At 72.5% G+C, this 57,377-nt stretch carries 51 protein-coding genes and 1 pseudogene (1 of these 52 running past the window's edge); 34 read left to right on the forward strand and 18 right to left on the reverse strand.

Annotated elements, in window-relative coordinates; all coding sequences use genetic code 11:
• The first annotated feature begins 225 nt into the window (after window positions 1–225).
• Complete coding sequence (locus tag AC069R_RS20250) at window positions 226–408, forward strand: hypothetical protein (protein WP_478768207.1); 183 nt, start codon at window positions 226–228, stop codon at window positions 406–408.
• Window positions 409–420: 12 nt separating this feature from the next.
• Here AC069R_RS20250 and AC069R_RS20255 read toward each other — a convergent pair whose 3' ends face one another.
• Window positions 421–2,076 (reverse strand): DNA repair helicase XPB, encoded by a 1,656-nt coding sequence (locus tag AC069R_RS20255; RefSeq protein ID WP_478768208.1) that lies wholly within the window; start codon window positions 2,074–2,076, stop codon window positions 421–423.
• A 123-nt stretch (window positions 2,077–2,199) separates the two neighbouring features.
• Window positions 2,200–4,992, reverse strand: coding sequence for a helicase-associated domain-containing protein (locus tag AC069R_RS20260; protein ID WP_478768209.1), 2,793 nt, complete (start codon window positions 4,990–4,992; stop codon window positions 2,200–2,202).
• Between the two features lie 110 nt (window positions 4,993–5,102).
• Here AC069R_RS20260 and AC069R_RS20265 point away from each other — a divergent pair, with 110 nt between their 5' ends.
• Window positions 5,103–6,236: a hypothetical protein gene (locus AC069R_RS20265; RefSeq protein WP_478768210.1), complete on the forward strand. Its 1,134-nt coding sequence runs from the start codon at window positions 5,103–5,105 to the stop codon at window positions 6,234–6,236.
• Window positions 6,237–6,754: 518 nt separating this feature from the next.
• A complete protein-coding gene (locus AC069R_RS20270; protein WP_478768211.1) occupies window positions 6,755–7,372 on the forward strand; it encodes an HAD family hydrolase in 618 nt (205 codons plus the stop codon).
• A gap of 45 nt (window positions 7,373–7,417) precedes the next feature.
• On the opposite strand, the gene AC069R_RS20275 is transcribed toward AC069R_RS20270, so the two are convergent.
• Entirely contained in the window at window positions 7,418–7,675 is a 258-nt protein-coding gene (locus AC069R_RS20275; RefSeq protein ID WP_037653331.1) for a hypothetical protein, read from the reverse strand.
• 164 nt (window positions 7,676–7,839) lie between these two features.
• Between AC069R_RS20275 and AC069R_RS20280 the strand changes: the two genes are divergently transcribed.
• Complete coding sequence (locus AC069R_RS20280; RefSeq protein ID WP_397985359.1) at window positions 7,840–8,223, forward strand: cold-shock protein; 384 nt, start codon at window positions 7,840–7,842, stop codon at window positions 8,221–8,223.
• A gap of 43 nt (window positions 8,224–8,266) precedes the next feature.
• Here AC069R_RS20280 and AC069R_RS20285 read toward each other — a convergent pair whose 3' ends face one another.
• The 4 genes from AC069R_RS20285 to AC069R_RS20300 form a co-directional block, all read right to left on the reverse strand.
• A complete protein-coding gene (locus AC069R_RS20285) occupies window positions 8,267–9,115 on the reverse strand; it encodes a 1,4-dihydroxy-6-naphthoate synthase (protein WP_478768212.1) in 849 nt (282 codons plus the stop codon).
• On the reverse strand, window positions 9,105–9,968 hold the full coding sequence (locus AC069R_RS20290; protein ID WP_478768213.1) for a futalosine hydrolase: 864 nt from the start codon (window positions 9,966–9,968) through the stop codon (window positions 9,105–9,107). Before AC069R_RS20290 ends, AC069R_RS20285 begins: the two co-directional genes overlap by 11 nt.
• Complete coding sequence (locus AC069R_RS20295) at window positions 9,941–10,438, reverse strand: DUF2771 domain-containing protein (protein WP_397985361.1); 498 nt, start codon at window positions 10,436–10,438, stop codon at window positions 9,941–9,943. Before AC069R_RS20295 ends, AC069R_RS20290 begins: the two co-directional genes overlap by 28 nt.
• Window positions 10,439–10,594: 156 nt before the next feature.
• The gene (locus AC069R_RS20300; RefSeq protein WP_478768214.1) at window positions 10,595–11,986 is read right to left on the reverse strand and encodes an MFS transporter; all 1,392 of its coding nucleotides are present in this window, start codon (window positions 11,984–11,986) and stop codon (window positions 10,595–10,597) included.
• A 266-nt stretch (window positions 11,987–12,252) separates the two neighbouring features.
• Here AC069R_RS20300 and AC069R_RS20305 point away from each other — a divergent pair, with 266 nt between their 5' ends.
• The 4 genes from AC069R_RS20305 to AC069R_RS20320 all read left to right on the forward strand — a co-directional run bounded on the left by AC069R_RS20305 (window position 12,253) and on the right by AC069R_RS20320 (window position 18,229).
• The gene (locus AC069R_RS20305; protein WP_478768215.1) at window positions 12,253–13,179 is read left to right on the forward strand and encodes a DUF3027 domain-containing protein; all 927 of its coding nucleotides are present in this window, start codon (window positions 12,253–12,255) and stop codon (window positions 13,177–13,179) included.
• Window positions 13,176–13,643 carry a GNAT family N-acetyltransferase gene (locus tag AC069R_RS20310; protein WP_478768216.1) on the forward strand — a complete coding sequence of 156 codons (468 nt, stop codon included), beginning with the start codon at window positions 13,176–13,178 and terminating at the stop codon, window positions 13,641–13,643. Before AC069R_RS20305 ends, AC069R_RS20310 begins: the two co-directional genes overlap by 4 nt.
• A 404-nt stretch (window positions 13,644–14,047) precedes the next feature.
• Window positions 14,048–17,191 (forward strand): sacsin N-terminal ATP-binding-like domain-containing protein, encoded by a 3,144-nt coding sequence (locus AC069R_RS20315; RefSeq protein ID WP_478768217.1) that lies wholly within the window; start codon window positions 14,048–14,050, stop codon window positions 17,189–17,191.
• Between the two features lie 117 nt (window positions 17,192–17,308).
• Entirely contained in the window at window positions 17,309–18,229 is a 921-nt protein-coding gene (locus AC069R_RS20320; RefSeq protein ID WP_478768218.1) for a hypothetical protein, read from the forward strand.
• A 22-nt stretch (window positions 18,230–18,251) separates the two neighbouring features.
• Here AC069R_RS20320 and AC069R_RS20325 read toward each other — a convergent pair whose 3' ends face one another.
• A complete protein-coding gene (locus tag AC069R_RS20325; protein ID WP_478768219.1) occupies window positions 18,252–20,648 on the reverse strand; it encodes an HAD-IC family P-type ATPase in 2,397 nt (798 codons plus the stop codon).
• 63 nt (window positions 20,649–20,711) lie between these two features.
• Window positions 20,712–20,984, reverse strand: coding sequence for a DUF2530 domain-containing protein (locus AC069R_RS20330; RefSeq protein WP_351866576.1), 273 nt, complete (start codon window positions 20,982–20,984; stop codon window positions 20,712–20,714).
• A gap of 172 nt (window positions 20,985–21,156) precedes the next feature.
• Between AC069R_RS20330 and AC069R_RS20335 the strand changes: the two genes are divergently transcribed.
• Window positions 21,157–22,605, forward strand: a complete 1,449-nt coding sequence (locus AC069R_RS20335; RefSeq protein WP_478768220.1) for an NCS2 family permease — start codon at window positions 21,157–21,159, stop codon at window positions 22,603–22,605.
• Between the two features lie 78 nt (window positions 22,606–22,683).
• Here AC069R_RS20335 and AC069R_RS20340 read toward each other — a convergent pair whose 3' ends face one another.
• Entirely contained in the window at window positions 22,684–22,866 is a 183-nt protein-coding gene (locus AC069R_RS20340) for a ribbon-helix-helix protein, CopG family (protein ID WP_471063933.1), read from the reverse strand.
• A 163-nt stretch (window positions 22,867–23,029) separates the two neighbouring features.
• Here AC069R_RS20340 and AC069R_RS20345 point away from each other — a divergent pair, with 163 nt between their 5' ends.
• Together AC069R_RS20345 and AC069R_RS20350 are read left to right on the forward strand one after the other, a co-directional pair.
• Window positions 23,030–23,467, forward strand: coding sequence for a MarR family winged helix-turn-helix transcriptional regulator (locus tag AC069R_RS20345; protein WP_037653316.1), 438 nt, complete (start codon window positions 23,030–23,032; stop codon window positions 23,465–23,467).
• 27 nt (window positions 23,468–23,494) lie between these two features.
• Window positions 23,495–24,838: an MFS transporter gene (locus tag AC069R_RS20350; protein WP_478768221.1), complete on the forward strand. Its 1,344-nt coding sequence runs from the start codon at window positions 23,495–23,497 to the stop codon at window positions 24,836–24,838.
• Between the two features lie 84 nt (window positions 24,839–24,922).
• On the opposite strand, the gene AC069R_RS20355 is transcribed toward AC069R_RS20350, so the two are convergent.
• Window positions 24,923–25,438: a GNAT family N-acetyltransferase gene (locus AC069R_RS20355; RefSeq protein ID WP_478768222.1), complete on the reverse strand. Its 516-nt coding sequence runs from the start codon at window positions 25,436–25,438 to the stop codon at window positions 24,923–24,925.
• A gap of 40 nt (window positions 25,439–25,478) precedes the next feature.
• Here AC069R_RS20355 and thpR point away from each other — a divergent pair, with 40 nt between their 5' ends.
• Window positions 25,479–26,051 (forward strand): RNA 2',3'-cyclic phosphodiesterase, encoded by a 573-nt coding sequence (gene thpR, locus AC069R_RS20360; protein ID WP_478768223.1) that lies wholly within the window; start codon window positions 25,479–25,481, stop codon window positions 26,049–26,051.
• 279 nt (window positions 26,052–26,330) lie between these two features.
• Here the strand turns inward: thpR and AC069R_RS20365 are convergent, their stop codons facing one another.
• The 3 genes from AC069R_RS20365 to AC069R_RS20375 form a co-directional block, all read right to left on the reverse strand.
• Window positions 26,331–27,323, reverse strand: a complete 993-nt coding sequence (locus AC069R_RS20365) for an aldo/keto reductase (protein ID WP_478768224.1) — start codon at window positions 27,321–27,323, stop codon at window positions 26,331–26,333.
• A 44-nt stretch (window positions 27,324–27,367) separates the two neighbouring features.
• On the reverse strand, window positions 27,368–27,949 hold the full coding sequence (locus AC069R_RS20370; RefSeq protein WP_478768225.1) for a Uma2 family endonuclease: 582 nt from the start codon (window positions 27,947–27,949) through the stop codon (window positions 27,368–27,370).
• A gap of 96 nt (window positions 27,950–28,045) precedes the next feature.
• Entirely contained in the window at window positions 28,046–28,729 is a 684-nt protein-coding gene (locus AC069R_RS20375) for a GDSL-type esterase/lipase family protein (protein WP_478768226.1), read from the reverse strand.
• 142 nt (window positions 28,730–28,871) lie between these two features.
• On the opposite strand from AC069R_RS20375, the gene AC069R_RS20380 reads away from it, so the two are divergent.
• Window positions 28,872–29,885, forward strand: a complete 1,014-nt coding sequence (locus AC069R_RS20380) for a WD40 repeat domain-containing protein (RefSeq protein WP_478768227.1) — start codon at window positions 28,872–28,874, stop codon at window positions 29,883–29,885.
• Between the two features lie 6 nt (window positions 29,886–29,891).
• Here AC069R_RS20380 and AC069R_RS20385 read toward each other — a convergent pair.
• Window positions 29,892–30,344: pseudogene (locus tag AC069R_RS20385) on the reverse strand (hypothetical protein); the annotation flags it as partial.
• 299 nt (window positions 30,345–30,643) lie between these two features.
• Between AC069R_RS20385 and AC069R_RS20390 the strand changes: the two are divergent.
• The 5 genes from AC069R_RS20390 to AC069R_RS20410 all read left to right on the forward strand — a co-directional run bounded on the left by AC069R_RS20390 (window position 30,644) and on the right by AC069R_RS20410 (window position 33,940).
• Window positions 30,644–31,051 (forward strand): glycine-rich domain-containing protein, encoded by a 408-nt coding sequence (locus AC069R_RS20390; protein ID WP_478768228.1) that lies wholly within the window; start codon window positions 30,644–30,646, stop codon window positions 31,049–31,051.
• Window positions 31,048–31,677, forward strand: coding sequence for a hypothetical protein (locus tag AC069R_RS20395; RefSeq protein WP_478768229.1), 630 nt, complete (start codon window positions 31,048–31,050; stop codon window positions 31,675–31,677). Before AC069R_RS20390 ends, AC069R_RS20395 begins: the two co-directional genes overlap by 4 nt.
• Window positions 31,674–32,522 (forward strand): protein kinase domain-containing protein, encoded by an 849-nt coding sequence (locus AC069R_RS20400; protein ID WP_478768230.1) that lies wholly within the window; start codon window positions 31,674–31,676, stop codon window positions 32,520–32,522. The genes AC069R_RS20395 and AC069R_RS20400 overlap by 4 nt, the downstream gene beginning before the upstream one ends.
• Window positions 32,516–33,010 (forward strand): GNAT family N-acetyltransferase, encoded by a 495-nt coding sequence (locus tag AC069R_RS20405; RefSeq protein WP_478768231.1) that lies wholly within the window; start codon window positions 32,516–32,518, stop codon window positions 33,008–33,010. Before AC069R_RS20400 ends, AC069R_RS20405 begins: the two co-directional genes overlap by 7 nt.
• A gap of 81 nt (window positions 33,011–33,091) precedes the next feature.
• Entirely contained in the window at window positions 33,092–33,940 is an 849-nt protein-coding gene (locus AC069R_RS20410; RefSeq protein ID WP_478768232.1) for a helix-turn-helix domain-containing protein, read from the forward strand.
• Window positions 33,941–34,209: 269 nt separating this feature from the next.
• Here the strand turns inward: AC069R_RS20410 and AC069R_RS20415 are convergent, their stop codons facing one another.
• Window positions 34,210–34,623, reverse strand: coding sequence for an ATP-binding protein (locus tag AC069R_RS20415; protein ID WP_478768233.1), 414 nt, complete (start codon window positions 34,621–34,623; stop codon window positions 34,210–34,212).
• A gap of 176 nt (window positions 34,624–34,799) precedes the next feature.
• Here AC069R_RS20415 and AC069R_RS20420 point away from each other — a divergent pair, with 176 nt between their 5' ends.
• The 3 genes from AC069R_RS20420 (at window position 34,800) to AC069R_RS20430 (ending at window position 36,907) form a co-directional block, all read left to right on the forward strand.
• Window positions 34,800–35,669, forward strand: coding sequence for a helix-turn-helix domain-containing protein (locus tag AC069R_RS20420; RefSeq protein WP_478768234.1), 870 nt, complete (start codon window positions 34,800–34,802; stop codon window positions 35,667–35,669).
• A complete protein-coding gene (locus tag AC069R_RS20425) occupies window positions 35,666–35,845 on the forward strand; it encodes a DUF397 domain-containing protein (RefSeq protein ID WP_478768235.1) in 180 nt (59 codons plus the stop codon). Before AC069R_RS20420 ends, AC069R_RS20425 begins: the two co-directional genes overlap by 4 nt.
• A gap of 159 nt (window positions 35,846–36,004) precedes the next feature.
• Complete coding sequence (locus AC069R_RS20430) at window positions 36,005–36,907, forward strand: RpnC/YadD family protein (RefSeq protein ID WP_478768236.1); 903 nt, start codon at window positions 36,005–36,007, stop codon at window positions 36,905–36,907.
• Window positions 36,908–36,963: 56 nt separating this feature from the next.
• On the opposite strand, the gene serC is transcribed toward AC069R_RS20430, so the two are convergent.
• Window positions 36,964–38,082, reverse strand: a complete 1,119-nt coding sequence (gene serC / locus AC069R_RS20435; RefSeq protein WP_397985383.1) for a phosphoserine transaminase — start codon at window positions 38,080–38,082, stop codon at window positions 36,964–36,966.
• 179 nt (window positions 38,083–38,261) lie between these two features.
• Between serC and AC069R_RS20440 the strand changes: the two genes are divergently transcribed.
• The 12 genes from AC069R_RS20440 (at window position 38,262) to AC069R_RS20495 (ending at window position 55,555) form a co-directional block, all read left to right on the forward strand.
• A complete protein-coding gene (locus AC069R_RS20440; RefSeq protein WP_478768237.1) occupies window positions 38,262–41,309 on the forward strand; it encodes an FAD-binding and (Fe-S)-binding domain-containing protein in 3,048 nt (1,015 codons plus the stop codon).
• A gap of 68 nt (window positions 41,310–41,377) precedes the next feature.
• Window positions 41,378–42,499 (forward strand): lipid II:glycine glycyltransferase FemX, encoded by a 1,122-nt coding sequence (locus AC069R_RS20445; RefSeq protein WP_478768238.1) that lies wholly within the window; start codon window positions 41,378–41,380, stop codon window positions 42,497–42,499.
• 155 nt (window positions 42,500–42,654) lie between these two features.
• Window positions 42,655–43,593: an EamA family transporter gene (locus tag AC069R_RS20450; protein WP_478768239.1), complete on the forward strand. Its 939-nt coding sequence runs from the start codon at window positions 42,655–42,657 to the stop codon at window positions 43,591–43,593.
• Window positions 43,594–43,742: 149 nt separating this feature from the next.
• Entirely contained in the window at window positions 43,743–44,954 is a 1,212-nt protein-coding gene (locus tag AC069R_RS20455) for a hypothetical protein (RefSeq protein WP_478768240.1), read from the forward strand.
• 184 nt (window positions 44,955–45,138) lie between these two features.
• Entirely contained in the window at window positions 45,139–45,975 is an 837-nt protein-coding gene (locus AC069R_RS20460) for a TIGR03084 family metal-binding protein (RefSeq protein ID WP_478768241.1), read from the forward strand.
• Window positions 45,972–47,648 (forward strand): acyclic terpene utilization AtuA family protein, encoded by a 1,677-nt coding sequence (locus tag AC069R_RS20465; protein ID WP_478768242.1) that lies wholly within the window; start codon window positions 45,972–45,974, stop codon window positions 47,646–47,648. The genes AC069R_RS20460 and AC069R_RS20465 overlap by 4 nt, the downstream gene beginning before the upstream one ends.
• On the forward strand, window positions 47,645–49,243 hold the full coding sequence (locus AC069R_RS20470) for an acyl-CoA carboxylase subunit beta (RefSeq protein ID WP_478768243.1): 1,599 nt from the start codon (window positions 47,645–47,647) through the stop codon (window positions 49,241–49,243). The genes AC069R_RS20465 and AC069R_RS20470 overlap by 4 nt, the downstream gene beginning before the upstream one ends.
• 5 nt (window positions 49,244–49,248) lie before the next feature.
• Window positions 49,249–51,090 (forward strand): acetyl/propionyl/methylcrotonyl-CoA carboxylase subunit alpha, encoded by a 1,842-nt coding sequence (locus AC069R_RS20475; RefSeq protein ID WP_478768244.1) that lies wholly within the window; start codon window positions 49,249–49,251, stop codon window positions 51,088–51,090.
• Window positions 51,091–51,171: 81 nt separating this feature from the next.
• The gene (locus AC069R_RS20480) at window positions 51,172–52,332 is read left to right on the forward strand and encodes an acyl-CoA dehydrogenase family protein (protein WP_478768245.1); all 1,161 of its coding nucleotides are present in this window, start codon (window positions 51,172–51,174) and stop codon (window positions 52,330–52,332) included.
• Window positions 52,333–52,378: 46 nt separating this feature from the next.
• Window positions 52,379–53,116: an enoyl-CoA hydratase family protein gene (locus AC069R_RS20485; RefSeq protein WP_478768246.1), complete on the forward strand. Its 738-nt coding sequence runs from the start codon at window positions 52,379–52,381 to the stop codon at window positions 53,114–53,116.
• A 4-nt stretch (window positions 53,117–53,120) separates the two neighbouring features.
• Window positions 53,121–53,747 (forward strand): TetR/AcrR family transcriptional regulator, encoded by a 627-nt coding sequence (locus tag AC069R_RS20490; RefSeq protein WP_478768247.1) that lies wholly within the window; start codon window positions 53,121–53,123, stop codon window positions 53,745–53,747.
• A gap of 776 nt (window positions 53,748–54,523) precedes the next feature.
• Window positions 54,524–55,555 carry an isopenicillin N synthase family dioxygenase gene (locus tag AC069R_RS20495; protein WP_478768248.1) on the forward strand — a complete coding sequence of 344 codons (1,032 nt, stop codon included), beginning with the start codon at window positions 54,524–54,526 and terminating at the stop codon, window positions 55,553–55,555.
• A 56-nt stretch (window positions 55,556–55,611) separates the two neighbouring features.
• Here AC069R_RS20495 and AC069R_RS20500 read toward each other — a convergent pair whose 3' ends face one another.
• Complete coding sequence (locus tag AC069R_RS20500) at window positions 55,612–56,712, reverse strand: citrate synthase 2 (protein WP_478768249.1); 1,101 nt, start codon at window positions 56,710–56,712, stop codon at window positions 55,612–55,614.
• 130 nt (window positions 56,713–56,842) lie between these two features.
• Between AC069R_RS20500 and pdxH the strand changes: the two genes are divergently transcribed.
• Window positions 56,843–57,377, forward strand: partial view of a pyridoxamine 5'-phosphate oxidase gene (gene pdxH, locus AC069R_RS20505; RefSeq protein WP_478768250.1) — the 5' portion only. Its footprint extends 152 nt past the window's final position; only the first 535 of its 687 coding nucleotides appear in the window; its start codon is at window positions 56,843–56,845; its stop codon lies beyond the right edge, outside the window.

Raw genomic sequence — 57,377 nt, forward strand, 5'->3', positions numbered from 1 at the left:
GACTTCCCAGGGCTTCGGCCGAGCCACCCCACACCCCCAGATCACCAGTCCCGCAGTGATCCAATCACCCCGAAGATCATTTCGTTAGGAGTTCTAAGGGGTGCGGGCGGGCCGGACCTAGGGGGCGGGTGGGGGTCGGGTCCACCCGCGGGTGCAGGCGGGGGCGTCCGGAATTGGACCCGTGGACCGATACCGCGAAGCGGCCCGGAGTTCCACCATGGAGTCATGAGCGCAGCAACCGTTTCCCCCACCACTCCCCGCCCCCCGACCGGAGCCACGGCGGTGGACGGCGCCCCGCGCCACCTCCTGGGCAGCGCCCTGCGCGCGCTGAAGGTGTTCGCGCAGGCGGCGTTCGGCGTCGTCATCCTCGGTGAGTACGGCGAGGAGGCGGGCATACGCCGGGCGTGACGGCGGCACCCGTCACCCCCGGCCCTCCGCCTCCGAGAGGATCTCGTCCGCGTCCATGATCCGGTAGGCGTAGCCCTGTTCGGCCAGGAAGCGCTGGCGGTGCGCGGCGAAGTCCTGGTCGATGGTGTCGCGGGCCACGACCGAGTAGAAGTGGGCCTGGTGGCCGTCGGCCTTGGGCCGCAGCACCCGGCCGAGCCGCTGGGCCTCCTCCTGGCGGGAGCCGAAGGTGCCGGACACCTGGATGGCGACCGTGGCCTCGGGCAGGTCGATGGAGAAGTTCGCGACCTTGGACACCACCAGCACGTTGATCTCGCCCTCACGGAAGGCGTCGAAAAGCTTCTCGCGCTGGGCGTTGGAGGTCTCGCCCTTGATCACCGGGGCGTTCAAGTGCTCGCCCAGCTCGTCGAGTTGGTCGATGTACTGACCGATCACGAGGATCTGCTGGCCCGCGAACCGGCGGACGATCGCCTCCGTGACCTTCCGCTTGGTGTCCGTGGTGGCACAGAAGCGGTACTTCTCCTCCGTCTCGGCCGTCGCGTACGCCAGCCGCTCGGACTCCGTCAGGTTCACCCGGACCTCGACGCAGTCGGCGGGCGCGATATAGCCCTGCGCCTCGATCTCCTTCCAGGGCGCGTCGAACCGCTTGGGCCCGATCAGGGAGAACACATCCGACTCACGGCCGTCCTCGCGCACCAGCGTGGCGGTCAGCCCCAGCCGCCGCCGTGCCTGGAGATCGGCGGTGAACTTGAAGACGGGAGCCGGCAGCAGATGCACCTCGTCGTAGACGATCAGTCCCCAGTCACGCGAGTCGAACAGCTCCAGGTGCGGATAGACGCCCTTCCGCTTGGTCGTCAGCACCTGGTAGGTGGCGATGGTGACCGGGCGGATCTCCTTGCGGGTCCCGCTGTACTCGCCGATCTCGTCCTCGGTCAGCGAGGTCCGCTTCACCAACTCGTGCTTCCACTGCCGGGCGGAGACGGTGTTGGTCACCAGAATCAGCGTGGTCGACTTCGCCTCCGCCATGGAGGCCGCGCCCACCAGCGTCTTGCCCGCACCGCAGGGCAGTACGACGACACCGCTGCCGCCGTGCCAGAAGTTCTCCACGGCCTGCTTCTGGTACGGCCGCAGGGCCCAGCCGTCCTCACGCAGGTCGATGGGGTGCGCCTCGCCGTCCACGTACCCCGCGAGGTCCTCGGCCGGCCAGCCGAGCTTGAGCAGCGTCTGCTTGATCTGCCCGCGCTCGGAGGGGTGCACCACCACGGTGTCCGGGTCGATCCGCGCGCCGACCAGCGGGGCGATCCGCTTGGACTTCAGGACCTCCTCCAGGACCGGCCGGTCGGTGGTTGTCAGGACCAGTCCGTGCGCGGGGTGCTTGGAGAGGGTGAGGCGGCCGTAGCGGTCCATCGTCTCGGCGATGTCCACGAGCAGCGCGTGCGGGACCGGGTACCTGCTGTACTCCACCAGCGCGTCCACGACCTGCTCCGCGTCGTGCCCCGCGGCCCGTGCGTTCCACAGCCCGAGCGGCGTCACCCGGTAGGTGTGGATGTGCTCGGGTGCCCGCTCCAGCTCGGCGAACGGCGCGATGGCGCGTCGGCAGTCGTCGGCCCGCTCGTGGTCGACCTCCAGGAGCAGGGTCTTGTCGGACTGGACGATCAGTGGACCATTCACGCGCGGCACACCCTTTCCACCACGGCCTTCACGGGGACGACGGCCTTCACCGGGACCAAACCTCCAGTGTGCCCCATCCGGTGGCGATCACGGTGGGCCGCGGGCCACCGCGACCGTCCCCGCTCACTCCCCGGCCAGCTCGGCCACCCCGGTGATGCGGTGCAGTGGATAGGTCCGGACCTCGTCCGCCGTGTGGTCGTACGCCGTCACGAAGCCGCCCTCCACGCGGACCGGCGCGATGACGCGCTGGCTGGCGGCGCCCTCGGCGTTGACGTAGCCGATCCACAGGGAGTCGCCGGTGAGCACGGCCGCCTGCACGGTGGCCAGGGTCTCGGCGGCGGAGGTGCGGGGCAGCTCACCGGCCGCCGTATCGGTGCCGACGGGCTTGCGGGGCGCGGTGGCGGCCAGGTCACCGGCCCGGATGGCGCGGATCGCGGCGGACAGGAGCGTGGCGTCGGGCGGCGGCGGGCCGTCCGGCACCGGCTCGGGCGCGGTCCGGGGCGGGGTGCGGTGGGCGTGGGCGCGGGTGATCAGCACATCGCCCTCGGCGGACTCGGCGGCGGGCGCGAAGCCCATCGCGCGCAGGCCCTCCAGCAGGGCGGCCGGATCGGTCTGGGCGGCCAGCACGGTCGGGGCGAGGCGGCGCAGGCGCAGGGCGGTGGCGCGCTTGTCGGCGAGGATCTCGTTCAGCAGCGCGTCGTCGTCGCAGCGGACGTAGGCGGAGGCGGCGCCGATCCGCAGCTGCCCGTGTCTGCGGGCCACGTCGTCGATCAGGTAGGCGAGCGGCTGCGGGACCGGGGTGCGCGAGTGCCGGGCGAGGAAGTCGTGCAGATCGGCGGCGGTCCGCCCGGCGTCCAGGGCCCGGCGCACCGATCCCGGCGTGAACCGGTACACCGTCGCGCCGCCCTTCGACTCCACGTCCGCGAGCACCCCGAGCATCTCCGCGAGCGGCCGCTCCAGCGGCCCCGGCGCGACCGCCGTCAGATCGGCCTGGAGGAGGACGTGATCGAGGGGCTCGGGCAGGAGCGGGGCGAGCAGCCGGGCGGCGGTGGCGGTGGCGGCGGCTTGTTCGGCGGGGGAGAGAGGAGCGGGGGCCACCGGGATGGCCGGGGCAATGGTGGCGGTCGGGGCCGGGGCGGATGTGCGGTGGTGATGGACGGGGAGCTTGTCGCCGGGGCCATCAGGGCCATCAGGGTCACTGGGCTCACCCCTGCCGACCGGGTCACCCGCACCGGTCACGCCGACCGGGCCGGCCGGGGCTCCGGCGCCGGTCACCCCGGACACGCCGGTCGGACCAGCCGCGTCGGGCACGCCGGCCGGACCGGCCGCGCCGGTCGGGCGAACCGCCTTGGCCGCTCCGGCCAAGTCGCCCCCCTCGCCCGCACCACCCGCGCCGGCCGCCGGTGCCCCCAGCAGCGCCCGGCCATGGGTGGACAGCGCGCCGCGTCCCGTCACGCCCAGGAGTTCCGCCTCCGTGAGGGTCCAGCGGGCCAGGCGGGTGCGCAGGTCCTCGGCGGGGGCCGCGGGGGTGTCCCTGCCGGGGCGGGGCGTGGCCGCGGTGCCCCGCAGGGGGCGTTCCCAGTGCAGGCGGGACAGGACCGACTCCGGGACGGGGGCGGCGCCCGCCGGGAGGCCGGCCAGCAGGGTCAGCACCCGGTGCCGTACCTCGGGCGCGGCCGAGCGGTCCAGGCCGGGGCCGAGCGCGGAGAGGGTGCGGTCCTTCGCGTCCCGGCCGCCGACCAGACCCGGCGCGCGGGTCGCCGTCAGCCAGACGCCGGCGAGCAGCGCCCAGCGCTCGGCCGGGGGACGCTCCAGCCACTCGTCGTAGAAGGGGGTGGCGGCGTACCGCTCGTCGGCCTCGCCGTCCGAGGCCAACAGGCCCGCCGCATAAGCCAGTTCGACCCAGAACGCGGCGACCGGCTCGGGCACGTCCAGGGCGACGGCGGTCCGCTTGAGATCGCGCACGCTCAGCCCGCCGGCCCGCAGCACCGCCGGCCCGCCCTCGTCCCAGTCCTTCAGCAGCTCCTCGACGGTGGCGAGCGCGGTGTGCGCCTGACCGGCCGCCGTCGCGTCCACAACCTGTGGACGGTGGGTCGCGGCCGGCTCCACCGCGGGCGGCAGCGGCTCGGGCTCCCGGTGGGCGCGGCCCGCGCGCAGATGCAGGGCCACCTCGCGGGGGAGTACGACGGTGCCGGGTGCCGTCGGCAGCAGCAGGCCCCGGTCCAGCAGCCAGCGCAGATGGGCGGCCGGTTCCGGGGTGACCTGGCCGTACGGCGGCCCCCACACCAGCCGGGACAGCACCTCCAGGGAGCCCTCCGGCGCCTTGGCGAGCAGCCTGGCCATCTTCTTCCGGTGGGTGAACAGGGCGGTCAGCGCGTTCACCGCCGACACCGAGTCATGGGTCGAGGCCAGCCCCGCCGTGGTCACGATCTCCTGGATCCGCCCCGGAGACATGCCCGAGGCGGCCTCGTGCACGGTGGGTCCGAGCCCGGTCGGCGAGGGGTGCTGCGGGGACGGTGCGAGCAGCTCACGGGCGGTGCGCACCAGCCGCAGCCGCTCGTCGTCGCCCCACACCAGCGCCTGTTCGCGCAGGGTGGCGAGGGCGCGGGGGAGCGCGGCGGCCACCGTCTCGTCCCCGGCGTCCCCGGCCATCAGCCCGAGCAGGGCCGGGTACGACGCGGGGTCCGGGGCGACGGCCAGCGCCTCGGCGGTCTGCAACGCGAAGCGGTCCAGCCGTTCCAGGGCCCGCAGCACCGAGGACCGGGTGCCGGCGCGGGTGGCCAGCTGGGTCAGATCGGTGGGGACGGGCGTGATGAGGTCCGGGCGGCTGCGCAGCAGCGCGGCCAGGGAGGCGTCGTCCCTGGCGCGGAGCGCCTCCGCGAGGGACCGAGGGGCTGGGTTGGCCTCTTGGCTCATCCGGCCAACGGTAGCGGGTCACCCCCGGCCCTTCAGCCGTGGCGGGCGGGGCCCCGCTCTGCGCTACCGTCCTCACGGGGTTTCAGTCGGCGTCTCCCCGGAGGGATTCCGTGGGCATCGAAAGCGACAAGGTCGTCTACGAGTACCTGAGCCGCGTCGGGGACATCGCTCAGCAGCGGCAGCTGCCGTCCTCCGCACGCATGCGGCTGGTCTCGGAGCTGCGCAACGAGATCGACCGCGACCGGGCCAGGGCGACGGTGGACAGTCCCGCCGCGGTCCGCCGCATCCTGGACCGCCTGGGCACCCCCGACGAGGTGGTCGAGGCCGCGGGCGGCACCGGGCCCGCCGGGGGCGCGGGCAGCCCGACCGCCGCCGTACCGGCGCAGCCCGCGCCGCGGGAGCGGGAGCCGGAGCGCGCGGCGCCGGCCGGGGAGCGGCCGCGGGGTCTGCGCCGGGTCGTGCCCCGGCCGCGTCCCGCCGGGTCCCGGCCCGAGCCGTCCGTGCCCGCGGACGCGCCGCCCGCCGCCGCGCACGAGCTGTGGCAGGCCGAGCCGGTGCGCGACTGGTGGCGCACCTCCGACGGTGCCTTCGGCGGCGCCGGGCACAGCCCCTTCCTGGACACCGACCCGGTGCCGGGCTTCGTCGGCGGGGTGGAGATCCCGGACCTGCTGCGCCGCCCGCCGCACGAGCTGGAGAAGGAGCGGCTGGAGCGGGAGGAGCGGGAGAAGGCGGCAGGGGCTCCTCCTCCCGCCCCCGCCCGGCGCTTCGGGCTGTTCCCGCGCCGGGCCACGGCCGCCGCACCGGCCCCGGACAAGGCGCCCGACAAGGTGCCCGGCATCGTGTCCGACAGCGCGCCGGACGCCGGGACCGCCGCCCCCGCCCGCCGTCTCCTGCCCGGTCCCGCCGCCGGCTGGTCCAACCCGTTCCTGCTGCTGGCCGCCGCCGCGCTGGTCGCCGGGGCGGTGCTCGGCAACTGGTTCGCGCTGCTCGCCGGCTGGGCGATCGTCTACGCCTCCCGGCGGCTGAGCCCGTCCGAGACCAAGTGGGCCGTGCTCGTGCTGCCCGGCAGCGCGGTCGCGGCGGGCCTGGTGTGGCTGTGGGGACGGCAGAGCGGCCGCTGGGGCGACCCGATCGCCCAGGGGCAGATGAGCGACGCCGTCGCCCAGACCTGGCCCTGGGTGGTGCGGGGCGCGGCCGTCGCCTCGGCGCTGTACGTGGTGTGGCGCTCGCAGCGCAGAGGCTGACACCGGCGGCACACGAACCGACGGCCTACCGGGGCAAGGCCGGACGCCCGCGGCGCGGCACCGATGCACGTGAACAGCGGCCGACGCCCGCGGCGCGGGCACCCGATGCCCGCCGGGGAGCGGCCGACACCCGTGAACAGCGGCCGGCCCACGTGGGGCAGCGGTCGCCGGGCGTGAAACAGCGGCCTACGCCCGTGGGGTGGTGGCCGACGCCCGTGGGGCAGTGGCCGGCGTGCGTGGGGCAGTGGCCGACGTCCGCCGGGGAGCGGCTGGCGTGCGTGGGGCAGTGGCTGGCGTGCGTGGGGTAGCGGCCGACGTCCGCCGGGGAGCGGCCGACACCCGTGAACAGCGGCCGGCCCACGTGGGGCAGCGGTCGCCGGGCGTGAAACAGCGGCCTACGCCCGTGGGGTGGTAGCCGACGCCCGTGGGGCAGCGGTCGGCGTCCTCGGTGCAGTGGCCGGTGCCCGTGGTGGGGAGGTCGGATGGAGGGCGGTGGGCTGTCGTACCCACCTGGCACCATGTCCCCCATGGCCTCCCTCACCGTCGGCTTCGACCTCGACATGACCCTCATCGACTCCCGGCCCGGCATCCGCGCGTGCTACGTGGCGCTGGCGGAGCGTACGGGGACGTACATCGACGCCGACCTGGCGATCACCCGGCTCGGCCCGCCGCTGGCGGACGAACTGGTGAACTGGTTCCCGGCCGAGCGGGTGCCCGCGGTGGCCGACCTGTACCGGGAGATGTACCCGTCCATAGCCATCGCCGCGACCCCCGCCATGGCGGGCGCCCGCGAGGCCATGGCGGCGGTGCGCGCGGCCGGCGGCCGGACCATGGTGGTCACCGCCAAGTACGAGCCGAACGCCAAGCTGCACCTGTCCCACCTGGGCATCGAGCCGGACGTGGTCGTGGGCGACCTGTGGGCCGAGCAGAAGGCGCAGGCGCTGCGCGAGTACGGCGCGGGGGTGTACGTCGGCGACCACACCGGCGATGTGCGCGGGGCGCGTACGGCGGGCGCGCTGTCGGTCGCCGTGGCGACCGGGCCCTGCCCCGCGGACGAGCTGCGCGCCGCCGGGGCGGACGTCGTCCTGGACGACCTGTCCGCCTTCCCGGCGTGGCTGGCCGATTACCGCCCCTGACGGCTCCGGCTCCGGCGGCCCCTCCGCGCGGCCCCGCCCCGCCCGCTACCGGGAGGCCGCGGCGCTCCTCGCCTGCCGCCGGCCGGCCGCGATCGACCGCAGCACACCCGCGCCGGCGACGAGGAAGCCGACGCCCATGAGCATGCACAGTCCGTACATGTAGGTGGGAAACGGCTTGGTTCCGAGGAACAACGGGACCATCGTGACCAGGGTGGCCAGGGCCCCGACGAAGAACACGATGGCGCCGGCACGGATCAGTCCGTCGCCGGGCCCGGCGGAATTCGCTTGGGTTTTGTCACGCACCGGACCAGGGTAGTTCCTGCGCGAGAGAACGACCGGGGGACGTCTTGTCACCGGGTCCAAGACCATTAGCCTTGATGACGGCGGGTCACGGTCGACCCGCTCTAGTGCTATCAAGAGCCGTTTCCGAAGAAGTTTTCCCGACGAGTACGAGGACGAGGACAGACGTGCCTACCGGCAAGGTCAAGTGGTTCAACAGCGAGAAGGGCTTCGGCTTTCTCTCCCGCGACGACGGCGGTGACGTCTTCGTCCATTCCTCGGTTCTCCCCGCCGGAGTCGATGTGCTCAAGCCGGGACAGCGCGTGGAATTCGGCGTGGTCGCCGGCCAGCGCGGCGACCAGGCGCTTTCGGTGACCGTGCTCGACCCGACGCCCTCCGTGGCCGCCGCCCAGCGCAAGAAGCCCGACGAGCTGGCCTCGATCGTGCAGGACCTGACGACCGTCCTCGAGAACATCACCCCGATGCTGGAGAAGGGCCGCTACCCCGAGAAGGCCTCCGGCAAGAAGATCGCCGGACTGCTCCGCGCGGTCGCCGACCAGCTGGACGTCTGACCGGCGCCCCCTCTCCAGCAGACCCCTGCCGGGCAGGCTCCCGTCAGGGAAACGCGAGCGCGTCCGGGCCGAGGGGCGGCACCAGCCCCTCGGCCGCGGCGCGGGTGAGCAGCCCGCGGATCGCCGCGTAGCCGTCCTCGCCGAGGTCGGCGGTGAACTCGTTGACGTACAGCCCGATGTGCTGGTCGGCCACCGCCGGGTCCATCTCCTGGGCGTGCGCCATGACATACGGCCGGGAGACCTCGGGCGCGTCCCAGGCCGCCCGCACGGAGGCGCGCACCGCCTCGGCGAGCCCCTTCAGCGCCTCGGCGCCCAGCGACCGCTTGGCCACGATCGCGCCCAGCGGGATCGGCAGCCCGGTCGTGCGCTCCCAGTGCTCGCCCATGTCGGCGAGCTTGTGCAGCCCGTAGTTCCGGTAGGTGAAGCGGGCCTCGTGGATCACCAGTCCCGCGTCCACCTTGCCGTCCCGCACGGCCGGCATGATCTCGTGGAACGGCATGACCACGATCTCGCCGACCCCGCCGGGCACGGTGTCCGCCGCCCACAGCCGGAACAGCAGATACGCGGTCGACTTCTCGCTGGGCACGGCGACCGTACGGCCCGTCAGATCGACCCCCTCCTCCCGCGTGAGCACCAGCGGCCCGCAGCCCCGGCCGAGCGCGCCGCCGCAGGGCAGCAGCGCGTACTCGCCGAGGACGTACGGCAGCACGGCGTACGACACCTTCAGCACGTCGAACTCGCCGCGCTCGGCCATGCCGTTGGTGATGTCGATGTCGGCGAAGGTCACGTCCAGCGCGGGGGCGCCGGGGACGCGGCCGTGGGCGAGGGCGTCGAAGACGAAGGTGTCGTTGGGGCAGGGCGAGTACGCGATCTGCAACGGCTCACTGGTCATACGGGTTCCAACTCTCCAAGGCGGGCGCGAACTTCCCGAAGGCCGCGGTGAGGGCGGCGAGGGCGTCGCCGATGCGCCAGGCGGCGCGGTCGCGCGGGCCGACCGGGTTGGAGATCGCGCGGATCTCCAGCACCGGCACGCCCTGGGCGTCGGCGGCCTCGGCGACCCCGAAGCCCTCCATGCCCTCGGCGAGCGCGCGGGGGTGCCGGGCGCGCAGCGCGGCGGCGCGGGCGGCGGTGCCGGTCACGGTGGACACGGTCAGGACGGTGCCGGTGCGGGCGCCGGTGGCCTCGGCCACGGCCCGTACGAGTGATTCCGGCGGGCGGTGGGTGACGGTCCCGAAGCCCAGCTCGGTGACCGGGAGGAAGCCGTCGGCGGTCTCGGCGCCCAGATCGGCGACGGTGATCGCGTCGGCGACGACGAGCGAGCCGAGCGGCGCGTCGGGCGCGAAGCCGCCGCCGATCCCGGCCGAGACGACCAGGTCGTAGGGGGCGCCCGCGAGCGCGGCGGCGGTGAGCGCGGCGGCGGTGGCGGCGGCGGCCCGCGCGGGCCCGACCCCGGCGGCGAGCAGATCGGTCACGCCGGCACCGGCGGTCGCACCGGCCGGACCGGCACCGGCGGCCGTATGCCCCGCGTCGGCACGGGCGGTCGTACGAACCGGATCCGCACCGGCGGCCGTACGAGCCGGATCGTCACCGGCCGTCGTACGGATCACCACCGCGCCCGGCAGCCGTACCTCGTCCCCGGACTCGGGGAACGCACGTGCCACCGCGTCCCGTTCGGCCGGGACCGCGGTGGCCACGAGGATGCGTGCGGACGTCGTGATCAGGCCTTCTTCAGCTTGAAGGACCACACGCCCTTGGTCGGGCTGGAGCCCATCTGGATCACCAGCGTGTTGGTGTTGCCGCCCGTGCCGTACTGCTCGTTGAAGAACGCGTTGCCCGGCAGGGTGCGGTACGTCTCCTTGCTGAGGCTGGTGAACGGGCGGCCGTTGACCAGCACGGCCCAGCCGGCGTCCGCGATCTTCGGGTCGACGCCGATGCGGACCGTCGAGTCCTCGCCGACCGAGATGCCCTTCGCGTCGGCGGACTTCTTGGCGCAGTCGGTCAGGGCCTTGGCGTCGATGGCCTTGCCGTCGTTGTAGCAGACCGCCTCGGAGTGCACCGAGTCCCGGCCGACGGTGATCGTCGCGTTGGGCGTCGGCTTGTCGCAGGCCGACAGGACGAGCAGTCCGGCGGCAACGGCGCCGGCGGCGGCGACGGCGCGGCGGCGCCGCACAACGCGGTGTACTTCAGCGGCTTCGCCGCGGGGCAGCGTGGTCATGGCCGAAAGATTATCGGGCCCCCGGAGCCGTCCCCCCACGCGGGGTGCGGCGTGCCCGGTTCGTTACGCCAGTCGTGTCCGCGACAACCACGGCGTGCCCGGTTCGTCACGCGACCTGCCCCTTTACGACACCGCCCCTTCACTCCCGGCGTCCGGTCACGCCACCCGCGCGCGGGGCCGGCCGCCGTACCGGGCGGAGGCGATCAGACCGCGCAGGGTGCTCAGCCAGCCCACGGCCACGAACGCGGCGCCGGCCAGCAGCCCGAGCGTGCCGTCGAGCGGCATCACGATGCCGACCGCGCCGCCGAACACCCACGCCATCTGGAGCAGCGTCTCGGAGCGGGCGAAGGCCGAACTGCGCACCAGCTCCGGCACGTCCCGCTGGATCAGCGCGTCCAGCGCCAGCTTGGCCAGCGCCTGCGCGCACCCCGCGACCGCCGCGAGACAGGTCACCAGGACGGTCCCGAAGAACACCGCGGCCACGAGTGCCATGCCCAGCGCCGCCGCGACCACGGTCACGATGATGATCTCCGGCGCCCGTGATCTCAGCCACGCCCCCACCGCCGTGCCCAGCGCGTTGCCCGTGCCGGCCGCGGCGCCCACCAGGCCCAGCGAGACCACCGCGCTCTGGCCGCCGAGCGGGTGCTCGCGCAGCAGGAAGGCGAGGAAGAAGATCAGGAAGCCGGACAGGCAGCGCAGGGCCGCGTTGGCGCCGAGGGCGTGGGTCACGGCGGGCCCGACCGTGCGCAGTCCGGGCCGCTTCACCCTGGTCCGCGGCAGCCGCTTCTCGTCGGCGGCGAGCAGCGCCACCACCTCGCCGCGGGCCGAGTCCACCTTGGGCGGCAGCGAGAAGGACAGCGCCGTACCCCCCACGAAGATCACGAAGGCGCCGTACAGCGGCCAGGGATCGCCGAGCCGGTGCAGCCCCGCCGCGATCGGCGCGGCCACCCCGGTGGCCAGCAGCCCGGCCAGGGTGACCCTGGAGTTGGCCTTCACCAGCGAGAACAGGGGCGGCAGCAGCCGCGGTACGACGGCGCTGCGCACCACGCCGTACGCCTTGGACGCCACCAGCACGCCCAGCGCCGCCGGGTACAGCTCCAGGCTGCCGGTCGCCACCGCGCCGGAGATCAGCAGGGCGAGCAGCGCCCGCGCCAGCATGGCCGCCGCCATCGCGGCCCGCCGCCCGTGCGGCAGCCGGTCGAGCAGCGGGCCGATCACGGGGGCGAGGACGGTGAACGGCGCCATCGTGATCGCCAGGTACAGCGCGACCCGCCCGCGCGCCTCGTCGGTCGGCACGGAGAAGAACACGGTGGAGGCCAGCGCCACGGTGATCATGACGTCCCCGGCGCCGTTCACCGCGTGCAGCTCGATCAGCTTGCCGAGGCCCGACTCACCCGCGCCGTGCGCGTGGGTCGCCCGGCGGATGCCGCGCGCGGCGCCGGTGACCGGGGAGTGCAGGGCACGCCCGACGGACCGGGCGGCACCGCCCACCCGGCGCGCACCGCCACCCCGAACCCCACGCCTGTCCGCGGTTGCCACGAGGTTCATAGTGCCCCGAGATGCCGCGGGATAGTGCGGATACGGCACGTATGGCGGCGAACCGTGCCTCCGAGGTGGGGGAGAATGCCGCCGAGCGGCAATGAATCCTGTTCGGTGTAGCGTGCGTATCTCAGCCATAACGCAGAATGGATGGCAGAGGTGCGCCCGAGCGCGCGGATGATGCAGACGTCGATGCGGTCCTGAGGTCCGCTCCGTCGGCCAACCCGCCTAAGGCAGCCGCCTTGACGAGACGGCGTAGGAGAGAAGCGATACCTGTGAGCGCAGCGACAACGCGAAGCCGCACCCCCGACCGCCTGTGCGCCGAGGCGGTCGACCTCGCCCGCGCCGCCGCGGAGGAGGCGGCCGCGCCCGGTGTGGTCGGCGAGCACTCCGGGCTCGTCTCCGAGGGCGACCGTGTTGTCACGCACTTCTTCGAGTGCAAGGAACTGGGCTACCGGGGCTGGCGCTGGGCCGTCACCGTGGCCCGCGCCTCCCGCGCCAAGGTCGTCACGCTGGACGAGGTGGTCCTGCTCCCTGGCCCGGACGCCCTCCTCGCCCCCGAGTGGGTGCCGTGGAGCGAGCGGCTGCGCCCCGGCGACCTCGGCCCCGGCGATCTGCTCCCCACCGACCAGGACGACCCGCGTCTGGAACCGGGCTACACCGGCGATGACCAGCCGCCGGTCGACTCCGCGGTGTCCGAGGAGATGGCGGAGCTGGCGGAGGCCGAGGACGCGGACGTCGCACCGGGCGCGCCGGCCGTCCAGCCGACGGTGCCCTCGCGGGGCACCATCGCCGCGGTGGCCGAGGAACTGGGCATGCGCAGAGCGCGTGTTCTGTCCCGTTACGGCCTGCACCGCGCGGCCGACCGCTGGGAGGAGGCGTTCGGGCCGAAGACGCCGATGGCGCAGGCGGCTCCGGCCACGTGTCTGAGCTGTGGGTTCCTCGTGCCCATCGGCGGCTCGCTGGGCCAGGCGTTCGGTGTGTGCGCCAACGAGTTCGCCCCGGCGGACGGCCGGGTGGTCTCCCTCGCGTACGGCTGCGGCGGCCACTCCGAGGCGGCGGTGATGCCCAAGCCCCCGCAGCCGGCCGCGCCGGTCATCGACGAGACCCGCCTCGCGCCCTTCCCGCTGCACCCCGCCCGCGACTCGGGCTCGGTCCCGGAGACGACGGACGAGGAGACGGCGGAACTGGGCCACTCGTGACCCTGGTCGGCCCCGCCCGCGAGGCGGACCTGACCGGTTTCCTCTCCCTGGCGGCCGAGGTGGAGCACTGGTTCGGCCCGATGACGGACGACCCCGGTTTCACCGAGGCGGTGCGGCGGGGCATCGGCCGCGGCACGGCGCTGGTCGCTCGGGCCGCGGCCGGGGAGCTGCTGGGCGCCCTCCTCTTCGGCGGCAAGCCCCCGGTGCACAAGGTGCACTGGCTGGTCGTCACGGAACGGGCCCGGTGCGGGGGCGTGGGCCGCGCGCTGCTGGCCGACGCGATCGACCGCTTCGTCCGTCCCCCCGCCACGGTCGAGGTGGTCACCTTCGGCCCGGACCACCCCGGCGCGGTCCCGAGCGGCGCCCGCGCCTTCTACGACTCCCTCGCCTTCACCCCGGCCGAACCGGCCCCCGACGGCCCGGAGGGCGGCTCCCGCCAGGTCTACCGCAAGGCGCTGCGCTGACAGCGGCCGAGGGTTTTACCGGGCCGGTGTGGATTTCCTGCGGACTGGTGAGGGTCTTCTGCGGGCCGGCCTGACGGAGCCAGGGGCACTCTGCGGGTGCGTGGGTGCGTGGGTGCGTGGGTGCGCGGTGTCCGGTGCTCGGTGCGTGGTGTCCGGTGCTCGGCGTCCGCCCCACCGGCCTCCCGCCTCACTCATCCCGCCCTCCACCGCCCCGCGCCCCAGCCGTGTCCGGGACCCGAGCACCAAACCCGTACCCCAGTCGCGGCATCCGTGCGGCTCTCGGCCACCGGGGCTGACCCCTCGTCCGCCTCTCGGCCGACCGAGTCGGGTGGGTGGGTGGGCGAGGAGTCGGGCCGGCGCCCCCGCGCTGTACCTTCTTCCTCACGTCGACGAGGAGTGTGAACGTGAGCAGCAAGTACGTGCGGCCCGCGGCCGAGGGTGCCGATCCCTTCGGGACGGCCCGGCTGCGTCGCGGTGTCATCGACGCCTGGGCCACCAGCCCCGCCCGCTTCCGCGAGGACGCCAACGCCGAGGAAGACCTCGTACTGGGCGGCTACCGGGACCGCCTGGTGATCGAGCTGGCGCAGAACGCCGCCGACGCCGCCGCCCGCGCCCACGTGCCGGGCCGCCTCCGTCTCACGCTCCGCGACGGCGTCCTGATCGCGGCCAACACCGGCGCCCCCCTGGACGCCACCGGCGTCGAGTCGCTGTCCACGCTGCGCGCCTCCGCCAAGCGCGACGCCGACTCCCCGCACGCCGCCGTCGGCCGCTTCGGCGTCGGTTTCGCCGCCGTCCTCTCGGTCACCGACGAACCCGCCCTCGTCGGCCGGCACGGTGGCGTCCGCTGGTCCCTCACCGAGGCGCGCGAACTGGCCGCCGACGCCGCCCGGCACAGCCCCGGACTCGGTGACGAGGTCCGCCGCCGCGCCGGCCACGTCCCGCTGCTCCGGCTGCCCTTCGCCGCCGAGGGCACCGCCCCCGACCCGTACGACACCGCCGTCATCCTGCCGCTGCGCGACGCGGCCGCCGCCGACCTCGCCGAGCGGCTGCTGGACGCCGTGGACGACGCGCTCCTGCTCACCCTGCCGGGTCTGGCGGAGGTCGTCATCGAGGTCGGCGACGACGCGCCCCGCACCCTGCGCCGGCACACCGAGGGCGCCGTCACCGTCGTAGCGGACTCACGGGAGGGCACGACCCGCTGGCGTACCGCCGCCGCGCACGGACCGCTCGACGCGCACCTGCTCGCCGACCGCCCGGTGGAGGAGCGGCTGCGGCCCCACTGGTCGGTGACCTGGGCCGTGCCCACCGACGACCAGGGCCGCCCGGTGCGCCCCCGCACGTCCCCCGTCGTGCACGCCCCCACCCCCAGCGACGAACCCCTCGGCGTCCCCGCCCTGCTCATCGCCTCCTTCCCGCTGGACACCACCCGCCGGCACACCGCGCCCGGCCCGCTCACCGACTTCCTGGTGCAGCGCGCGGCCGACGTGTACACCGAACTGCTCGCCGGTTGGCGCCCGGTGACGGAGGCCGCCGTCGACCTCGTGCCCGGCCCGCTGGGCAAGGGCGAGCTGGACGGCGCGCTGCGCCAGGCCCTCCTGGAACGGCTGCCGCGCACCGCCTTCCTGCCGCCCGCGCTGCCCGGCGGGGACGGCGAGGACGAACTGCCCCAGGCCCTGCGGCCGCGGGACGCGGAGCTGGTGGAGGGCGCCGGCGCCGAGACCGTGCGGGTGCTCGCCGAGGTGCTGCCCACCCTGCTGCCCGCGGGGCTGGAGCGCCGCCCCGAGCTGCGCGCCCTCGGCGTCGCCCGGCTCCCGCTCGCCGACGCCGTCGACCGGCTCGCGGGCCTGGAGAAGGAACCCGGCTGGTGGTGGCGGCTCTACGACAGCCTCGCGGGCGTGGACGTGGAGCGGCTGTCGGGGCTGCCCGTGCCGCTCGCCGGCTCCGGGGGAGGACGGACCACCGTCGGCCCCCGCCATGTGCTGCTGCCCACCCCCGACGGCGCCCGCATCGACGCGGACGTGCTCGCCCGGCTCGGTCTGAAGGTCGCCCACGAGGACGCCGCCCACCCGCTGCTGGAGAAGCTGGGCGCGCTGCCCGCCACCCCGCGCGCGGTGCTCACCACCCCCCAGGTGCGGGCCGCCGTCGCCGCCTCCCTGGACGACGAGGGCGCCCTCGGCTGGGAGGAGGACGCCCCCGACGCGGAGGAACTCGCCGACACCGTCCTCGGATTGGTGCGGGACGCGGGCCTGGAGCCCGGTGACGAGCCCTGGCTCGGCGCCCTCGCGCTGCCCGACGAGGACGGCGAACTCGCCCCCGCGGGCGAGCTGGTCCTCCCCGGCAGCCCCTTCGCCCACGTGATCCGCGAGGGCGAACTCGCCGCTGTGGAGCAGGAGTTGGCGGACAAGTGGGGCGAACAGCCGCTCACCGCCTGCGGGGTGCTCGCCACCTTCGCACTGGTGCGCGCCACCGACGTCGTCCTCGACCCGGACGAACTGGAGCCCCGCGAGGGCGACTTCGCCGAACCCGACGACGCCGGGCTGCTGGACGCCGTGGACGTGTGGTGCGAGGACATCCTCGACCGCTTCCCGGACAGCCCCGTCCCGCCGGTCGCCACCGAACTCGTCGCCGTCCGCGACCTCGACCTGGTGGACGACGACCACTGGCCCGATGCCCTCGCCCTGCTCGCCCGCCCGCCGCTGCGCGACGCCCTCACCCAGCCGGTGCGCGTCCTGCTGCCCGACGGCACCCACGAACTGGTACGGCCGTACACCGCCTGGTGGCTGCGCGGGCACCCGGTGCTGGACGGCCGGCGCCCCGCGGGCCTGCTCGCCGCCGGCGGCGACCCGCTGCTGCGCGGCCTGTACGACGAGGCCGACGCCACCGGCTTCGAGGACGAACAGGTGCTGCGCGCCCTCGGTGTACGCACCTCGGTCGCCGCCCTGCTGGACGAGCCCGGCGGCGCCGCCGAACTCCTGGACCGGCTCGCCGACCCGGACCGCCCGGTCACCGGCGCCCAACTGCACGGGCTGTACGGCGCGTTGGCGGAGATCGATCCGGAACAGGTCACCCTGCCGGATGAGTTGCGGGCCGTGCTCGACGGGCGGGTGACGGTGGTGGACGCCGCCGACGCCGTGGTCGTCGACTCCCCGGACCTGCTGCCCTTCACCTCCGGCGTGCCCCTGCTGCCCGTACGCCCCGCCCGTGCTGCCGAGTTGGCCGAGCTGCTCCAGGTGCGGCGGCTCAGCGAGTCCGTCACCGGCGAGGTGCACTCCGAGGGCACCGAGCACGACGTACCGGAACCGGTGCGCGTCCTCCTCGGCCCGCGCACGCCCGCGACGTACGTCGAGCACGACGAACTGATCGTGGACGGCGTGGAGATCGACTGGCGGCTCACCGACGACGGGGTGCTGCACGCGGCCACCCTGGAGGGCGTCGCCGCCGGACTCGCCTGGGCGACACGGCAGTGGCCGCGCCGCTTCGAGGTCGCCGCCCTGCTGGAGGACCCGTCCCGGACGGAGGAACTGGCGCGGGACCGCTGGTTCGACTGACCTCCAGAGGTTCCTTACGAAATCCACAACTTCCGTACAACCGTTCCCCTGCGTGCGTTGTCTGATCTTGCGGAGTCGTCCGACTCCCCATCTACTTCGTACGCAGGGGAACCGCACATGCGTCTTCGTGCCACCGTGGCCGCCGTCTCCGGCGCCCTGGCCCTCTCCGCCCTCGCCCTGCCCGCGGCGCACGCCGCCGGGCAGGAGCGGGTGCCCGCGGAGAACTCCGCGAGCAAGGTCGCCCACGCCGCCCAGCACCCCCGGGGCCGCTCGACCTTCGCCGTCGCCGCCTCGGGCACGCCCTACAAGCTGAACGCCACCTTCTCCGCCGTGAAGGTGAACAACGGAAAGAACATCGCGGCCGGCACCACCAACGTCGTCAAGGTGCCCGTCTCCTTCACGCTGACCCACGGCACCGAGGTCAACATCCACGCCAAGGACTTCGTCGCGGCCGTCGAGCTGTACCGCGGCACCTCCTTCGACGACTCGATCTTCTACTTCGACAGCGCGGTCTCCACCTGCACGGACACCTCCAAGACGGTGGCCTCCTGCAAGACCACCGTGGCCATCGACCCCAGCGAGCTGCTCAGCGAGGACGCCGGCGCCTGGAAGGCCGCCGCCTACGCCGTCGCCTTCAACGGCCAGAACCCCACCAAGCCGGCCGACATGACCAAGGTGGGCGTGGCCGTCAAGGACCCGACCAACTCCTTCAACCTCCAGCGCTGGGCGACGCTGAACACCGACGCCGCCCCGGAGCCGGTGAAGAAGGGCAAGACCGTCACCGTCACCGGCAAGCTGGCCCGCGCGGACTGGGAGGACGGCAAGTACCACGGCTACGCCAACCAGCCGGTCAAGCTCCAGTTCCGCAAGAGCGGCTCCAGCACCTACACCACGCTGAAGACCGTCAAGACCAGCTCCACGGGCACCCTGAAGACCACGACCACCGCAACGGTCGACGGCTACTTCCGCTACGCCTTCGCGGGCACCACGACCACCCCGGCCACCACCGCCACGGGTGACTACGTCGACGTGAAGTAAGCAGTCGGGTGAGTGAGCCCCGCTAGCCGGGGAAGCGGCGGTCGACCCATTTCCACAGGAACTCCAGGGCGGCCGCCGCCACCATCGCCACCCCCACCGCCGTCCACGGCATGGCGAGCCCCACCAGCCGGACCGCGAAGAAGTCCGAGAGCGCGGGCACCACCAGCACCAGCAGGAACGCCACCGCCATCGAGGCCACCAGCGCCACCCGCCACCACGTGTAGGGCCGGGCGATGATCGCCAGCACCCACATGGAGACCAGGAACAGCGTCAGCGTGGCCGCACTGGTCTCCGCCGCCAGCCGGCCGGACCCCGTGTAGGAGTGCCGGGCGATCAGATACATCACGAAGGTCGCCACGCCGGCCACCACGCCGCCCGGAATCGAGTACCGCATCACCTGCCGCACGAAGTGCGGTCTGGCCCGCTCGTTGTTGGGCGCCAGCGCCAGGAAGAAGGCCGGGACGCCGATGGTGAGCGTGGACAGCAGGGTCAGATGGCGCGGCAGGAACGGGTACTCCACCCGCCAGCACACCACCAGCACCGCGAGCAGCACCGAGTAGACCGTCTTCACCAGGAACAGCGTCGCCACCCGCGTGATGTTGCCGATCACCCGGCGGCCCTCGCCGACCACCGACGGCAGGCTCGCGAAGCTGTTGTCCAGCAGCACGATCTGCGCCACCGCACGGGTCGCCTCCGAGCCCGAGCCCATGGCCACGCCGATGTCGGCGTCCTTCAGGGCGAGCACGTCGTTCACACCGTCGCCGGTCATCGCCACCGTGTGCCCGCGCGACTGGAGCGCGCCCACCATGTCCCGCTTCTGCTGCGGGGTGACCCGGCCGAAGACGGTGCCCCCCTCCAGCTCCCGCGCCATCTCCGCCCTGTCCTCGGGCAGCCGCCGCGCGTCCGTCGCCGTCCCGTCCAGGCCCAGCTTGGCCGCGACCGCGCCGACCGAGACCGCGTTGTCACCGGAGATGACCTTGGCCGCCACCCGCTGCTCCGCGAAGTAGCGCAGGGTGTCGGCCGCGTCCGGGCGCAGCCTCTGTTCGAGGACGACCAGGGCGGTGGGGCGGGCGCCCTCGGCCGGCGCCGGGTCGTCCAGGTCCCGGCGCGCCCGCGCCAGCAGCAGCACCCGCAGCCCCTGCTCGTTGAGCCGCTCGGTCTCCGCGAGCGCCGGATCGCCGGCGCCGAGCAGCACGTCCGGGGCGCCCAGCAGCCAGGTGCTGGTCTCCCCGTCGCCCTCGCTGAACGCGGCCCCGCTGTACTTGCGCGCCGAGGAGAAGGGCAGCGACTCCACGCAGCGCCACTCCTCGCTGTCCGGGTAGGCGTCGATGATCGCCTGGAGCGAGGCGTTGGGCCGGGGATCGGACTCGCCGAGAGCGCCGAGCACCTTGCGCACGTACGACTCCTCCGCGCCGTTCAGGGGGCGCAGCTCGGTGACGTCCATGCCGCCCTCGGTGAGCGTGCCGGTCTTGTCCAGGCAGACGGTGTCCACGCGGGCCAGCCCCTCTATGGCGGGCAGCTCCTGCACCAGGCACTGCTTGCGGCCGAGCCGGATCACGCCGATCGCGAAGGCCACGGAGGTGAGCAGCACCAGGCCCTCCGGGACCATCGGCACGATGCCGCCGACGGTGCGGGCGACCGCGCCCTTGAGGTCGTCGTTCTTCACCACGAGCTGCGTGACGACCAGGCCGATCGCGGCCGGGACCATCATCCAGGTGACGTATTTGAGGATCGTGGAGATGCCGGTGCGCAGCTCGGAGTGGACGAGCGTGAAGCGCGACGCCTCCTCGGCGAGCCGCACGGCATAGGCCTCCCGGCCCACCTTGGTCGCGGCGAACGCGCCGCCGCCCGCGACCACGAAGCTGCCGGACATCACCGGATCGCCCGGCCGTTTGACCACCGGATCGGCCTCACCGGTGAGCAGCGACTCGTCGATCTCCAGCCCGTCGGCCTCCGCGCACACCCCGTCCACGACGACCTTGTCGCCGGGCCCGATCTCGATCAGGTCGTCCAGCACGATCTCGTCGGTGCCGATCTCCACCGCCTCGCCGTCCCGGCGCACCGTCGGCCGGGCCTCCCCGATCACCGCGAGCGAGTCCAGGGTCTGCTTGGCCCGCCACTCCTGGACGATGCCGATGCCGGTGTTGGCGAGGATCACGAACCCGAACAGGCCGTCCTGGATCGGCGCGACGCACAGGGTGATCACCCACAGCACGCCGATGATCGCGTTGAACCGGGTGAACACGTTCGCCCGGACGATCTCCCCGAGCGAGCGGCTGCTGCGCACGGGTATGTCGTTGACCTGGCCACGCGCCCGGCGCTCCGCGACCTCCGCGCCGGTCAGCCCCGTCGCCCGGACCGCGGGCAGGGCCACCGGGTGCACCGGATCGAGTTCGGCGCCGGCGTCTATATGGCTCATGTATCCGACGGTACGTGGCCTTTGCCCGCCCGCCCACCCGGCCTTCCGCGGGCGGCCCGCCGGCTACTCCACGGGGGTGGATTCCGGCCGCTCGCGCGCCGCCCGCTTGATCGCGGCGTCCCGCTTGCGGACGTACCAGACGCCGATCAGCCCGAGCCCGCCCCCGGCCAGGCAGGTCCACAGCCACCACAGATGGCCGTGGTCGTGGAACCAGCCGTAGAAGGGGAGCTGCACGAGGAACAGGACGAACCAGACGATCGTGCCGCCGGTGATGGTGGCGACCACGGGCCCCTCAAGGGGCTCGGGCGCCTCGTGCTGGGGGATCCACTTGGCCATGCCGGACAGCTTACGAGGCGATCGGAACCCGGCCCGTTCCGCGCGGGGTCTACGCGCGGAGATAGCGATCTAGTAGTCATACGTTCATACTGAAACCGTTTGTCTTTGACCGCTTCTAATCGTAGGAAACTCCAGGAGGGCTCGGGGGAACCCTCTGGTGATGAGGTCCCGCATGTCCACCTCGGCTCCTGCCAAGGTCCCCACCCCCGAGAAGCCGGGCGCGTCCGCCGGCGGCCCCCTCGACCGCTACTTCAAGATCTCCGAGCGCGGCAGCAGCGTCGCGCGGGAGATCCGGGGCGGTTTCGCCACCTTCTTCGCGATGGCGTACATCATCGTGCTGAACCCGATCATCCTGGGCAGCGCGAAGGACATGTACGGGCACCATCTGGACAACGCCCAGCTGGTGACGGCGACCGCGCTGTCGGCCGCCTTCAGCACGCTGCTGATGGGCGTCATCGGCAATGTGCCGATCGCGCTGGCCGCCGGCCTCGGCGTGAACTCGGTCGTCGCCCTCCAGCTCGCGCCCCGGATGACCTGGCCGGACGCGATGGGCATGGTCGTCCTGGCCGGTTTCGTGGTCATGCTGCTGGTCGCGACGGGGCTGCGGGAGCGCGTGATGAACGCGGTGCCGTTCGGGCTGCGCAAGGCGATCGCGATCGGTATCGGCCTGTTCATCATGCTGATCGGCCTGGTGGACTCCGGCTTCGTCAGCCGCATCCCGGACGTCGCCCAGACCACCGTCCCGCTCCAGCTGGGCACCGGCGGTCACCTCACCGGCTGGCCGGTGCTGATCTTCATCCTGGGCGCACTGCTCACCTTCGCCCTGATCGTGCGCAAGGTGCCGGGCGCCATCCTGATCTCCATCGTGGGCATGACCGTCCTCGCGATGATCATCAACGCGGTCGCCAAGATCCCCTCCTGGGGCCTGACGGTCCCGAAGTGGCCCGGCAACCCGGTCTCCACCCCGGACTTCGGCCTGGTCGGCCAGGTCAGCCTGTTCGGCGGCTTCTCCAAGGTCGGCGTGCTGACCGGCATCCTCTTCGTCTTCACGGTCCTGCTGTCGTGCTTCTTCGACGCGATGGGCACGATCATGGGCATCAGCGACGAGGCCAAGCTGACCGACGCCCAGGGCTACATGCCGGGCATCAACCGGGTGCTGTTCGTGGACGGCCTCTCGGTCGCGGCCGGCGGTGCCAGCTCCGCCTCGGCCACCACCGCCTTCGTGGAGTCCACGGCCGGCGTCGGCGAGGGCGCCCGCACGGGCCTGGCGAACGTGGTCACGGGCGGCCTGTTCGCGGTGTCGCTGCTCCTCACCCCGATCGCCACCATGGTGCCGTCCCAGGCGGCCACCCCGGCGCTGATCGCGGTCGGCTTCCTGATCCTGTCGAACTCCGTCAAGGAGATCGACTGGGCCGACTACACGATCGCGATCCCGGCGTTCGTGACCATGCTGATGATGCCGTTCACCTACTCGATCACCAACGGCATCGGCATGGGCTTCATCACCTTCACCGTGCTGCGCCTGGCCGCGGGCCGGTTCCGCGAGATCCCGGTGGCGATGTACATCGTCTCGGCGGTCTTCGCCTTCTACTACCTGATGCCGGCCCTGGGTCTGACCTGATGCCGGCCTTGGGCCTGACCTGAGCCGTTCCACGGCGTCCTCGGGCGACACCCGACATCCGTCACCCGTCGCCCGTCCTCACGTGACGCCGTAGAACCTCTCCGTCTCCTCGACGGCGGTCCGGAACCGCTGGTCGAAGTCGTCCCGGATGAGCGTGCGGACCACATAGTCCTGCACGCTCATTCCCCTTTTCGCCGCGTGCTGCCGGAGCCGGTCCAGCAGCTCCCCGTCTATCCGCAGGCTGAGCACAGTGGTCCCCATGGCTACGAGGGTCGCCACTGCCGCCCCGTGGATGCGTCCCTTTCCGGCAGCGGCTCACCCATATGGGTGATGGAAAGCCCCGGAGGGCTTCAGTGGCGGGCATCACGGGCACACCGGCGCGCCACGGTGGTCTTTAGTTAGAGTAATGAGTTACGCTAAGGACATGCCGGACCTCAACCATGGCGACGATGCTGCCGCCGTGAACTCCCTTCGCTCCGCCGTGATGCGGCTGTCCCGTCGGCTCAAGCACCAGCGGGTGGACGAGTCGCTGAGCCCCACCGAGATGTCGGTGCTCGGCACCCTGTCCCGCTGCGGCTCGGCCACGCCGGGCGAGCTGGCCCGAAAGGAGCACGTCCAGCCGCCCTCGATGACCCGCATCGTCGCGCTGCTCGAAGCCAAGGGACTGGTCCGTCTCGAACCGCACCCGGAGGACCGGCGCCAGAAGGTCGTCACCCAGACCGAGCAGGCCGAGGCGATGCTCGAGGAGAGCCGCCGCAAGCGCAACGCGTTCCTGGCGAATCTCGCCGACGGCCTCGACGAGGACGAGTGGGCCAAGCTGCGCGCCGCCGCCCCCGTGCTGGAAAAACTCGCACACCTGTAAAGCAGCAGCCTGAGGAGGCGAATTCTGTTGAGTACGGGATCCGGAACACCTTCCGCCCCCGCACCGACCGCCCCTACTACCCCCGCCCGCAAGTCCTCGATGTTCAGCTCGCTGAAGGTCAGGAACTACCGCCTCTTCTTCATAGGCCAGGTCGTCTCCAACACGGGCACCTGGATGCAGCGCATCGCCCAGGACTGGCTCGTCCTGAGCCTCACCGGGTCCTCCGCGGCCGTCGGCATCACGACGGCCCTTCAGTTCCTGCCGATGCTCCTGTTCGGTCTCTACGGCGGTGTCCTCGTCGACCGGCTGCCCAAGCGCCCCGCGCTCCTGGTCACCCAGTCCGCGATGGCGCTCAGCGGTCTCGCGCTCGCCGCGCTGACCCTCACCGGCCAGGTCCAGGTCTGGCACGTCTATCTCGCCGCGTTCTTCGTCGGACTCGCCACGGTGGTCGACAACCCCGCCCGGCAGTCCTTCGTCTCCGAGATGGTCGGCCCCGACCAGCTGCACAACGCGGTCAGCCTGAACTCCGCGAACTTCCAGTCCGCGCGCCTCGTCGGCCCCGCCGTCGCCGGCCTCATGATCACCGGAGTGGGCACCGGCTGGGCGTTCCTCGCCAACGGCCTGTCCTTCGCCGCGCCGATCACCGGCCTGCTCCTGATGCGCGCCCGCGAGCTGTACCCGGTCAAGCGGACCCCGCGCGGCAAGGGCCAGCTGCGGGAAGGCCTCCAGTACGTCGCCGGGCGCCCGGAACTGATCTGGTCCGTGGTCCTCGTCGGCTTCATCGGGACCTTCGGCTTCAACTTCCCGGTGTGGCTGTCCGCCTTCGCCGACAACGTCTTCCACGTCGGTGCCGGCGGCTACAGCCTCCTCAACACCCTGATGGCCGCGGGCTCGCTCGGCGGCGCCCTGCTGGCCGCCCGCCGCGGCTCGGCCCGGATGCGGCTGCTGATCCTCGCCGCGCTCACCTTCGGCGCGCTGGAGATCGTGGCCTCGCTGGCACCCTCGTACTGGCTGTTCGCCGTGCTCATGGTGCCGATCGGGATCTGCGGCCTCACGGTCAACGTGACCGCGAACACCACCGTGCAGATGGCCACCGACCCGGCCATGCGCGGCCGGGTGATGTCCCTGTTCATGATGGTCTTCATGGGCGGCACCCCGCTCGGCGCCCCGGTCATCGGCTGGATCACCGACACCTACGGCGCCCGCGTCGGCTTCGCCCTCGGCGGCGTCGTCTCCGCGCTCGCGGCCGGTGTCATCGGCCTGGTCCTCGCCCGCGTCGGCGGTCTGCGCCTGTCGGTGGGCTGGGAGCGGGGCACCCCGCGGCTGCGGTTCGTGCCGCGGCAGCGGAAGGAGCTCGCCACGGCGGCGTGACCGTCTCCGTGGCGGTCCGGAGGGTGCCGGTGCCTGGTGGTGCCGATCCTTCGCGGTGCGGGGTGTCGCGCGGTGCCAGTGTGACTATCGCACTCGCTGGGCCAGTACCTGACCCGGCCACTCGTCCGGACCATGGCGGAACGCCTCGGTCCGGACGAAGCCGTTCTTCTCGCAGAAGGCGACCAGCTTGCCGTCGTCGCCCGCGTAGCAGTCCACCCGCAGCAGCGAGGCCCCGGCCCGCCGGGTCACCTCGGCCGCGTGGGCGAGCAGCGCGGCACCGGCGCCCCGCCCCTTGAACCGGCGGTCCGAGGCGAGCAGCTGGATGTACCGCTCGGGCTCGCCCGCGGGCTCCGGATAGGCGCCGGGCGCGTCGCCGAGGGTGAGGGTGGCGGCCGGGGCGCCGTCCACCTCGGCGAAGTACGGCGTGCCCGCGGCGGCGTACCGCCGTACCGTCTCCACCGCCCCGGGATTCGCCGACCAGGGCTCGGTGCCCCACTGCCGGGTGCGCCCCTGAGCCGCCGGCCACTCCACCGAGCTGTCCAGCATGGCCAGGATCAGCGGCACGTCGCCGGGGCCGCCCGCGCGGATGGTGATCGTCATGACGGCCATCATGCCCGCGTGCCTCTGGGATCGTGAAGGCATGAGACTCTTCGCCGCTGTGCTGCCGCCGGAGGACGTCACCGCCGAACTCGCCCTGGAAGTCGACCGGTTGAAGCGGCTGCCGGGCGCCGACGGGCTGCGCTGGACCGGCCGCCCCGGCTGGCACCTCACCCTCGCCTTCTACGGCGAGGTCGCCGAGGACCTCGTACCCGAGCTGTCCGCCCGCCTGGCCCGCGCGGCCCGGCACACCGCCCCCTTCGAGCTGTCCCTGCGCGGCGGCGGCCGGTTCGGTCACGGCCGCGCGCTGTGGACCGGCGCGGCGGGCGACGTGGACGCCCTGCGCCTGCTGGCCGGCCGGGCGGAGGCGGCGGGCCGCAAGGCGGGGCTGCGGCTGGAGGAGCACCGCCGCTACCAGGCCCACCTCACGCTGGCCCGCGGCCGGGGGGAGGTGGACGTACGGCCGCACGTGGAGCTGCTGCGCGAGTTCACGGGCCGGAGCTGGCGGGTGACCGAGCTGGCGCTGGTGCGCAGCGAGCTGCCGAGGTCGGGGGTGCCGGGGGAGCAGCCGCGGTACGAGGTGGTCGGGCGATGGGTGTGCGGGGCGTCCGGTTAGGCTCGATGCGTGGACCCGAAAACCCGGAACCGGATCATGGCCGGTGCGCTTGTGCTCATGTTGGTGGTCGTCGCGGTGGCGGCGGCTGTCAGGTAGCGGTTGGTTCGTGCGCCCTGAGGGGCGGGGGACGCGGGTTCGCCGGCGGCTGCGGCCGTTCGTGGGCCGCGTGGGCCGCTCGCGCGATTCCCCGCCCCTCAGGCGGCGCCTGAACCCTTCAGGCGGCGCTCGAACCTTCAGGCGCCGTCTGGACCTTATAAGGCGCCTGGACGCTCAGGGCGTCTACCAGGCGAAGGCCTCCGGGGAGGGGCCCGGCCCCGGGAAGATTTCGTCCAGGCCGGCCAGCAGCTCGTCGCTCAGCTCCAGCTCCACCGCCCGCACCGCCGACTGGAGCTGCTCCGCCGTACGCGGGCCGACGATCGGACCGGTGACGCCGGGGCGGGTGAGCAGCCAGGCCAGGGCGGTCTCACCGGGTTCCAGGCCGTGCTTGTCAAGCAGGTCCTCGTACGACTGGACGCGCGCGCGGGCGGCCGGGTCGGCGAGGGTGTCGGCGGCCCGCCCGGAGGCACGGCGTCCGCCCTGCACCTCCTTCTTGAGCACACCGCCGAGCAGCCCGCCGTGCAGCGGGGACCAGGGGATGACCCCGAGGCCGTACTCCCGCGCGGCCGGGATGACCTCCATCTCGGCGCGGCGCTCGGCGAGGTTGTACAGACACTGCTCGCTGACGAGGCCGAGGGTGCCGCCGCGGCGGGCGGCGGTCTCGTTGGCCTGGGCGATCTTGTAGCCGGGGAAGTTGGAGGAGCCGGCGTAGAGGATCTTGCCCTGCTGGACGAGGGTGTCGATCGCCTGCCAGATCTCCTCGAAGGGGGTGTTCCGGTCGATGTGGTGGAACTGGTAGAGGTCGATGTGATCGGTCTGGAGCCGCTTGAGGCTGGCGTCCACCGCGCGCCGGATGTTCAGCGCGGAGAGCTTGTCGTGGTTCGGCCAGGCGTCGCCGTCGGCGGCCATGTTGCCGTAGACCTTGGTGGCGAGGACGACCTTGTCCCGGCGGTCACCGCCCTTGGCGAACCAGTTCCCGATGATGCTCTCGGTGCGGCCCTTGTTCTCCCCCCACCCGTACACATTGGCGGTGTCGAAGAAGTTGATGCCCGCGTCCAGCGCCGCGTCCATGATCGCGTGGCTGCCGGCTTCGTCCGTCTGCGGCCCGAAGTTCATCGTCCCGAGAACCAGCCGGCTGACCTTGAGCCCTGTGCGTCCAAGCTGCGTGTACTTCATGGTCACCAGCCAACGGCTTGGAGTGGGCTCAAGGCAAGGGCGGGTCAGTCACGGGGGAATTCGGCGGTCTTGAGGATGAGGTCGAGGGGCGTGGCCACGTCGATGTCCGCTCCGAAGGCGACCGTCAGTTCACTGAGGTACTCACCGTCTTTGGGCTCGGAGTAGAGATGGCACTTGCCCTGGTACGGATCGGCGATGAGGAAGGCGGGGACCCCGGCGGTGGCGTACGCCGTCTTCTTGGGGCCGTAGTCGTTGTGTGCCGTGCCCTTCGAGATGACCTCGGCGACGAACTCGACGTCCTCGCAGCTCCACAGGCCCCTGGGTGACTTCTCGGCGTCCTCGGCCACGAGGGTGACGTCGGATGCGAAGCCGTTGAGATGCCCTGGGTAGTCCACGCGGACATCCGACTTGACGCGCTTGCGCGGGTACTTCGCGCGCAACTGCTCCACGATGTCCAGGATGATCTCCCAGTGGGTGTCCCGCTGCGGCGACATGAAGACGGCCCCCTCGACGACCTCGATCTTGTATCCCTCGGGGGCGATCCGCTCAAGCGACTCGAACAGGCTGTCCAGAGTCAGCTCGTCGTTCTCCATGGCCACCTCGATCCTGTCTTCAAGGACGGTCATCATGGCGCTCCTCCCCGGCTGCCCGCGAACAAAGGCAGCCGCGCGGTACAACGATACGCACCGTGACGAAGAGACGCCGGAATCCGGCCAAACCGCTCAGACTGTTCTAGCTACGTACGCCTGCCCGATTCCCCACGCCTCCCGCATCGCCCCCGCGAACGCCTCCGCGATCCGCCGCTCGCCGCTCGCGTTCGGGTGGGTGCCGTCGTACGTGTCGGCGTGGATGTCGTACGACCTCGGCGGCGACGCCAGCAGGATCGGCGACCGGGGTTCGTCCAGGTCGGCGACCGCCTTGGCGAGGAGCACATTGAAGAGGGCGACCTGGTCGGCGAAGGGCGCGTCGGACTCGGCGCGGACGTTGGGGATCACCGGCAGCAGGACCATGCGGATGCGCGGGTCGGCCGCGCGGGCGGCGCCGATGAAGGCGCGGACGTTCCCGGCGGTCTGCTCGGCGTTGGTGTAGAAGCCGAGGTCGATGAGGCCGAGGGAGACGAGCAGCGCGTCCGGCCGGCAGTCGCGTATCGCGTCGCCGATCAGCGGGGCCATGTGCAGCCAGCCCTCGCCCCAGCCCGCGAGATGGGCGCGGGGGAAGTCAGGGTCGGCGTAGGCGAGGGACGTCGCGGCGCCGGTCTGCTTGTCGTACAGCGTCTCGCGCGGTCCGACGAGGGTGACGGCGGGGTCGTACGTAGCGCGCAGGAGCTGCCACAGCCGGTGACGCCATGTGTGTTCGCCCGCGCTCCCGATCGTCATGGAGTCGCCCACGGGCATGAACCTGAGCATCCGATCATCATGGACGATCGGTACGGCGGGTGGGGTGTGAGGCCCGCCACGTGGGGCGTCCGGGGCGTCCGGGGGGGCGTCCGTGCGGCGTCCGGGGGTGGCCGGAGGGGTGAACGCCGGGCGGTGATGGCAGGCTTGGGGGATGCGCCGACCGTTCGCCGTCCTCGCCGCCGTCCTGCTCGCCGGCGCCTGCGCGCTGCCCGCGTCCGCCGCGGAGGGCACCGGGGGCGCCACGGGCACCGCGGGCACCGGGAGTGCCGTGAGCGCCGGGGACAAGGGGTTCACCATGTCGGACCCGCGGATCACGGAGTCCAGCGGCCTGGCCGCCTCCCATCTGCATCCCGGCATCTACTGGACGCACAACGACAGCGGCGACGGCCCGTACATCTACGCCGTGGACGGCGCGACCGGGAAGACGGTGGCGCGGGTGACCCTGCGGGGCGTCGGCACCCCGCGCGACGTCGAGGCGATCTCGATCGGGCCGCACAACGAGATCTACGTCGGCGACATCGGCGACAACTTCGACGGCCGCTGGCCCTATGTGTGGATCTACCGCCTCCCGGAGCCGGAGGTCCTCAAGGACCAGACGGTCACGGCGACGCAGTACGTGGTGAAGTACTCCAACGGTCCGCGCAACGCCGAGTCGATGATGGTCCAGCCCAAGACGGGCCGGGTCTACATCATCGACAAGAAGGAGGACGGCGGCCACCTCTACGAGGGCCCCGCCACCCTCTCCACCACCGGCGCCAACATCTTCAGGCCGATCGCCCCCATCGACCTCTGGGCGACGGACGCCACCTTCTCGCCCGACGGCACCCACTTCGCCGTGCGCGGCTACCTGGGCGGCATCTACTACTCCTGGAACGACGGCCACCCCAAGCGCACCGAAATGCTCGACGTCCCCCTCCAGGGCCAGGGCGAGGGCATCACCTACTCGGCCGACGGCACGAAACTCCTCTACAGCAGCGAGGGCGCCGACAGCACGGTCGTCGCCAAGGACGCCCCGGACGCCCCGAAGCCCTCCCCGGACCGGGAGGGCGGCTCACCGGGCAACCCGGTGACCGGCGGGTCGAGCCTCAAACTGGGCGCGGTGGGTGTCGTGGTCGTGCTGCTGGGCCTGTTCACCCTGGGCCGCCGGCGCCGCCGTAACCGGTGACTGGCCCAGCGGGCAGGGGAGTTCGGGCCGTGCCCGGTTCGGTGAGCAGGTGACGAGGGAGAGGGAGAGGAAGGCGGGCCGTTCGAGGTAGAACCCGAGCGCCACGTCACCGCCTGCCGCGAGCCGCTCGACAGCGGAACCGACGACACCGTCCGGACACCCCCGCACCTCCCCGGCGAACCGCCCGGCGAACACGTCCAGTTGCCCGCGCAGCCACACCCCGGCCTCCCGCGCGGTCCGCCAGGTGCCGCGTACCAGTGAGCCCGGCTTGAGCAGCCAGTAGGCGGTCTCCAGCGGGGGCAGCTCCGACACCGGGAACTCGGCGGCCACCTCCCGGTACCGCGCGACCACCTCGGGCCGGCTGCCGACCGGAGGCGGCTCGGGATACGGCGGCCTCCGCAACGCCTCCTGATCGAACCGCGCCTTGGACCCGGTCCACAGGTAGCCGTGGTGGTGCATGGGGCTCCTGTCCGTGAGGGCTCGGTGGAGAACCACAGCGGCGCCGCGCCCGGCCGCTTGTATTCCGCATGCATGACCCCTTCGTGTATGCCCCGTTGAAGATGGGCGGTTGGTCAGGGACGACCGTAGGGAAGGGGAAGCGGGCTGCGAGGCGAATATTCTCGATTATTCTCGCGCGGTCACTCTGGATGCATGGACAACCACCCAGAGGCATGGAGATGCTCGGGTTGCCGAGATCGCCGAGCATCAAGGGGGCATAGATGACAAACGGGTTGCGGCTCAGTGACACTGAGAACGGGTTGAACCAGGAACAGGCCGAACTGGTCCGGTTCTTCAAGGTCAGCGTCCGGCGGTTCGAGTCCGGGCACTCCGCTCCGGAGATGTTCTCCACCGCTATCGACTCGGAATGGCACCGGCTGATGGCGACCCCCGGCTACGCCGGGTTCTGTGCCGAACACGCCGGCCGGACCATCGGCCACCGCCCGGTGAAAGGCGTCGGTGAGATCTCCTGGATCCCCACGTACGAGGAGATGTTCGGGCCTCTGCCCGCGCTCTGGTTCACCGACAAGGACGGCCGGATCCACCAGCGGGCATTGGCCCGCTACCGGAAGACCGGTGTGGTGGTCGCCGAATGGGACTGCTCGCCGATTCCGGGCGACGGCGGTGACGCCGCACCGTCCGAGCCTGTGACGACCACGACCCGGTGACCCTCCCGCAGCTGAAGGGAGCGCTCCGGACCAGCCTCGGAGCGCTCCGCCTCGTCGAGAGCAGAACCACCAGTCCCACCACGGTGGATGTCGCCGATTACGTGGCCGCCGTCGCCGCGCACTGCCCCTGGCTCGCCCCATCCGCCGGGCGCGGGCTGACCGGCTGGACCGTGTACGAGGCGGTGGGGGAGGCCGACGGCATCGAGGCCGGGGTATTCCATGCCGGAGTCCAAGCGGCCGAGTGGATAAGGCCTTTGGCGCTCCGGCCATACGGCACGCTCGTATGCGAGAACGTCGTCGTCCTCGGCGCCGGCCGGCAAGCACTGGAATGGCCCCACTGGGTTCTGAAGCACCTGTACGGACCCGTGGGCCTGATGTTCGGCAAGTTCCCGACGGGCGAGGAGCGGATGGACCGGTGTGGCCGCCGTGTCCCGGCGCCGCCCGTGTCGTTCCTTCCGGTGCGCGTGGCCATACGGTCACGCGATGCGCACTTCCTGCGGCGGACGCCGGACCTCGCTGCCGCCCTGGCGGGAGCGGTGGACGACGGCCGGGACGTCTTCGAGGGCGTCCCGTGCGCATGGAAGGAGATCAGGCAGTGGGCGCACCACCTCCTGCCCGGGCAGTGAAGACGCTGGAGGACCGCTTCGGCTCACTCACCCACGATCTGCTCAGCGACCGGCGAGGCTCCCGCGCGTGGAAGATCACGACCGCTTCGGGGGCGATGGCACTGAAGGCCAATGACCCGCAGGCCGACGGAACTCGGGACAAGGCGAGGGAACTGGAGCAGGAGAACCGCTGCCTCCTCCGGCTCGGCGAGGCTGGTGCCGTCGACCAGGGGTATCGGATCGACGCCGGACGCTGGGACGGCGGCCACTGGCTCGCCGTGCGCTGGATCGACGGTTTCCCCCTGTGGCGGGCCTTCGCCCTCGCCCGCGGCCCCGAGGGCGACCGTCCCTCCGTACGCCCCTGGCTGCTGGGTATCGCCCGCACCTGGGCCCAGCGCCTCGCCCGACTCCACGCCGCCGGCTGGGCTCACGCCGATGTGCAGCCCACCAACACCCTTGTCACCGGTACCGGAACCACCGAGATCATCGACTACGCCCTGGCCTGCGGCCCCGACGCATCCCACCGCCTCCCGTACCGGGGCGCACTCACCCACACCACGGCTCCGGAGATCGCCGAAGCGATTTTGTCCACCACCGACGACACCCACATCCAGGCCGGTCCGGCGGCAGACATCTGGGGCCTGGGCGCGTCCCTGTTCTGGTGCTGGACGGAACACCGACCAGTGCATTACGAGGACGACGCGGACCGACGGGACAAGCTCCGCGCCATCGCCGACGGACGCGTGCTGCGCCTTTCAGCCGTACGCCCTTGGTCCTTTCCGGAGTTCGAGAGGCTGGTCACGTCCTGCATGAGCACCGACCCCGGCGCCCGCCCCACGGCAACCGAGCTGGCCGACGCATGCTGACGTTGCGAGAGATCTCTCTGGACGATGCCCCGGCCGTCCAGCGCATCCACAGCGGCGAGTCCGTCCGCTTCACGCACGGCGTCGGATACCGCATGACCCTGAAGGACGCCCGCCACCGCATCGCCGAGGCCTTGGCCCTGTCCCGTGAAATTCCGCGTGCCCGCTGGGACTTCGCACTTCTCGCCGCCGATGACCTGATCGGCCTGATTGCCCTTCGAGTACGGAAACCAGGCACCGGAACCGTCAGTTACATCCTCCGCCAGGACGCCTGGGGTCAGGGCTACGCCACGGGGGCCGTCCGGTATGTCGTCGCCTATGCCTTCGCCCGCACCGATCTGGAGTACCTGGAGGCCAAACACCACCCCGACAATCCTGCTTCCGGCCGGGTCCTGACCAAAGCCGGTTTCACCTGCGTCGGAACGTCTGACCTTCATTCGGAGGGTGGGGTGGTGGTGCCCTATCCGGCGTACGAGCTTCGCCGTTGCTGAAAAGCAGGCTGTGATTCAGCGGGACCGGCAGCTGCTAGCCGGACCGCGATTGTTCGATTCGATGACGATGATCGGATACTGGTGAGTACGGACTATCAGAGGGCGCGCGAGGAACTCGGGCGTCGGCTCCGAGAATTGCGCCTTGAGAGTCCTGGGGGCCGACTCACCGGTGTTCAGCTTGCACAGCGGCTGAGCTGGCGGCAATCGAAGGTCAGCAAGCTGGAGAACGGCAGGCAGACACCCACAGAAGACGATCTCCGGGCGTGGGCGGAGGCGGTGCGGCAGCCTGCTGTGTTTCCAGAGCTACGGGTGCGCCTGAAAGGCTTCGAGGGGCATATCCGTTCCTGGCGGCGTCAGCTCGCGGCGGGACACGCTCCCGTCCAGGAAGCATGGAACACTGCGGTCTTCAGCGCGAGGACAGTGCATGCATTGAACAATGCCGCTGTCCACGGCATGCTTCAGACTGCCGACTACGCCCGGCACATCTTCGAGCAACATGCCGGACTTCGGAATTCACCGAAGGACACGGATGCCGCAGTGCGGGCCCGTATGAAGCGTCGGGAGTGGCTGCACCGGCCGGGAAAACGGCTGAATCTGCTCGTGGCCGAGAGCGTGCTGTGGGCTCGAATCTGCCCGCCGGAGACGCTGGTCGCCCAGCTCGATCACCTGTTGGGTGTGATGGAGATGGACGCCGTGCGGCTGGGGATTCTGCCGCTGAATGCCGCGCGGCCGCTGGTCGTGGGCAACTCGTTCAACATGCTGGACGATCGGCTGGTCGTAGTCGAAGACTGGCACGCCGAACTCTGGCTGGAGGACGCCGATACGATTGCCCTCTACCGTCGAGTCTGGGACACCTTCGCGGAGTCGGCCGTCTACGGCACCGAGGCCCAGCAGGTGATCGCCCGCGTCCGCCGGAGCATCAGGGACTGAGCACGTACGGCCGCACCACGTCGTCCGCGGCTTCCCAAAGGGGCGCGCGGGGAGGCGCGGCGCTCTGCCAGCACGCTTCGTCGCGCGGGATCGGCAACCGGTGGCCGGCCGCGCGGTTGCGTTTGGCCCAGCGTCGCCAGCGGGCGTCGTACGGGTTCGGCAGGCGCCATACGTACGGGTCCGGTGCCCGGACCTCCCGCGCGATCCCCAGGTCCGCCACTTCAAGCTTGTGATGGCGGGACCTGGTGAACGGCCGTGCGAGCGCGTCATCAAGCCGTCGGAACACAGGTGTTCTCCGCGAGCGTGAACGTGGCCCATACGCACTTCGTGTACGGCTCCTGCCGGTAGCCCCAGGCCTCGGCCAGCGCCGCCACGAGCGCGAGTCCGTGTCCGCCCTCTTCGTCCGGCGCGGAGTCACGGGGGTGGGGGAGCCGGTCGCGGTCCGGGTCCGAGACCTCCAGCCGTAGGACTTGCTCCTGGAGGGTGAGCGTGACCTCGACCAGGGCGCAGGAGACCCGGCAGTGCCGTACCGCGTTGGTGACGAGTTCGCTGGTCAATAGGGTCACGGTGTCGACGCTTTCGCCTGTGATCCCCCAGTCCGCAAGGGACTTGGCGATGAGCTGCCGGGCTGTTGACACGTGTCGTCTGTGCTTGGGGATGCGGAAGGTTGTGGTGGCGGGCATGGGGTGCCGTACCTCCTGACGCTACGTCAAGGATGCCGCTTTGCAATCGGCGTGTTGCCATGAGGCTAGAGCTGAAAGAGAAGCTGCCGCAACCAATCTAGGTGCATACATGCTGATGGATATATGTTCGATGACGGCATGCCCTACAGTTCCATTGCGACAGAGAGGGGGCCGGAATGCCTGTAGGTGGACGACCGACCGTACGCAGTAGGCGACTTGGCACTGCGCTCAGGACGTACCGGCTGGCGGCGAAGATGGACCAGCTCCAGGCGGCCGAGGTCATCGCCGCCCACCAGACCCGCGTCAGTCGCATAGAGACCGGACACGTCTCCGCCCGCCCGCTTGAAATCCGGGCTTTGCTGGACGCGTACGGAGTGCACGACCTCGAGGTCCGCAAGAAGCTGGAAGAGTTGGCTCGCCAGTCGAAGCGTCGGGGCTGGTGGCTGGAGCATGCCGCGCACCTGCGTCCGGATTACGTCGACCACATCGCGCTGGAGGACGACGCGACCTACATTCGCGAGTGGCAGCCGGTCATGGTGCCCGGTCTCCTGCAAACTCCGGACTATGCGGAGGCCGTCATCGCCGGCGGCCCGAACTGCATGGAGCCCGAACGCGCCGCTCAGTTGGTAAAGGTGCGTGTGGCGCGACAGGCGAAGATCGAAGAGGGCGGGGCGTCGTACACGGCCATCCTCTGGGAGTCGGTTGTCGCGCATCCGCTGGTGAGCGTCGGCATCCACCGGGAACAACTGGCCGCGATCCTGGAGATCGGGAAGCGGAAGAACGTCACTGTTCAGGTGCTGCCGTTCAGCGCGGGCGTTCTGGCCGGTTACTCCTCCGCCTTCTCCTCCTTCAGCTTCGACGAGGAGCCGACGGTCCAAGCGGTCGCCATGGACAACCTGCGAGGCACCTCGGTCCTCGAAGGGGCCGAGGACCTCGCCGTTTACGCCAATGCATACGACCTACTACGATCGGCGGCGTTGGCGCCGGACGCGAGTGCGAAGCTCATCCGGGGCGTACTGCGGAGCTTGAAGGAAGACACATCGTGACCGAGGTCGTAAGCCCCTTCTGGAAGTCGTCGTACTCGGGGCAGGAGAACGCCTGCGTCGAGGTCGCCGACACGGCCCCCGCCGGCCGCGCCGTCCGCGACAGCAAGCAGGACAACGGCCCCCTCCTCACCGTCTCCCGTGAAACCTGGGAGAACTTCCTGCGCCAGTTCGCGTAGGTCGCGCCCAACGGCCAAGGGCGCCCGGCAGATCCTCGTCGGGCGCCCTTCGTGTTGGCCTGGTTGCATTGGCATATCCCTGGGGCATATTCACCCCTTCGGTTGACCGCACTGCCATATGCCCGTACGGGCACCGCCGACATGGCTACCTTCCGGCCTATGGTCAGTTCACCGCACGACACGATGCACCAGATCTTCCGCAAGGAGCCGGATCTGTTCGCCCGTCTCCTGCCGCGGGCGGGCATCGCGTTTCCCGAGTACGACTCGATCGAGCCCCTGGACACCGACCTCACCGAGATCAGGCCGTTGGAACGGAGAGTGGACAGCCTCTTCCGGGTGCGCACGGTCGGAGACGCGGGCGGCTTTCTGCTCGCGGTCGAGTCGCAGGGCAGGCCGGACCCGGACAAGCACAACAGCTGGACGTACTACTTGGCCTACATGTACGCCAAGTACCGCCTGCCGCCCGTCCTCTTGGTGGTGTGCCAGGACAAGGCGACGGCGTCCTGGGCGGCGGAGCCCATCAGCGTGGGCAGCGGCTTCCACACCAGCATGCGGGTCTTCCCGCTGGTGCTGGGGCCGAAGAGCCTGCCCGTGATCACCGATCCGGAGGAGGCGGCGAAGGACGTCGCCGCCACCGCGTTCTCGGTGCTCGCCCACGCCAAGGATCCGGGTCTGCTTGCGATACTGGACGAGGTCGGGCCGGCGGTGGGGCCCCACAAGGACTGGGCGGAGATCATCGAGGTGGGACTGGGCGAGGGCCCGGCCCGTGACTACTGGAGGAAGCTGATGGCCACGTACACCCCGGTCTTCCCCGGCAACAACACCGTGATGGAGGAGGCGTGGCGCAAGGTCCACGCCGATGGTGAGGCGAAGGGCGAGGCCAAGGCCGTTCTCCGGGTCCTCGCCGCGCGGGGAGTCGAGGTTTCCGATTCCGTTCGGGAGCGGGTCATGGCCTGTGCCGAGTTGGAGATGCTGGAGACCTGGCTCGACCGTTCCCTCACCGTGACGAGCGCCGAGGAGCTGTTCGTCGGGGATGGGGAAGGAAGCGGCCGGGCCGGATGACGGCGAAGGGCGCCCGGCACTGTCGCCGGGCGCCCTTCAGTGTCGTAGCCGAGAGGTCAGAGCTTCTCGATGACGTAGTCGATGCACTTGGTCAGCGCCTCGACGTCCGCCGGGTCGATCGCCGGGAACATGGCGACGCGCAGCTGGTTGCGGCCGAGCTTGCGGTAGGGCTCGGTGTCGACGATGCCGTTGGCGCGCAGCACCTTGGCGATGGCGGCGGCGTCGATGTCGTCGGAGAAGTCGATGGTGCCGATGACCGCGGAACGCTTCGCCGGGTCGGTGACGAAGGGGCTGGCGAACTTGACGTCCTCGGCCCAGTTGTACAGCGCCCGCGCCGAGGTGGCGGTGCGGCGGACCGCGAAGTCCAGGCCGCCCTGGCCGTTGAGCCAGTCCAGCTGCTGGCCGAGCAGGAAGAGGGTGGCGAGGGCCGGGGTGTTGTACGTCTGGTTCTTGCGGGAGTTGTCGATCGCCGTGGGCAGCGAGAAGAACTCCGGGATGTGCCGGCCGGACGCGTGGATCCGCTCCGCGCGCTCGATCGCGGCGGGGGAGAACACGCCGATCCACAGGCCGCCGTCGGAGGCGAAGGACTTCTGCGGGGCGAAGTAGTAGACGTCGGTCTCGGCGATGTCGACCGGCAGGCCGCCCGCGCCGGAGGTCGCGTCCACCAGCACGAGGGAACCCTCGTCGGCGCCGGCCACCCGCTGGATGGGCATGGCGACACCGGTGGACGTCTCGTTGTGGGTGAAGGCGTACACGTCGACGCCCGCCTCGGCCCGCGCCTCGGGGTGGGTGCCCGGATCGGTGGCGATCACCGTCGGCTCGGCCAGCCAGGGCGCGAGCTTCGCGGCCTTGGCGAACTTGGAGGAGAACTCGCCGAAGCTGAGGTGCTGGGACTTGTTCTCGATCAGCCCGTGGGTGGCGATGTCCCAGAAGGCGGTGGAGCCGCCGTTGCCGAGGACGACCTCGTAGCCATCGGGAAGGGAGAACAGCTCGGAGATCCCCTCGCGGACCTTACCGACCAGGTTCTTGACGGGCGCCTGGCGGTGGGAGGTACCGAGCAGGGAGCTTCCGGTGGCGGCGAGGGCGTCGAGCGCCTCGGTCCGCACCTTGGAGGGGCCCGCGCCGAAACGTCCGTCGGCGGGCTTGATGTCAGCGGGAATCTGGATGTCGGCCACGACTCGGAGGGTATCGGGTGGGCGAAACGGGACGGAACCGTGTCCGTCGGATGAGACAAGGGCATCAGGAGACTGACTTGTCATGTCGTACGACGATCATGGGTGGGCTTGTACGACGATCAAGGCGGGGTTGTGGATAACTTTCGGTGACGGTCGGTGATCGGATGCATCCTGAACGCATGACGGACCACACGGATGGGACGGGCCCCTCGCACCCCGCACACCCCGCACACCCCGCACACTCCACGCACTCCACGCGCCCCGCGGACTTCTCGGACCCCTCGGCCCTCTCCGCCCTCGAAGCCGACCTGCGCGCACGCCTCCGCGGCGACGTCCGCTTCGACGCCACCGCCCGCGCGCTCATGACCATGGACGCCTCCAACTACCGGCGCGTCCCCGCGGGAGTCGTCGCCCCGCGGGACGCCGAGGACGTGGCGGCGGCGCTGGAGGTGTGCCGGGCACGCGGCGTGCCGGTGGTCGCCCGCGGCGGGGGCACGTCGATCGCCGGGCAGGCCACGGGGACCGGGGTCGTACTCGATTTCACCCGGCATATGGACCGCCTGCTGGAGCTGGACCCCGGCACGCGCACGGCCGTCGTGCAGCCCGGCCTGGTCCTCGACACCCTCCAGCGTGCCGCCGCCCCGCACGGCCTGCGCTTCGGCCCCGACCCGTCCACGCACAGCCGCTGCACCCTCGGCGGAATGATCGGCAACAACTCCTGCGGCTCCCACTCGGTGGCCTGGGGGACGACCGCCGACAACATCGCGGAGCTGGAGGTGCTCACCGCGCGCGGCCGGCGGCTGCGGCTCGGGCCGGGGTGGGCCGGCGCCCCCGAGGGGCTGCGGGAGCTGGCGCAGGGCGAGTCGGCCCGGCTGCGCACCGGCTTCCCGGACCTGCCCCGCCGCATCTCCGGATACGCACTGGACGCGCTGCTGCCGGAGCGGGGCGCCGACGTGGCCCGCTCCTTCTGCGGCTCCGAGGGCACCCTCGGCGTCCTCACCGAGGCGGTGGTGCGCCTGGTCGAGGCCCCACCCGCCCGCGCCCTGGCGGTGCTGGGGTACGGCGACGAGAGCGCCGCCGCCGAGGCCGCCGCCGGCCTCCTGCCGTACGGGCCGCTGACGGTGGAGGGCATGGCCGCCGACCTGGTGCCCGCGGGGACCGGACTGCCCAGGGGCGGCGCCTGGCTGTTCGTGGAGACGGGCGGAGGGTCGCCGGCGGAGGCCCGTGCGCGCGCGGAGGAGATCGTGCGGGCCGCCGATGTCGTGGACGCCCTCGTGGTGACCGAGTCCGCCGCCCAGCGGGCCCTGTGGCGCATCCGCGAGGACGCGAGCGGTACGGCGACACGGATGCCGGACGGCTCCGAGGCCTGGCCCGGCTGGGAGGACTGCGCGGTGCCGCCCGCCCGGCTCGGCGCCTATCTGCGCGACTTCCGCGCCCTGCTCTCCTCCCACGGCCTGCGCGGCACTCCGTACGGCCACTTCGGCGACGGCTGCATCCACGTCCGCATCGACTTCGACCTGCTCACCCCGCCCGGCATCGGCCGCTTTAGGCGCTTCTCGGAGGAACTGGCCGACCTGGTGGTGGCCCACGGCGGCTCGCTGTCCGGGGAGCACGGCGACGGCCAGGCCCGTGCGGAACTGCTGCCCCGGATGTACGGCGCCGAGACGGTCCGGCTGTTCGAGCGCGCCAAGACCCTCTGGGACCCGGACGACCTGCTCAACCCCGGCATGCTGGTCCGCCCCGCCCCGCTCGACGGCAACCTCCGCTTCTCCGTGCTGCCCGCCGGGCCGGTGGACGTGGCCTTCGGCTACCCGGCCGACGGCGGCGACTTCCGCGCGGCCGTCCGCCGCTGCGTCGGTGTGGCCAAGTGCCGTACGACCTCGGCGGACGGCCCCGCCGTGATGTGCCCGTCCTTCCGGGCGACCGGCGAGGAGGAGCACTCCACCCGCGGCCGGGCCCGGCTGCTGCACGAGATGCTGGCGGGGGAGCTGATCACCGACGGCTGGCGCTCCACCGAGGTCCGTGACGCCCTCGACCTCTGCCTCGCCTGCAAGGGCTGCCGCACGGACTGCCCGGTCGGCGTCGACATGGCCACCTACAAGGCCGAGTTCCTGCACCACCACTACGCGGACCGCCGCCGCCCCGCCGCCCACCACAGCATGGGCCGCCTGCCCGAGTGGCTGCGCTGGACCGCCCGCACCCGTACGGCTCCGCTGCTCAACGCGCTCGCCGCCGTCCCGCCCCTGGCCGCCGCCGCGAAACGCCTGGCCGGGATCGCGCCCGAGCGGCGGCTGCCCCGGCTCGCCCCGCGGACCTTCACCGGCTGGTGGCGGCGCCGGAAGCCCGCGCGTGCCCAGGGCGCCGGCGACCTGGTCGTTCTCTGGCCGGACACCTTCACCGAGCATCTGTCCCCCTCGGTCGGCCGCGCGGCCGTCCGCGTCCTGGAGGCCGCCGGCCTCCGGGTGACCCTCCCACCGACCCGCCTGCCGCGCCGGACCCCGGCCCCCAACCCCCCGGCCCCCACCCCTCCGGCCCTCAACCCCCTGGCTGCCGCCGCCCCTTCCCTCCTCCCCGCCCGCCGTGCCCGCGTCTGCTGCGGCCTGACCTACCTCTCCACCGGCCAGCTCGACCGCGCCCGCGCGGTGCTGCGCCGCACGCTCGACCTGATGGAGCCGGTGCTGCGCGCGGGCGTCCCGGTCGTCGTGCTGGAACCGAGCTGCGCGGCCGCCCTCCGCACCGACCTGCCGGAACTCCTGGGCGACGACCCGCGCGCGCCCCGGCTCGCCGCCGCCGTGCTCACCTTCGCCGAGGCCCTGGAGCGGCACGCCCCGCGGTGGGCCCCGCCCGCCGTGGACCGGCCCGTCGCCGGTCAGACCCACTGCCACCAGCACGCGGTGCTCGGCGACGCCCCGGACCGCCGGCTGCGCGAGTCGGCCGGCCTCACCGGGGAACTCTCCGGCGGCTGCTGCGGCCTGGCCGGCAACTTCGGCTTCGAGAAGGGCCACTTCGAGGTCTCCAGGGCCTGCGCGGAGGAGCGGTTGCTGCCCTCGATACGGGAGGCGGCCGCGGACACCGTGGTCCTGGCCGACGGCTACTCCTGCCGCACCCAGCTGGAGCAACTGGGCGGAGTGCGGGGACGGCACCTGGCGGAGGTGCTGGCCGAAGCGCTGGAGCGGGACACGAGCGGAGGCGCCGGAGCGGGACACGAGCGGGACGGAGGGGAATGACGGGCCGACGGCGGAAGGCACTGCTTCGATAGGTCGAGTGATCAGCGAGCCGTGAAGGAGCCACGCGTATGAGCCTCGCCGTCCGTCCGGTCAGCCGGGCCGAACACCTCGCCTTCGTGGCGGCCCGCCCCTCGGTCAGCCATCTCCAGCTGCCGTCCTGGGGGGATGTGAAGCCGGACTGGCGGGCGGAGAGCCTGGGGTGGTTCGAGGCGGACGGGCGGCTCGTCGGGGTCGGGCTGGCGCTGCTGCGGCCGCTGCCCAGGGTGAAGCGCTACCTGGCGTACCTACCCGAGGGCCCGGTCATCGACTGGGACGCGCCCGACCTGGAGCGCTGGCTGGACCCGATGCTGGCCCACCTCAAGCGGCTGGGCGCCTTCTCGGTGAAGATGGGGCCGCCCGTGGTGGTGCGGCGGTGGAGCCCCGAGGCGGTCAAGGCCGCCATCGCCGACCCGGACGCGCACCGGCTGCGGGACGCGCCGCCGACCTCCGAGGAGCCGGGGGCGCGCGCCCTCGTCGACCGGCTGCGCCGCATGGGCTGGCGGCAGACCGAGCCCGGCGGCGAGGACGGCTTCGCCGCGGGGCAGCCCCGGTACGTCTGCCAGGTGCCGTATGCCGGGCGGTCGCTGGAGGACATCCAGCGCGGGCTCAACCAGCAGTGGCGGCGCAACATCAAGAAGGCCGAGAAGGCGGGGGTGAAGGTCGTACGGGGGGACTACGAGGATCTGCCGGCCTTCTACGAGCTGTACGCGGAGACGGCGGAGCGGGACCGTTTCATCCCCCGCCCGCTGCCGTACTTCCAGCGGATGTGGACGGCGCTGACCGCCGAGGACCCGGACCGGATGCGGCTGTACCTCGCGCAGCACGACGGCGAAGTGCTCGCCGCGGCCACGATGCTGATCGTCGGCGGACACGTCTGGTACTCGTACGGCGCCTCCACCAGCCGCAGACGGGAGGTGCAGCCCAACAACGCGATGCAGTGGCGGATGATGTGCGACGCCCATGAGCTGGGCGCCCATGTCTACGACTTCCGGGGCATCACGGACACCCTGGAGGAGTCCAACCACCTCCTCGGACTGCTCCGCTTCAAGGTGGGCGCGGGCGGCGGGGCGGTGGAGTACGCGGGCGAGTGGGACTTCCCGCTGAACCGCCTGCTGCACAAGGCGTTCGACCTGTACATGGCGCGCCGCTGAGGGAGGCGGCGGCGGGGGCGCCCGCGATGCGAGAGGGGCGTATCTCAGCATCCAGGACAGTGCCAAAAGAGGTTCACACTCCTGACGGGGTCCACTACCCTGGACCGGGTAGTACAGGGAGCTGTACATGATCTGAGTCGAGCACCGGGACCGTCGTGAGCACCGTCAACACCTCAAGCGCCACTTCCCGTTCGTCCGCGACGGCGCCCGGCCCGCCGGGGACTCCGGGCCGACTCGGCTCGCTCGGACCGGTGGGGCTGGTGCTGGCCGGCGGGGTGTCGGTGCAGTTCGGCGGGGCCCTCGCGGTGACGCTGATGCCGAGGGCGGGCGCGCTGGGCGTGGTGACGCTCCGGCTTGTCGCGGCGGCGGTGGTGCTGCTGCTGTTCTGCCGGCCCCGGCTGCGCGGCCACTCGCGTGCCGACTGGGGCACGGTGATCGTCTTCGGTCTCGCCCTGGGCGCCATGAACAGCCTGTTCTACGAGGCCGTGGCCCGTATCCCGCTCGGCCCCGCCGTCACCCTGGAGGTGCTCGGACCGCTCGCCCTCTCGGTCGTGGCCTCCCGCCGCCTGATCAACGTCGTGTGGGCGGCGCTCGCGCTGGGCGGCGTGTTCCTGCTCGGCGGCGGGGGCTTCAGCGGGGTGGACCCGGCGGGGGTGGGCTTCGCGCTGGGCGCGGGCGCGATGTGGGCGGCGTACATCGTCTTCAGCGCGCGCACCGGCCGGCGTTTCCCGCAGGCGGACGGGCTGGCGCTGGCCATGGCGGTCGCGGCGCTGCTGGTGCTGCCGCTCGGCATCGCCTCCTCCGGCGACCGTCTCCTCGTCCCCACCACCCTCGGCCTGGGCGCGGCGGTGGCCGTGCTCTCCTCGGTGCTGCCCTACACCCTCGAACTCCTCGCCCTGCGCAAGCTGCCCGCCGCCACCTTCGCCATCCTGATGAGCCTGGAACCGGCCCTCGCCGCCACCGCCGGTTTCCTCATCCTCGGCCAGTCCCTCTCCGCCCGCGAGATCATCGCGATCGCCCTGGTCATCGCGGCGACCATCGGCGCGGTGCGCACCCAGGTGGGCCGGGCCAGGACGCCGGTGCCGGACGCGTAGGGCCGTCCCTGGCCCGGATTTCCCCGTGGCGGGTCGGCCCGAAGGGGCGGGGGTGGGCCGGGCCGGGGGCGGTGGCGCTGTGTACGTTGGCGGGAAGGGGTCCGTGGCGTCGAATGAGGCGTCGGCAACAGGCAGGGGAACAGGAACGCATGGCACGTGTCGCCGTCATCACCGCGCCCAATATCGGCTACCGCAACACCGGGATGCTGACCGTCGACCTGGCCTTCGAGGCGATGCGGCGGCGGATGGGGGGCGGCTTCGAGGCGAGCTGGTACACGCTGCACCTGCCGCAGACCGTGCCGCTGCGGGGCCTGCGGGAGGGCGTGCGCGGGGCGGAACTGCCCTTCCGGTTCCGGTCGTTGATCGACGAGGTGGACAGCCTGCGCGAGCACGACGCCGTCGTCTTCTGGGGCGATTTCCTGCACGCCCGGCACTACCTCACCCAGGACGCCTCCAACCGGCTCCTCGACTACGGGCTCGTGAAGGACCGGGGCGCCGCCCGCGCCCTGCTCAACCGGACCCTGCTCCTCGCCGACCAGCCGGACGGCCTGCTCGACCGCACCCTCGGCTACGGCGGCACGATCCTGCACAACACGCAGTCGGACTACGAGGACAAGGAGTACGGGCCCCTGTTCACGCGGCTGATGACGCGCAGCCGCCGGATCTGGGTGCGCGATCCGCTGTCGGCGGCCAAGCTCGGGCACCTGCGCGGGGACCGTACGACCGACCACTTCGGCTCCGACGCGGCCCTGCTGAACCGTCCCGGCGACCTCGACTGCCTCCCGGTCACGCCCTGGTCCCAGGATCTTCCGGAGGGGGGCGCGATCGGGGTGTTCCTCGGCGCCCGGACGAAGATCCCCGACTGGCTGCCCGGCTTCTGTCAGGGGCTCGCGGAGCGGCTGGGCGCGCCCCTGGAATGGCTCCCCTGGTTCGAGGGGGACGTCCCGCAGCGGGTCGGCCACCTCCCGGTCCGCCCCGGTGACCCCACCGTCGGCGATCTGCTCGGCGTCCTGCCCCGCTACCGCCTCGTCATCACCGACACCTACCACCTGTGCGTCAACGCCTGGGGCGCCGGCACCCCGGTGGTCTGCGTCGGCAGGCCCGAGCCGGTGCCGACGACCGACCGCGACTACCTGACGCTCAGCGACGTGAAGAAGCACGTGCTGCACATGGCGTACGACGCGGCCGACTTCTACCTTCCGGCCGTCGCCGACAGCCCCGAGGGGCACGAGCGGCGGGCCGAGCGGATCGTCCGGCTCGTGGAGGGCGGGGGAGCGGCCGCCGTGGCCGACCGGATCCGCGAGCACGCCGAGTACTCCGCGGACTCCTTCGCCGGGACCCTCGCCTCACTCCTGGGCTGACCCCGGACGCGCCCCTGAGCCGCGCCCCCTCAGCCCACCCGGCCACCCTCAGACCACCCCGGCCACCCTGAGTCCACCCCACCCCCGACCCTGACCGTGGCCCCGACTCCGGCCGGGCAAGGTCGGCGCAATGAATCATGCAAGCACGCTTGATTGTTTCCACCCTCACTGCCATGCTCCCCTCATGGCCGACCCGACGCCCGTCATCGACGACCTGCGTGCCGAGAGCGACGAACTGGACCGGCTCGTCGCCCGGTTGACGCCCGAGCAGTGGGCGCTCGCCACCCCCGCGCCCGGCTGGACCGTCGCCCACCAGATCGCCCACCTCGCCTGGACCGACCGCGCGGCGCTGGCCGCCGTCACCGACCCGGACGCGTTCCGCGCGCTGGCCGCGAAGGCCCTCGCACACGGCGACTCCTTCGTGGACGAGGGCGCCAAGGAGAGCGCCGGGCTGCCGCCCGCGGAACTCCTCGCGGCCTGGCGGTCCGGGCGCGACGCCCTCGACCTGGCCCTGCGCGCGGCCGAACCCGGCGCCCGTTTCCCCTGGTTCGGGCCGCCCATGGCCGTCGCCTCCATGGCCACCGCCCGCCTGATGGAGACCTGGGCACACGGCCTGGACGTCGCCGACGCGCTCGGCGTCACGCCCGTCCCGACCGACCGCCTCGCCCATATCGCCCGACTCGGCGTCCGCACACGGGACTTCGCCTACACGGTCCACGGTCTGACCCCGCCCGCCGAGGAGTTCCGCGTCCTGCTCACCGCCCCCAGCGGCGCGGTGTGGGGCTACGGCCCCGAAGACGCCCCGCAACGCGTCACCGGACCGGCCCTCGACTTCTGCCTCCTCGTCACCCAGCGCGCCCACCGCGACGACCTCGCCCTGACCGCCGAGGGCCCGGACGCGGACCGCTGGCTGGACATCGCCCAGGCGTTCGCGGGCCCACCGGGCAGCGGCCGGAAGCCGAAGACGGCCGATGGCCCGGCGAAGGGATCGGACGGCCCGGCGGAGGGATCCGGCCGGTGACCCCCCTGCGCATAGGCAACTTCTCCGGCTTCTACGGCGACCGCTTCGACGCCCTGCGCGAGATGCTCACCGGCGGCGAACTCGACGTCCTCACCGGTGACTACCTCGCCGAACTCACCATGCTGATCCTCGCCCGCGACCGGCTGAAGGACCCCGGCGCCGGATACGCCCGCACCTTCCCGCGCCAGCTTGAGGAGTGCCTCGGCCTGGTCCGGGAGCGCCGGGTGCGGATCGTCGCCAACGCGGGCGGGCTCAACCCCGCCGGACTCGCCGCTCACATACGCGAGTTGGGCGACCGGCTCGGCATACCCCTGCGCGTCGCCCATGTCGAGGGCGACGACCTGACCGCCGGTCACCCCGGCACCCTCGCCGCCCACGCCTACCTCGGCGGGTTCGGCATCGCCGCGTGTCTGCGGGCCGGCGCGGACATCGTCGTCACCGGGCGGGTGACCGACGCGGCCCTCGTCACCGGGCCCGCCGCCGCCCATTTCGGCTGGGAGCAGGGGGAGTTCGACAAGCTCGCCGGGGCCGTGATCGCCGGGCACGTGCTGGAGTGCGGGACGCAGGCCACCGGCGGGAACTACGCGTTCTTCCGGGAGGGTGACGTACGACGGCCCGGCTTCCCGCTCGCCGAGATCCACGCCGACGGCAGCAGCGTCATCACCAAGCACCCCGGCACCGGCGGTTTCGTGGACGTCGGCACGGTCACCGCGCAGCTGCTGTACGAGACCGGGGGCGCCCGGTACGCCGGACCCGATGTCACCGCCCGGCTCGACAGCGTCCGGATCGGCCAGGACGGGCCCGACCGGGTGCGGATCGAAGGGGTGCACGGGGAAGCGCCCCCGCCGACCCTGAAGGTGGGGCTCAGCAAGCTCGGGGGCTTCCGCAACGAGGTCGTCTTCGTGCTCACCGGGCTCGACATCGAGGCCAAGGCCACCCTCGTCAAGGAGCAGTTGGCGCCCGAGATGGCGAAGGCGCCTCCCGCCCAGGTCAGTTGGGAGCTTGTCCGCACCGACCGCCCGGACGCCGGCACCGAGGAGACTGCCAGCGCCCTGCTGCGGCTCGTCGTACGGGATCCGGACCAGCGGGTGGTCGGACGGGCGCTCAGCGGGGCGGCCATCGAGCTGGCGCTCGCCAGTTACCCCGGTTTCCATGTGCTCGCCCCGCCCGGCAAGGGCGACCCCTACGGGATCTCCGAGGACGCGTACGTGCCTCAGGAGGGCGTGGTCCACACGGCCGTACTCCCCGACGGGAGCCCCGTACGGGTCCCCCCGCCCCCGGAGACCCGCCCCCTGGCGGAGACACCGCCCCCTGACCTGCCCGACCCGCTCCCCCCAGGGGCCACCCGCCGCGCCCCCCTCGGGCTGGTCGCCGGCGCCCGCAGCGGGGACAAGGGCGGGAACGCCAACGTCGGGGTGTGGGCCCGTACCGACGAGGCGTGGCGGTGGCTCGCGCACGAGCTGACAGCCGACCGGTTCCGGGAGCTGATCCCCGAGAGCCGCGACCTGCCGGTCACCCGCCACGTCCTGCCCGAACTGCGCGCCCTGAACTTCGTCGTCACCGGCATCCTCGGCGCCGGCGTCGCCTCCCGGCACCGCTTCGACCCGCAGGCCAAGGCCCTCGGCGAATGGCTGCGCTCCCGCCACCTGGACATCCCGGAGGCCCTGCTGTGACCGTCCTCGACACGGCCCTGGACACCCACCACCCCGACTACACCGCCCACCGCGAGGCCATGCTCGGCAAACTCGCCGAACTGGCGGACGAGCACGCCAAGGCGCTCGCGGGAGGCGGCGAGAAATACGTCCAACGGCACCGGGGGCGCGGCAAGTTGCTCGCCCGCGAGCGCATCGAGCTGCTGCTCGACCCGGACACCCCGTTCCTGGAGCTGTCCCCGCTGGCCGCCTGGGGCAGCGAGTACGCCGTCGGCGCCTCGCTCGTCACCGGCATCGGCGTGGTCGCGGGCGTGGAGTGCCTGATCACCGCCAACGACCCGACCGTGCGCGGCGGCGCCAGCAATCCCTGGAGCCTGAAGAAGGCCCTGCGCGCCAACGACATCGCGCTCGCCAACCGGCTGCCCTGCGTCAGCCTGGTGGAGTCGGGCGGCGCCGATCTGCCCTCGCAGAAGGAGATATTCATCCCCGGCGGCGCCATCTTCCGTGATCTCACCCGGCTTTCGGCCGCCGGCATCCCGACCGTGGCCGTCGTCTTCGGCAACTCCACGGCCGGCGGCGCCTACATACCCGGCATGTCCGATCACGTGATCATGGTCAAGGAGCGGGCGAAGGTGTTCCTCGGCGGCCCGCCGCTGGTGAAGATGGCCACCGGCGAGGAGAGCGACGACGAGTCGCTGGGCGGCGCCGAGATGCACGCCCGCGTCTCCGGGCTCGCCGACTACTTCGCCGTGGACGAGCGGGACGCCCTGCGGCAGGCGCGGCGGGTGATCGCGCGGCTCAACCACCGCAAGGCGCACCCCGATCCGGGCCCGGCCGAGCCCCCGAAGTACGACCCGGAGGAACTGCTCGGCATCGTCCCCGGCGACCTCAAGATCCCCTTCGATCCGCGCGAGGTCGTCGCCCGGATCGTGGACGGCTCCGACTTCGACGAGTTCAAACCGCTGTACGGCACCAGCCTGGTGACCGGCTGGGCGGCCCTGCACGGCTACCCCGTCGGCATCCTCGCCAACGCGCAAGGGGTGCTGTTCAGCGCGGAGTCGCAGAAGGCCGCCCAGTTCATCCAGCTCGCCAACCAGCGCGACATCCCGCTGGTCTTCCTGCACAACACCACCGGCTACATGGTCGGCCGGGAGTACGAGCAGGGCGGGATCATCAAACACGGCGCGATGATGATCAACGCGGTGTCCAACTCCCGCGTTCCGCACCTGTCCGTCCTCATGGGTGCCTCCTACGGGGCCGGCCACTACGGGATGTGCGGCCGCGCCTACGACCCGCGCTTCCTGTTCGCCTGGCCCAGCGCCAAGTCCGCCGTCATGGGGCCGCAGCAGCTCGCGGGCGTGCTGTCGATCGTCGCCCGGCAGTCGGCGGCAGCCAAGGGACAGCCCTACGACGAGGACGCGGACGCCGCCCTGCGCGCCATGGTGGAGCAGCAGATCGAGTCCGAGTCGCTGCCGATGTTCCTGTCCGGGCGGTTGTACGACGACGGCGTCATCGACCCGCGCGACACCCGCACCGTCCTCGGCCTGTGCCTCTCCGCGATCCACACCGCCCCCTGCGAGGGCGCGCGCGGCGGCTTCGGCGTCTTCCGGATGTGAGGTCCATGATCGAGACACTGCTGGTCGCCAACCGCGGCGAGATCGCCTGCCGCATCTTCCGCACCTGCGCCGACCTGGGCATTCGTACGGTCGCCGTGTACTCGGACGCCGACGCGAACGCGCTGCACACCCGCCGGGCGGACGCGGCGGTACGACTGCCGGGCGCGGCGCCCGCCGACACCTATCTGCGCGGCGACCTGATCGTCAAGGCCGCCCTCGCCGCCGGCGCGGACGCCGTGCACCCCGGCTACGGCTTCCTCTCCGAGAACCCGGACTTCGCCCGCGCGGTCCTGGACGCCGGGCTGACCTGGATCGGGCCGTCCCCCGAGGCCATCGAGGCCATGGCCTCCAAGACGCGCGCCAAGCGGCTGATGGGCCTGGAACCCCTGGGGGAGGTCACCGAGGGGGACCTGCCGGTGCTGGTGAAGGCGGCGGCGGGCGGCGGGGGGCGCGGGATGCGGATCGTGCGCCGCCTGGACGAGCTCCGGGACGCCCTGGAAGGGGCGCGCGCCGAGGCCGCGAGCGCCTTCGGGGACGGCGAGGTGTTCGTGGAGCCGTACCTCGAGAACGGCCGCCACGTCGAGGCGCAGATCCTCGCCGACACCCACGGCACCGTCTGGCCGCTCGGCACCCGCGACTGCTCCCTCCAGCGCCGCCACCAGAAGGTGATCGAGGAGGCCCCGGCGCCCGGCCTGCCCGAGCGCCTGGCACAGGAGCTGCGGACGCTGGCGGTACGGGCCGCACGGGCCGTCTCCTACGTCGGCGCGGGCACCGTCGAGTTCCTGGTCGCCGACGGCCGCGCGCACTTCCTGGAGATGAACACCCGCCTCCAGGTCGAACACCCGGTGACGGAGGCGGTGTTCGGGCTCGACCTCGTCGCCGAGCAGCTCCGTGTCGCCGAGGGCCACGCCCTGGAGCCGGACCCGCCGAGCCCGCGCGGCCACGCGATCGAGGTCCGCCTGTACGCCGAGGACCCCGCCCGCGACTGGGCCCCGCAGACCGGCACCCTGCACCGGCTCGCCGCCCCGCCCGGCGTCCGCCTCGACACCGGGTACACCGACGGCGACCCCATCGGCGTCCACTACGACCCGATGCTCGCCAAGCTCGTCGCCCACGCCCCGACCCGGACGGAGGCGGTCCGCCGGCTCGCGGGCGCCCTGGAAGCGGCGGTGATCCACGGCCCCGCCACCAACCGCGACCTGCTCGTGCGCTCCCTGCGCCATGAGGAGTTCACCTCCGCCCGCATGGACACCGGCTTCTACGACCGCCACCTCCCCGCCCTCACGGCGCCCGCCCCCGACCCCCTCGCCCCGCTCGCCGCCGCCCTCGCCGACGCCCACGGCCGCTCCCGCTTCGGCGGCTGGCGCAACGTGCCGTCGCAGGACCAGGTCAAGCGGTACGCGGTGGCGGGGGAGGAGGTTGAGGCGCGGTACCGGCACACGCGGCGGGGCCTCGACGCCGACGGGGTACGGGTCGTGCGCGCCGACGCGGACACGGTCGTCCTCGAAGTGGACGGCGTACGGCGGACGTTCGCGGTGGCGCGGTATGGCGACGAGGTGTACGTCAACGCCGAGCGGCTGATCGCGCTGCCCCGCTTTCCCGATCCCACCGCCCAGCTCGCTCCGGGCTCCCTGGTGGCGCCGATGCCCGGCACGGTCGTCCGTGTCGCCGAGGGCCTGGCAGAGGGCGCGGCGGTCACCGCCGGGCAGCCCCTGATCTGGCTGGAGGCGATGAAGATGCAGCACCGGATCTCGGCCCCCGCCGCAGGAACCCTGACCGCGCTGCACGCCAAGCCGGGACAACAGGTGGAGCCCGGCCTGTTGCTGGCAGTGGTGCGGCCGGCCTGAGGAGCGCGGGGCCGTATCGACGTGCGGCTACCGCCGCGTGAGCGCGAGCAACCACACACAACCCGCACCCGGAGGAATCGAATGACCACGCTCATCGAATCCGAAGAGCACAAGGCACTCCGAGCCGCCGTATCCGCCCTCGGCACCCGCTACGGCCGCGACTACCTCACCCGCACCCTCGCCGAAGGCAAACCCCTCACCGAACTCTGGTCGGAGGCCGGGAAGCTGGGCTATCTCGGCGTCAACCTGCCGGAGGCGTACGGCGGCGGAGGCGGCGGTATCTCCGAACTCTCCATCGTGCTGGAGGAGTTGGGGGCCGCCGGTTCCCCGCTCCTGATGCTCGTCGTGTCCCCCGCCATCTGCGGCACCGTGATCGCCCGCTTCGGCACCGACGCGCAGAAATGCGCCTGGCTCCCCGGCCTCGCCGACGGCACCAGGCTCATGGCCTTCGGCATCACCGAACCCGACGCCGGCTCCAACAGCCACCGCATCACCACCACCGCCCGCCGCGACGGCGCGGACTGGCTGCTCACCGGCCGCAAGGTGTTCATCTCCGGCGTGGACATGGCCGACGCGGTGCTGATCGTCGGCCGCACCGAGGACGCCCGCACCGGCCGCCTCAAGCCCTGCCTCTTCATCGTGCCGACGGACGCGCCCGGCTTCCGGAAACGGCCGATCGACATGGAACTCAAGGCCGCCGAGAAGCAGTTCGAGCTGGTCCTGGACGACGTACGGCTGCCCGCCGACGCGCTCGTCGGCGACGAGGACGCCGGGCTGCTCCAGCTGTTCGCGGGGCTCAACCCGGAGCGCGTCATGACGGCCGCGTTCGCCATCGGGATGGGCCGGTACGCGCTCGGCCGGGCCATCGAGTACGCCCGCGACCGCACCGTCTGGAAGACACCCATCGGCGCCCACCAGGCGATAGCCCACCCCCTCGCGCAGGCGCACATCGACCTGGAACTGGCCCGGCTGATGATGCAGAAGGCGGCCCACCTCTACGACGCGGGCGACGACATCGGCGCGGGCGAGGCCGCCAACATGGCCAAGTACGCGGCCGGGGAGGCGTGTGTGCGGGCCGTCGACCAAGCCGTGCACACCCTCGGCGGCAACGGCCTCACCCGCGAGTACGGGCTCGCCTCGCTGATCACGGCCGCGCGCGTGGCCCGGATCGCCCCGGTGAGCCGGGAGATGATCCTCAACTACGTCTCCCACCAGAGCCTGGGCCTGCCCAAGTCGTACTGAGCCGCGGCTGCACAGTGATCCTGCGACGCCAGCACAGGGAGCGCATATGACCACGGCCATCGGACGGGCGCGCACGCGCGGCGTCGAGACCCTCAGCCTGGATTCCACCGGCACCCGCAACGCGCTGTCCGCGAGCCTCGTCGACGCCCTCGACGGCGCGCTGGCCGAGTGCGGGGCGGACCCGGACGTGCGGGCCGTCGTCCTCACCCACACCGGCACCACCTTCTCGGCCGGCGCGGACCTGCGCGAACCGCCGCACCCGGACGCGCTGGTCGCCCTGCTGCGCCGGCTCGTCGAGCTGCCCAAGCCGGTCCTCGGCCGGGTCACCGGGCACGTCCGCGCGGGCGGCCTCGGCCTGCTCGCCGCGTGTGACCTGGCCTTCGCCGGCGCGGCGGCCACCTTCGCCTTCACCGAGGTGCGCATCGGGGTGGCCCCCGCGGTGATCTCGCTGCCGCTGCTGGAGCGCGCCGATCCGCGCGCCCTGGCCCGCTACTACCTCACCGGCGAGCGCTTCGGCCCCGCGGAGGCCGTGCGCACCGGACTGCTCACGGCCGCCGCCGAGGACGTGGACGAGGCCCTCGCGCCCGCCCTCGACGGGCTGCGCCGCTCCGCTCCCGAGGCCCTGGCGGAGACGAAACGGCTGCTCACGGCTAGGGTGCTGGAAACATTCGACCGGGACGCGGCCGCCCTGACCGCGCTCTCGGCCCGCCTGTTCGCCTCCGACCAGGCACGGGAGGGGATGACGGCCTTCCTGGAGAAACGGGATCCGGCATGGACGGTGTGACCAGATGAGTACGACGGCGGACCACGCCCGCGGGCCACGGGCGGACCGCGACCGGCGGCCCAAGCAGGACCGCAGCCGGGCCACCCGGCAGCGGCTGCTGGAGGCCGCCGTCGCCTGTCTCGCCGAACACGGCTGGGCGGGCTCCACGGTGGCCGTCGTCGCCGAACGCGCCGGCGTCTCACGGGGCGCCGCCCAGCACCACTTCCCGACCCGTGAGGACCTGTTCACCGCGGCCGTCGAGTACGTCGCCGAGGAACGCTCCAGCGCGCTGCGCGAACTGTTCCCGGATGGCGCGCAGGGCGATCGCCGGGCCGTCGTCACCGCCCTGGTCGACCTCTACACCGGCCCCCTCTTCCGGGCCGCCCTCCAACTGTGGGTGGCCGCCTCCAACGAGGAGCAACTGCGCGGCCGGGTCACCGAGTTGGAGGCCCGCGTCGGCCGCGAGACCCATCGCATCGCCGTGGACCTCCTGCGCGCCGACGAGTCCCGGCCCGGCGTCCGCGAGACCGTCCAGGGCCTCCTCGACATGGCCCGCGGGCTCGGCCTCGCCAACGTCCTCACCGACGACACGGCCCGCCGCGAACGCGTCGTGGCCCAGTGGGCGGCCCTGCTGGCGACCTCACTCGACTGAGCCGCCCGACCCGATCCGCCCGCCCGACCCGGTCCGCCCGGCCGCCTGGTCCGTCTGGTCCGTCTGGTCCGCCCGGCCGCCTGCTCCGCCCGGCCGCCTGCTTCGCCTGGTCCGCCCGGCCGCCTGCTTCGCCTGGTCCGCCCGGCCGCCTGGTTCGCCCGGCCGCCCGATCCGCCCGTCCGCCTGCTCCGCCTGGTTCGCCCGGCCGCCGGATCCGCTCGGCCCGCCTGCTCCGCCTGGTCCGCCCGGCCGCCCGATCCGCCTGCTTCGCCCGGTCGCCCGGTCCGCTTGGTTCGCCCGGTCGCCCGGTCCGCCCGTCCGCCTGCTCCGCCTGGTCCGCCCGGCCGCCTGGTCCGCTTGATCCGCTTGATCCGCCTGGGCCTCCTGCTCCGCCTGGGCCGCCCGGCCGCCTGGTCCGTCCGGTTCGCCCGGTCCGCTCGGTCCGCCCGGTCCGCCCGGTCCGCTCGGTCCGCCCGGTCCCCCCCCGGTCCGCCCGGCGTGGGCAGCGCACCCGCCGGTGGTCCGGCCGTCGCGGTGGAGTGAGCCGCGCCACATCCCTATCGCGGTGCGCGCAGTACTCTGGGCGCATGCTTCCGATGCTCGTTCGACGCCGCCACGTGGACTACGTGCGCGTCACGAGCATGGGCTGTCGGCGCCACGCCGCCTGATCCAGCCCCCCGACGCGCTCCGCGTCCCGCGTTCTCTTCCTTTTCCGGCATCCAGGGGGCCGCGTACCCCTGCGGCCGCCCGTGCCCCGTACACCCTGCGGACACACCATGACCTCGCACACCGCGACGACCGCGTCGTACGACCAGCTGCCCGTCATCGATCTCTCCGCCGCCGACCGCGGCCCCCGGAGCCGGGACCTGCTCCACGCCCAACTGCACGGCGCCGCGCACGACGTCGGCTTCTTCCAGCTGGTCGGGCACGGCGTGACCAGGGCCGAGACCGACGCGCTGACCAGCGCCATGCGTGCCTTCTTCGAGCTCCCGGAGGCCGACCGGCTGGCGCTGGACAACGTCAACTCCCCGCACTTCCGCGGCTATACGCGCACCGGCGACGAGCGCACCGGCGGCGCCCGCGACTGGCGCGACCAGCTCGACATCGGCGCCGAGCGCCCCGCGCGGGTGCCCGGTCCCGGCGAGCCGCCGTACTGGTGGCTCCAGGGCCCCAACCAGTGGCCGGCCGCCCTGCCCGAGCTGCGCACCGCGGCCCTCGCCTGGATCGACCGGCTCAGCGCGGTCGCCCAGCGCCTGCTGCACGAGCTGCTGACCGCCATCGGCGCCCCCGCCGACTTCTACGACCCGATCTTCGGCGACCAGGCCCATCCGCACCTCAAGCTGGTCCGCTACCCCGGCAGCGCGGGCGACGGCGCGGACCAGGGCGTCGGCGCGCACAAGGACTACGGCTTCCTCACCCTGCTCCTCCAGGACTCCGTGGGCGGCCTCCAGGTCCAGCGCGAGGACGGCCGCTTCCACGATGTGCCGCCGCTCGAGGACGCCTTCGTCGTTAACCTCGGCGAACTCCTGGAGGTCGCCACCAACGGCTACCTCCTCGCCACCAACCACCGCGTGGTCAGCCCGCCCGGAGCGACGGAACGCTTCTCCATCCCGTTCTTCTACAACCCCCGCCTGGACGGAAAGGTCGCCCCGCTCCCCTTCCCGCACGCCAACCGGGCCCCCGGCATCACCACCGACCCGACCAACCCCCTGTTCGCCGAGTACGGCTACAACGAACTGAAGGGCAAACTGCGGGCCCACCCGCTGGTGGCGGAGCGGCACCACGGCAATCTGCTGACCCCGGCCTAGGAGACGCCCTTGAGGGGGCGCGGGGCGCGGCCGTCCACGCGCCCCGGCCGCCCCCGCTACCGGGCGATGTCCGCGTACCCCTCGATGTCCTGCGGCCGCCGCGGCCCCGGCCCCACATAGCGCGCGGTCGGCCGCACCAACCGCCCCGTCCGCTTCTGTTCGAGGATGTGCGCCGACCAGCCCGCCGTGCGCGCGCACGTGAACATCGACGTGAACATGTGCGCCGGCACCTCCGCGAAGTCCAGCATGATCGCCGCCCAGAACTCCACGTTCGTGGCCAGCACCCGGTCCGGCCTGCGGTTGTGCAGCTCCTCCAGCGCCGCCTTCTCCAGCGCCTCCGCCACCTCGAACCGCGGCGCCCCCAACTCCCGCGCCGTGCGCCGCAGCACCCGCGCCCGCGGGTCCTCGGCCCGGTACACCCGGTGCCCGAACCCCATGAGCCGCTCGCCCCGGTCCAGGGTCCGCTTCACATACCCCTGCGCGTCCCCGGTGCGCTCGATCTCCTCGATCATCCCGAGCACCCGCGAGGGCGCGCCCCCGTGCAGCGGGCCGGACATCGCGCCGACGGCGCCGGAGAGCGCGGCGGCGACGTCCGCGCCGGTGGAGGCGATGACCCGCGCGGTGAACGTGGACGCGTTCATGCCGTGTTCCGCGGCCGACGTCCAGTACGCGTCGACCGCGGCGACATGCCGGGGGTCCGGCTCCCCGCGCCAGCGGATCATGAACCGCTCCACGACCGACTTGGCCTTGTCGATCTCCCGCTGCGGCACCATCGCCAGGCCCTGCCCGCGCGCGGACTGGGCGACGTACGACAGGGCCATGACGGCGGCCCGCGCCAGGTCCTCGCGTGCCTGCCGCACATCGATGTCGAGCAGCGGCTTCAGTCCCCAGACCGGGGCGAGCATGGCGAGCGCGGACTGGACGTCCACGCGGATGTCGCCGGAGTGGACCGGGATGGGGAAGGGCTCGGCGGGCGGCAGGCCGGGGTTGAAGGAGCCGTCGACCAGCAGGCCCCACACATTGCCGAAGGAGACATGGCCGACCAGGTCCTCGATGTCGACGCCCCGGTAGCGCAGGGCACCGCCCTCCTTGTCCGGTTCGGCGATCTCCGTCTCGAACGCTACGACTCCTTCGAGTCCGGGTACGAAGTCGGACATCAGGCGGCTCCTCGGCTGGGCGGCGCGGTTTCGAACGGGCCTGGCACCAGCACGATAACCCCGTATGTCGCGCAGGGAGAGACTTGACGACAGAGGGTGCCAGGCCCATGAGATACGGCAAGATGACCGCGTGACCGACCGCGAACCACTCCTGGATCCCGTCCTCGACCCCGCCGCGATGCGCAAGCAGTACCGGGCCGACGGACTCGCCGAACAGGACCTCGCCACGCACCCCATGGACCAGTTCGCACGCTGGTTCGAGGACGCGGCCCGAGCGGCCCTCCACGGCACGCTCTACGAGCCGAACGCCATGGTCGTCGCCACGGCGGACGCCGAGGGGCGGCCCAGCTCACGCACCGTGCTGATGAAGCAGTTCGACACCGAGGGCTTCGTCTTCTACACGAACTACGACTCCCGCAAGGGCCGGGACCTGACGGTGAACCCGCATGCCTCGCTCCTCTTCCCCTGGCATCCGCTGGCCCGGCAGGTCATCGTCACGGGCGGGGTCCGGCGCACCGGGCGGGACGAGACCGCGGCCTACTTCCGCACCCGCCCGCACGGCTCCCAGCTGGGCGCCTGGGCCAGCGCCCAGTCCACGGTGATCGGCTCGCGCGCCGAACTGGACGCCGCGTACGCCGAGTTGGCGGCCCGCTACCCCGAGGACG

The sequence above is a fragment of the Streptomyces sp. NPDC043952 genome (assembly GCF_056435325.1).

Bases quoted from the DNA above. Each gene is read 5' to 3' on its own strand.
- AC069R_RS20250 (WP_478768207.1), top strand. From the start codon at position 226: ATGAGCGCAGCAACCGTTTCCCCCACCACTCCCCGCCCCCCGACCGGA.
- AC069R_RS20260 (WP_478768209.1), bottom strand. From the start codon at position 4,992: ATGAGCCAAGAGGCCAACCCAGCCCCTCGGTCCCTCGCGGAGGCGCTC.
- AC069R_RS20270 (WP_478768211.1), top strand. From the start codon at position 6,755: ATGTCCCCCATGGCCTCCCTCACCGTCGGCTTCGACCTCGACATGACC.
- AC069R_RS20285 (WP_478768212.1), bottom strand. From the start codon at position 9,115: ATGACCAGTGAGCCGTTGCAGATCGCGTACTCGCCCTGCCCCAACGAC.
- AC069R_RS20295 (WP_397985361.1), bottom strand. From the start codon at position 10,438: ATGACCACGCTGCCCCGCGGCGAAGCCGCTGAAGTACACCGCGTTGTG.
- AC069R_RS20300 (WP_478768214.1), bottom strand. From the start codon at position 11,986: ATGAACCTCGTGGCAACCGCGGACAGGCGTGGGGTTCGGGGTGGCGGT.
- AC069R_RS20320 (WP_478768218.1), top strand. From the start codon at position 17,309: ATGCGTCTTCGTGCCACCGTGGCCGCCGTCTCCGGCGCCCTGGCCCTC.
- AC069R_RS20325 (WP_478768219.1), bottom strand. From the start codon at position 20,648: ATGAGCCATATAGACGCCGGCGCCGAACTCGATCCGGTGCACCCGGTG.
- AC069R_RS20330 (WP_351866576.1), bottom strand. From the start codon at position 20,984: ATGGCCAAGTGGATCCCCCAGCACGAGGCGCCCGAGCCCCTTGAGGGG.
- AC069R_RS20335 (WP_478768220.1), top strand. From the start codon at position 21,157: ATGTCCACCTCGGCTCCTGCCAAGGTCCCCACCCCCGAGAAGCCGGGC.
- AC069R_RS20340 (WP_471063933.1), bottom strand. From the start codon at position 22,866: ATGGGGACCACTGTGCTCAGCCTGCGGATAGACGGGGAGCTGCTGGAC.
- AC069R_RS20345 (WP_037653316.1), top strand. From the start codon at position 23,030: ATGCCGGACCTCAACCATGGCGACGATGCTGCCGCCGTGAACTCCCTT.
- AC069R_RS20355 (WP_478768222.1), bottom strand. From the start codon at position 25,438: ATGACGATCACCATCCGCGCGGGCGGCCCCGGCGACGTGCCGCTGATC.
- thpR (WP_478768223.1), top strand. From the start codon at position 25,479: ATGAGACTCTTCGCCGCTGTGCTGCCGCCGGAGGACGTCACCGCCGAA.
- AC069R_RS20365 (WP_478768224.1), bottom strand. From the start codon at position 27,323: ATGAAGTACACGCAGCTTGGACGCACAGGGCTCAAGGTCAGCCGGCTG.
- AC069R_RS20370 (WP_478768225.1), bottom strand. From the start codon at position 27,949: ATGACCGTCCTTGAAGACAGGATCGAGGTGGCCATGGAGAACGACGAG.
- AC069R_RS20375 (WP_478768226.1), bottom strand. From the start codon at position 28,729: ATGCTCAGGTTCATGCCCGTGGGCGACTCCATGACGATCGGGAGCGCG.
- AC069R_RS20380 (WP_478768227.1), top strand. From the start codon at position 28,872: ATGCGCCGACCGTTCGCCGTCCTCGCCGCCGTCCTGCTCGCCGGCGCC.
- AC069R_RS20405 (WP_478768231.1), top strand. From the start codon at position 32,516: ATGCTGACGTTGCGAGAGATCTCTCTGGACGATGCCCCGGCCGTCCAG.
- AC069R_RS20415 (WP_478768233.1), bottom strand. From the start codon at position 34,623: ATGCCCGCCACCACAACCTTCCGCATCCCCAAGCACAGACGACACGTG.
- AC069R_RS20420 (WP_478768234.1), top strand. From the start codon at position 34,800: ATGCCTGTAGGTGGACGACCGACCGTACGCAGTAGGCGACTTGGCACT.
- AC069R_RS20430 (WP_478768236.1), top strand. From the start codon at position 36,005: ATGGTCAGTTCACCGCACGACACGATGCACCAGATCTTCCGCAAGGAG.
- AC069R_RS20440 (WP_478768237.1), top strand. From the start codon at position 38,262: ATGACGGACCACACGGATGGGACGGGCCCCTCGCACCCCGCACACCCC.
- AC069R_RS20445 (WP_478768238.1), top strand. From the start codon at position 41,378: ATGAGCCTCGCCGTCCGTCCGGTCAGCCGGGCCGAACACCTCGCCTTC.
- AC069R_RS20455 (WP_478768240.1), top strand. From the start codon at position 43,743: ATGGCACGTGTCGCCGTCATCACCGCGCCCAATATCGGCTACCGCAAC.
- AC069R_RS20460 (WP_478768241.1), top strand. From the start codon at position 45,139: ATGGCCGACCCGACGCCCGTCATCGACGACCTGCGTGCCGAGAGCGAC.
- AC069R_RS20475 (WP_478768244.1), top strand. From the start codon at position 49,249: ATGATCGAGACACTGCTGGTCGCCAACCGCGGCGAGATCGCCTGCCGC.
- AC069R_RS20480 (WP_478768245.1), top strand. From the start codon at position 51,172: ATGACCACGCTCATCGAATCCGAAGAGCACAAGGCACTCCGAGCCGCC.
- AC069R_RS20485 (WP_478768246.1), top strand. From the start codon at position 52,379: ATGACCACGGCCATCGGACGGGCGCGCACGCGCGGCGTCGAGACCCTC.
- AC069R_RS20490 (WP_478768247.1), top strand. From the start codon at position 53,121: ATGAGTACGACGGCGGACCACGCCCGCGGGCCACGGGCGGACCGCGAC.
- AC069R_RS20495 (WP_478768248.1), top strand. From the start codon at position 54,524: ATGACCTCGCACACCGCGACGACCGCGTCGTACGACCAGCTGCCCGTC.
- AC069R_RS20500 (WP_478768249.1), bottom strand. From the start codon at position 56,712: ATGTCCGACTTCGTACCCGGACTCGAAGGAGTCGTAGCGTTCGAGACG.